We start from the raw sequence: 57,671 nt of genomic DNA on the forward strand, positions 1-57,671 counted from the left end.
TTGCTCGCCCTGCTTCAGGATGAAGGCCTTCTGCGCCTCCGTGAACTTCGATGCTTTCATGCGATTCCGCTCCTCTCCCAGCCAGGGAAATCTAGCGGAAAACTCTAGCCGCAAACGATCCAGTTTTCAGGGGGCAGAGCACCAGCGGTCCAATGTTGGGGAGCAGAACAATGGTTGGGCAGACTCTACATCATGGCGAGGGATTTCATGGGGGGCAGGTCAAACTGGTTGGCCTTTTCAAAGCGGTGGCCATTATCGTTCAAGTCTATGCGCTAGATGGATCAGCGGTCCTTGGCCACGATTAACTGAGTGTCATAGTTCCTGCATGCTTCCGAAAACTTTGCAGGTGGGTAGTCATCTGTTACGAACATGTCGATTTCAGGCAATCCAGCTATCTTGATCGGCGCTTTTCGTTCGAATTTTGAGATGTCTGCGACTAGGAAAACTTTGTCACTTCGCCCTATGATTGTTTGGCTTACGCCTACTTCACGGGTGTCAAAATCCAAAATGTCACCCTCTGGGTGGAGAGCGGAGCATCCGACAATTGCGAAGTCAAAGCGAAACCTTGAAATCGTTTCTCGCGCAACTGCACCCACAAGACCTCCATCAGACTTTCGTAAATCACCACCAGTCACCACAACATCAACACTTGAATCATGCGACAGCTTGTTTGCGATGTTGAGATTGTTAGTCACAACTAGCAACCCAGTATGCCGTCGCAACTCTGTGGCTACTGCTTCAGTGGTCGTTCCGATGTTCAAGAACAACGAACAATCGTTCGGAATGTGTTTCACGCATTCTCTAGCGATATCGACCTTGGAAGGCTGATTCAGCTCCTGCCGTTCCATATACCCAATGTTCATCGTGGTCGATGGGAGTATGGCGCCTCCGTGAACGCGTTCGAGTTGGCCAGAATCTGCCAGTTCTGTGAGGTCTTTTCTAATCGTTTGCGGCGTTACTCCAAAGTACTCAACCAACCGGTCGACGGTCACTCTGCCTTCTCGCCTAGCGATCTCGATTATTTCAGGCTTTCGCAATGTCTGAACCATTGTGCCTCCCTATTCTTGGTCGAACATAGTTTGTTTGCTTGCGTTTCGCGAACATCGGCGTTCGTTTTGACTTCGAATCGGCGACAAAGGCGTTCGCGCACGCTTTCGGATAGATAGTTAGCAAAAAATAATAATTTATTCAAATAGATAACAAGAAAAGAAAGAAAACGAAAAGAAAATCCTTCCATTTGCGTGCGTTTTCTGGTCAAAAGTATTGGCGGTCTGGAGAACCGCATTGGGAGGATCACCATGCAAACAGACTATGACCTGTTGGTCATCGGCGGAGGTATTAACGGATGCGGGATTGCCCGCGACGCCGCTGGCCGAGGGCTAAAAGTTTGCCTCGTGGAAATGAACGACCTTGGCGGCGCGACTTCGGCATCTTCGACCAAACTTTTCCATGGCGGGCTCCGCTATCTTGAATACTTCGAATTTCGGCTTGTGCGCGAGGCTCTGATCGAAAGAGAAGTGTTGCTAAAGGCGATGCCACATATTTCATGGCCAATGCGGTTTGTGCTTCCTTATCACGGGGATATGCGGTTCGACTCTACGACCCCAACGTCTAAGTTGCTCAGCACAGCAATGCCGTGGATGAAGGGCCGTCGCCCTGCTTGGCTTATCCGCTTGGGCTTGTTTCTATACGACAATCTCGGTGGTCGCGAAATCCTACCGGGCACGGTCAGCCTCGACCTGAGTTCGGCGCCCGAAGGTGCTCCGCTGAACGACAAATTCAAAAGAGCATTTGAATACTCCGATTGTTGGGTCGAAGATTCGCGTCTGGTTGTTCTCAATGCGCGAGATGCAGAAAAAAGAGGCGCGGATATCCTCACGCGGGAGAAAGTTGTATCAACGGATGTTTCCAATGGCCGTTGGAAGGTCACCCTGAAGAATTCGAACTCTGGCAGCAAAACTATGCGCACTGCAAAGATGGTAGTGAATGCTGCGGGGCCTTGGGTTGGGGACGTCCTTCGCGGCACTTTGAAGAGCAACAGTTCGGCGGGCGTTCGATTGGTACGCGGCAGTCACATCGTGACAAAGAAGCTATTTGACCACGACAAGTGCTATTTTTTTCAAGGTACCGATGGTCGAATTATTTTCGCCATCCCCTACGAAACGGATTTTACACTCATCGGAACAACGGATGTCGAACACACCGATCCATCTGAGAAGCCAGAATGCACTGATGAAGAACGCGATTACTTGATCCAGTTCATCAACCACTACATTGCTAAACCGATCACGACAGAAGATGTCGTCTGGAACTATTCAGGGGTTCGCCCTCTCTATGATGATGGTGCAGACAGTGCGACGGCGGCGACGCGGGATTATGTTCTAAAGGTCGATAAGTCCCGCGGCGCTCCTGCACTGAACGTTTTCGGTGGCAAAATCACCACGTACCGCTGCCTCGCCGAAAGCGCGATGGAAGAAATCGAGAGAGAGCTCGCTTTTACAGGCGAGCCTTGGACAGCGGGTGTATCGATGCCCGGCGGCGACTTCCCGGTCGATGGGGTGGAAACCTTAGTCAAGCAACTTCGCGACCAGTTCGATTTCATCGACCAACGCTGGGCGCTTCGGTTGGTACGAGCATATGGCACCGATGCAAAAAAAATATTGAGCAATGCCAAAGTGTCTGAGGACCTTGGGCGTAATTTTGGCGCTTCGTTGACTGAAGCCGAGGTCGTATGGCTCATGGACAAAGAATATGCGCAACGCGCAGCGGACGTCGCTTGGCGCAGAAGTAAACTCGGGCTTCGAATGACGTCAGAGCAAATCACAGAACTCGATAAATGGATGACCGCGCGCGCATTAGCTGCGTCCACGGCAGCTGCAGAATAGGGGAGGGGTTTTAGCAAATGTCGCTCGAATTGAAAGGCGTTTCGAAGGTCGTGAATGGCCAAACGCACATCTACGAAACTGATCTTACGCTGGAAAAAGGTACCATGAACGTTCTCTTGGGCCCCACGTTGTCCGGCAAAACCTCCCTGATGCGTCTTATGGCGGGTCTTGATAAACCTGCAACCGGCAAAATTATTTGGGAAGGTAAGGACGTTACCGACATGAAGGTTCAGGACCGACATGTCGCGATGGTTTACCAACAGTTCATCAATTACCCATCGATGACTGTTTACGATAACATCGCTTCACCACTCAAATTGATGGGCAAAAACAAGGGCGAAATCGATCGGGCAGTTCAAAAATCGGCAGAGCTTATGCAACTTACTCCGATGCTTGACCGCAAACCGCTTGAGCTATCCGGCGGTCAGCAACAAAGATGTGCTTTGGCCAGGGCTCTGGTCAAAGACGCGGGCCTTGTGTTGCTAGATGAACCACTTGCGAATCTTGACTACAAACTCCGCGAAGAACTGCGCGTTGAGATTCCGAAGATTTTTGAAGAATCCGGGGCCATCTTTGTGTATGCAACCACCGAGCCGGAAGAAGCTCTTTTGCTGGGTGGTAATACCGCGGCGCTTTGGGAAGGTCGCGTAACTCAATTTGGTCTGACGCCGACCGTTTACAGGCAGCCTGTCGACGCAACGACCGCGCGTGTTTTCAGCGATCCACCAATGAATTTCCTGAACGTCAGCAAAACCGGACAGCGTATCATGTTCGGCGATGGGCAATCTGCGCCAGCAGTCGGCCCCATGGCGGATTTGTCGGATGGGCGCTACATCGCGGGTTTCCGTCCCAACCACGTTGAAATCCTATCGCACACGGCAAGTGCCATGAGCTTTGAGACGCGGCTTATGGTGACCGAACTTACCGGCTCCGAGACCTTTGTGCATCTGGATCATCACGGCGAAAAATGGGTCGGCCTGGTGCATGGCGTGCACGACCTGGAAATTGGCGCACCACTCACGGTCTATCTGGACCCAAGTCATGTTTATATCTTCAGCGAAAACGGCGATCTGGTTTCTCCCGCGTCGTACGCTCTGGCCGCGTAAGGAGGGGGACGATGGCTAAAATAACACTGGATAATCTGGCGCATTCATACTTTCCGAACCCAAAGTCTGAAGATGACTTTGCGCTGAAAGAACTGAACCACGTTTGGGCCGATGGTGAGGCATATGCCCTGCTTGGGTCTTCGGGCTGTGGCAAGTCGACCCTTTTGAATATCATCTCGGGCCTTTTGCACCCCAGCCAGGGGCGCATCCTGTTTGACGATGTGGACGTTACCGCCGCAACTACAGCAGAACGGAACATTGCGCAGGTTTTCCAATTCCCGGTGGTTTATGACACCATGACGGTGCGCGATAACCTTGCGTTTCCGCTGAAAAACCGTGGTGAAAGCCCGCAGTATATCGCAGAACGTGTGCAGCAGATCGGCGCGATGATCGGAATGGAGCACGAGCTGGACCGCCGCGCGCGCGGCCTTACGGCGGACGCAAAGCAAAAGATCTCGCTGGGTCGCGGTATGGTGCGCGAGGATGTCAACGCGTTGCTTTTTGATGAGCCGCTGACGGTGATTGACCCTCATATGAAGTGGGAACTGCGCACCCAGCTGAAATCCCTGCATCATGAATTCGGTCACACCATGATCTACGTGACCCATGACCAGACCGAGGCGCTTACTTTTGCCGACAAGGTCGTTGTCATGTACGACGGGCGCGTTGTTCAGATTGGCACGCCGGAAGAGCTGTTTGAAAAGCCCGAACATACATTTGTCGGCTATTTCATCGGATCGCCGGGGATGAATGTGATCTCGGCCGATGTCGAAGGCAATATGGCCAATATCCACGGTGTATCGGTTGGTCTGGGCCAGTCTTATGCCTCGATGCAGGGCAAAGTTGAGATCGGCGTTCGGCCGGAATTTGTGACGCTTACTGACGGCGAAGGACTGCCTGTCAAGGTCAGGCGGGTTGAGGATGTCGGTCGGCACAAAATCGTGCGCGCAGACCTATTCGGAAAAGACATCAACATTGTCGCGAACGAAGACACGTCGATTTCGCCGGATATGAATCGGGTGATCTTCGACCCGGCAAAAGTGAATGTTTACGAAAACGACTGGTTGAAGGAAGGGGAGGCCGCCTGATGGAAAAGACAGTCAATCACAAGGCTTGGTTTCTGGTTCTTCCGGTTCTGGTACTGGTCGCTTTCTCCGCGGTTATCCCGCTGATGACCGTGGTCAACTACTCGGTACAGGATACCTTTGGGAACAACGAATTTTTCTGGGCCGGTCTCGACTGGTTCGAAGAAATGCTGAACTCAGACCGCCTTTGGTCCGCGTTCTGGCGTCAATTGATGTTCTCGGGGATCATTCTCGCGATCGAGATACCGCTGGGGATCTTTGTAGCCCTGAATATGCCCAAAAGCGGATTCTGGTCCAGTTTCTGTCTGGTTCTGATGTCGCTGCCACTGTTGATCCCATGGAACGTGGTCGGCACCATCTGGCAGATTTTCGGACGCGTTGATATCGGACTGCTCGGCTATACGCTGGATGCGCTTGGCATCAACTACAACTACACGCAGAATATTTTTGCCGCATGGGCCACGATCATCGTCATGGATGTCTGGCACTGGACCTCATTGGTGGCGCTGCTTGCCTTCGCGGGTCTGAAATCCATCCCGGACGCGTATTATCAGGCCGCAAAGATCGACCAGGCATCGCGCTGGAATGTATTTCGCTACATAGAGCTTCCGAAGATGATGGGCGTGCTGATGATCGCGGTGCTGCTGCGGTTCATGGACAGCTTCATGATCTACACCGAACCATTCGTGGTCACAGGCGGTGGACCCGGTAACGCGACCACATTGCTTTCGATTGACCTTGTGAAGATGGCTCTTGGGCAGTTTGACCTTGGTCCGGCGGCAGCATTCTCAATCATGTACAACCTTGTGATCCTGACGCTGGCATATGTGTTCTACACCGTCATGACCACCATGGACAAAAAGGGAGTTTGATCCATGGCTGATGTATCTGCAAACGCAACATCGTTGACCGTTTCAGCCCGAAAAGCACCTCGGGCGCGAGTCAAAGGTTCAACGATCGTAATGACCTTGTACCTGCTCTTTCTGATGCTGCCGATCTATTGGCTGATCAATATGAGCTTGAAATCGAACACCGAAATCCTGAACACATTCACTCTGTGGCCGAACGATCTGACCTTCGCTAACTATGCCACGATCCTTTCGGATCCGGCGTGGTATTCAGGCTACATCAATTCAATGATCTATGTGGTTCTGAACACCGTGATCAGCCTGACCGTCGCATTGCCCGCAGCTTATGCGTTCAGCCGGTACACCTTTATGGGGGACAAACACCTGTTCTTCTGGCTGCTGACAAACCGGATGGCACCACCTGCGGTTTTCGCACTGCCGTTCTTTCAGCTCTATTCGTCGGTGGGTCTGTTTGACACGCATATTGCGGTGGCCCTGGCGCATTGTCTGTTCAATGTTCCCCTGGCGGTCTGGATCCTCGAAGGGTTCATGCGCGGCGTGCCCAAAGAAATTGATGAGACGGCCTATATCGACGGATACTCGTTCGGGAAGTTCTTTGTGAAGATCTTCATGCCGCTTATTTCCTCGGGTATCGGCGTAGCGGCATTCTTCTGCTTCATGTTCTCGTGGGTGGAACTGCTGCTCAGCCGCACATTGACCACTGTAGACGCCAAACCGATCGCTGCGATCATGACGCGCACCCAGGGTGCGGCAGGGATCGATTGGGGTGTGTTGGCGGCAGCGGGTGTGCTGACGCTCGTTCCTGGCGCCTTGGTTATCTACTTCGTACGCAACTACATCGCCAAGGGTTTCGCCCTGGGCCGCGTTTAACTCAGACCGGAGGACTCGAGATATGGACTGGATGGCTTGGACCGTACCGACTGCACTGTTCTTTGGCTTCATTGCAACCACACTGGTGATCTTCACTGTACTGGCGATCAAATTCCCAGAAACACCGCGCAAAGGTGTTTTGGGAATGGAGACGACAAGAGGGGATCGTCTTTTCATCACACTTCTCGGCTCGGCCTTTATCAATCTGGCTTGGCTGGGACTCATCGGCGCAAATCAACCTTACGCGCTTATCGTCTGCCTCGTTTATGCCGTCGCGGTCTTCCGCTGGGTGTGAACGTTGTAGGAGGACCTTGGCCTTGGTGGGCTCTGGGAACTCAGTTTTAAAAGTCGTTTCCGCAATAGGGAGGAAATAATGAACTACATGCTCAAATCAAGCACAGCGGTGGCGCTGGCACTTGGACTGACAAGTGCTCCCGCCTTCGCCGACATGGACGCTGCAAAGGCGTTCCTAGACGCGGAGATCGGCGATCTGTCTGTTCTGTCGCGTGAAGAACAAGAAGCCGAGATGCAGTTCTTCGTCGATGCTGCCAAGCCTTTCGCTGGCATGGACATCAAGGTTGTTTCCGAAACGATCGCAACCCACCAATACGAAAGTGAAGTCCTCGCTCCTGCCTTTGAGGCAATCACGGGCATCAAGGTTACACACGACCTCATTGGCGAAGGTGACGTTGTTGAGAAACTGCAGACGCAAATGCAGTCGGGTGAAAACATCTATGACGCCTATATCAACGACTCCGACTTGATCGGTACCCATTGGCGCTATCAGCAGGTGCGTAACCTGACCGACTGGATGGCGTTTGAGGGTAAGGATGTTACCCTCCCAACCCTGGATGTTGAGGATTTCATCGGAACCAGCTTTACCACAGGTCCTGACGGAAAACTCTATCAGCTGCCGACCCAGCAATTTGCGAACCTTTACTGGTTCCGCTACGACTGGTTCAACGACGAAAAGAACAAGGCGGACTTTAAAGCAGCCTATGGTTATGATCTTGGCGTTCCGGTCAACTGGTCGGCGTATGAGGACATTGCTGAGTTCTTTACCGGTCGCGATCTGAGCCATCTGGGTGTTGAAGGCGAAGTCTTTGGCAACATGGACTACGGCAAGAAAGACCCGTCGCTGGGTTGGCGCTATACCGATGCCTGGCTGTCGATGGCTGGCGTGGGTGACGTTGGTGAACCCAACGGGCTGCCGGTCGACGAATGGGGCATTCGCGTCAACGAAAACTCGCAGCCGGTCGGATCTTGTGTTACCCGTGGTGGCGCGACGAACTCTCCGGCGGCTGTCTATGCTGTGGCCAAGGCGATTGAATGGCTGGAGAAATACTCGCCCCCCGCAGCGGCAGGCATGACCTTCTCCGAGGCCGGACCGATCCCAGCGCAGGGCAACATTGCCCAGCAGATGTTCTGGTACACAGCCTTCACCGCCGCCACCGTCGAACCTGACCTGCCGGTCATGAACGAAGATGGCACGCCGAAATGGCGCATGGCGCCGTCTCCGCACGGTGTGTACTGGAAAGAAGGTCAGAAGATCGGCTATCAGGACGCCGGTTCCTGGACCCTGATGAAGTCGACCCCGGAAGATCGCGCCAAGGCCGCGTGGCTGTACGCTCAGTTCGTTGTGTCGAAAACCGTCGATCTGAAAAAATCCGATGTTGGTCTGACGTTCATTCGTGAAAGCACCATCGATAGTGACCACTTTACAGAACGTGCAGACAAGCTGGGTGGATTGATCGAATTCTACCGTTCGCCGGCTCGGGTTCAGTGGTCACCGACCGGAACCAACGTTCCTGACTATCCCAAGCTGGCGCAGCTGTGGTGGCAGAACATTGGTGACGCGATGTCGGGCGCAAAAACGCCTCAAGAAGCCCTGGATGCGTTGTGTGCTGACCAGGAACGCGTTCTTGAGCGTTTGGAGCGCGCCGGCGTCCAAGGCGATCTCGGACCTGTCATGAATGACGAACAGGATCCGGGGTACTGGTTCTCCCAGCCGGGCGCTCCTTATCCGATGATCGAAAACGAGGACGAAGATCCGAAAACCGTCTCTTATGACGAACTGATCAAGTCCTGGCAGTAAGCTCAGGGTTCCTCCCCGGTGCGGGGCGCGAAGGCGCCCCGTGCCACCAACTTACTCTTCCATACTCCTGATGGCTCTCCCCGAGCCCAACTCGGGCGGTTTAACCACCGCTCCCCTTTTTTGCGGCCAATTGACCAAGGCAAACCCAATGAAATACGTACTCGCAGTTGACCAAGGGACAACCTCGACCCGCGCAATCATCTTTGACGAAACGTTGAAAGTAGTAGCTACTTCGCAAGATGAGTTTGATCAACACTTCCCGCAGTCGGGTTGGGTTGAGCATGTACCTGACGATTTGTGGGCCTCATCAGCTGGGACGTGCCGCGCCGTAATTGAACGTGCTGGTGTTGATCCAAAAGACATTGTTTCAATCGGTATAACAAACCAGCGCGAAACCACCATAGTATGGGACAAAGCAACTGGCCAACCGATCTACAATGCCATTGTTTGGCAAGACCGCCGAACTTCCAACTACTGCGAGCAACTGCGAGCAGCTGGTCACAGCGATATGTTTGCCGACCGGACTGGCCTTCTGATTGATCCTTACTTTTCTTCAACAAAGCTCAAGTGGATTCTCGATCACGTTGATGGCGCTCGCGAACGGGCACGCCGGGGCGAACTGCTATTCGGTACGGTGGATACATTCCTGATCTGGAAACTGACCGGCGGAAAGGTGCATGCAACCGACGCGACAAATGCTGCCCGCACCATGCTCTATGACATTCGCAAAGGTCGTTGGAGCAGCACGATTTGTGCTCTTTTCGACATACCGATGGAGATGCTACCTGAAGTCAAGGATAGCGCTGCAGACTTTGGTTTGAGCCGCGCTGATCTATTCGGTCGCGAAATCCCAATTTGTGGTGTAGCAGGCGATCAACAAGCTGCCACGCTCGGACAAGCTTGCTTCGAACCAGGTATGTTGAAAGCTACATATGGTACAGGCTGCTTTGCACTGCTGAACACCGGGAACACTCCGGTGCAATCGAAAAACCGACTACTGACCACAATCGCATATCAACTGAACGGCCAGCCTACATATGCGCTGGAAGGTTCAATTTTTATCGCCGGTGCAGTTGTCCAATGGCTACGGGACGGTCTTCGGATTATCCATGAGGCCTCTGAAACGCAGGCTTTAGCTGAAAAAGCAGACCCGACGCAGAATGTCGTTTTGGTACCGGCTTTCACCGGGTTAGGTGCCCCATATTGGAAGCCTGATTGCCGTGGATCTGTATTCGGACTTACCCGAAACTCCGGGCCCAACGAGTTAGCGAAAGCCGCGTTAGAGAGCGTGGCATTCCAAACACGCGATCTGCTTGAAGCAATGACTTCTGACATTGGGGCCAAGGTAGACAACGCCGTGCTTCGCGTAGACGGAGGCATGAGTGCGTCTGATTGGGCGATGCAGTTTCTAGCAGATATCATCGATGGACCAGTAGACAGGCCTCAGATTCTTGAGACAACAGCTCTTGGAGTTGCGTGGCTTGCAGGCATGCATGTCGGCGCGATGCCTGAAAGGGAAGAATTCGCCAAACACTGGGCACTCGAGCGCGAGTTTGTGCCCTTGATGGATCAAAAGACGCGTGCAAGAAAGTACGGTGCGTGGAAACGCGCGGTCGATTGCACCTTGGCGTTCTAGATGGCGCCGCACTTTCATATCAATACGCCAACCTCGGTACATTTTGGTGTGGGTGTCTCACAGGCGCTGAAATCGGTTCTGCCAAATCCTACGGATGCCGTGTTGATGGTGCGTGGGAAATCCGAGACAAACTCTCTTCCAATCAAAAAGGACCTTGAGAAACACGGTGTTGTTGTCCATCAGATTTCGGTTACCTCAGAGCCTAGCGTTGCGACAGTCAATTCGGCCCTTGATAAGGTGGCTGGAAAAGAATGCTGTGCGATCATAGCCTGTGGCGGAGGCTCCGTATTGGATACGGCAAAGGCACTTCGATTTTGTCTGGAGCTTGGCGCTAAACTCCCTGAAGACATTGCGACAGTTGATCAGGCGGACTTGCAGGCCGACGCCTCAATAGTACTAGTAGCCATTCCAACAACTGCGGGAACAGGTGCGGAAGTCACAAATAACGCCGTGTTAGATGTGTCGAATTCAAAAGCCAGCCTCAGAGGTCTACGCCTCTTCCCGTCATTTGCTTTGGTCGACCCTGCATTGCTTTCTTCCGCTCCAAAAGCTGTAGCCATAGGGGCTGGTCTCGATGCGGTCACACAAACCATTGAGGCCTACACGTCCCGTCTGTCGTCGCCATTCACCGAAGCAATCACGGAACCCAATATACGATTGGGAGCATGGGCTGTCCGCAAAGTTGTCGAAAGGGGTGACCAAGACTCCTGGACACAAATGGGGTGGGTGAGTTTGAGCAGTGGTCTGGCTCTTTCCAATGGGGGCCTTGGTGCCGCGCACGGATTGGCAGCAGTTTTAGGGAGCAGGCTTAAAGCACCACATGGCCTCTTGTGTGGACGACTACTAGGACCTGTTTTGATTCAGAACCGTTCTGTTGCTCAGATCGGGTCTGAGACGCTTCGTAAAATTGAAAGCAGCATCGAAGCTTTGGCTGAAACTTTCTCAGAACCGCTTGGCAAAAATGAGCTTTCTGGTTTTGAGGCTTGGCTGAATCGGAATCGCGTCCCGCGGTTGCGGGACTATTCAACCGACAAGGCCGACTTTGATGAAATCGCAGAGGCAGCAGTTTTTGCCTCTTCAAGCACAAAGAACGCCGTGCCGCTAAGAAAAGCGGATTTCCGAGAAATTCTTGATGCAGCTTACTGAAGCGAGAGAGAGATGACTAACAATCGTACAAACACAAAGATTGTCGCGACCTTAGGTCCAGCGTCGCGGGACAAGGAAGTAATCAAATCCCTGGTTGAGCACGGAGCGAATGTTTTTCGACTGAACATGAGCCACGGTGACCAGGAAACCATCGAAAAGACCCATGCAACTATTCGAGAGGTCGAGAATGAACTCGGCCAGCCAATCGGAATTTTAGCCGACCTCCAAGGGCCGAAAATCCGCTGCGGAGTTTTTGAGGGAAGTGCCCACGAATTGACTGTTGGCAGCACTTTTACTTTCGACAATGACCCTAAGCCAGGGGATTCTGAGCGGGTTCAGCTTCCCCATCCTGAGATTCTTGAAGCATTGAAGCCTGGCTCGACCATTCTTGTGAATGACGGGAAGCTTCGGTTGGTTGTTCGTGAATGCAACAACACCGCGGCTCAATGTGAAGTATTGGTTGGGGGGCAGATCTCAGATCGGAAAGGGGTAAACCTACCGGATGTTTTGCTTCCACTAAGCGCCCTGAGCACCAAGGACCGAAGCGATCTGGAATTCGTTTGTAATCTCGGCGTGGATTGGTTGGCCTTGTCCTTCGTCCAGAAAGCAGCAGACGTAGAAGAAGCCGCTGATCTCGTGAAGGGCAGGGCAAGGACCATTGCAAAAATCGAGAAACCGCTCGCAGTCGACAATTTTGATAAAATTCTTGAAGTTTCGGATGGCATTATGGTCGCGAGGGGGGATCTCGGTGTCGAACTCCCCGTCCAAGAAGTTCCTCGGGTTCAGCGAAGTCTTGTCGCCAAGGCTCGGGCGGCAGGTAAGCCAGTCATCGTTGCGACGCAAATGCTTGAGAGCATGATCGATGCCCCCGTACCGACACGGGCTGAGGTCTCCGACGTAGCAACTGCAATCTATGACGGCGCAGACGCTGTTATGCTGTCGGCGGAGACAGCAGCCGGGCAGTTTCCCTGCGAGGCCGTGAGCGTCATGTCGGCCGTTGCAAGAGAAACTGAGTCAGACCCCAAGTATGCAGAGCTCATGGCAGTACGTGAGCCTGACGAGATAGAGATAGATACGTCTCACGCTATTGCAGCTGCGGCCCGGGAGATTTCAGACCGCGCTCGTATTTCAGCTATTTGTTGCTTTACTCAATCCGGCACGACCGCGTTCCTCGTGGCACGTGAGAAACCGAGTAAACCTGTTCTTGCTTTAACCCCAAGCGAACAAACCGCGCGGCAGCTCTGTTTGGTTTGGGGGCTTCAAAGCATCGTTGTTCCGCAAGCATCGCGCTTCAAAGAAGCAGGCATATTCGCTTGTGAGCAGTGTCTCTCGCATGGTCTGGCCGCAACAGGCGACGAGATCGTTTTTACCGCAGGCGTTCCGATTGAGGACGCCGGAACCACCAACATTCTCCGAGTTTGGAGAGTTTGATTTGCGCAGTAATGTTAGCGCTAAAAGGAGAACGCCATGACTACGGTAGCAATCAACGGCTTTGGCAGGATCGGACGAAATGTTCTTCGGGCCATTGTCGAAGCTGGCCGGACGGACTTAGAGGTCGTTGCAATCAATGACCTTGGTCCTGTCGAGACCAATGCACACTTGATGAAGTATGATAGCGTGCACGGCCGCTTCAATGGAGAGGTCAAAGCAACCGATTCCACTATCGACGTTGGACGCGGGCCGATGGACGTGACCGCCATCCGGAATCCGGCTGAACTGCCGTGGAGCGGGGTCGATGTTGTGCTCGAATGCACTGGAATTTTCACGTCAAAGGAAGCGTGCCAAGCTCACCTCGACAACGGGTCAAAACGTGTATTGATCTCTGCTCCCGGAAAGGACGCCGACAAAACAATTGTGTTTGGGGTCAACCACGACACGCTTTCATCAGAGGACGTCGTGGTTTCGAATGCGTCTTGCACCACAAACTGCTTGTCTCCAGTCGCAAAGGTACTGAATGAGACCGTTGGTATCGCCAAAGGCTTTATGACAACCATTCACAGCTACACAGGCGACCAACCGACCCTCGATACGATGCACAAGGACCTGTACCGCGCTCGTGCGGCGGCCATGAGCATGATCCCGACCTCAACCGGCGCCGCTAAGGCTGTTGGCTTAGTCTTGCCCGATCTGAATGGAAAGCTCGATGGCGTAGCAATCCGTGTACCCACACCGAACGTTTCAGTGGTCGATCTGACTTTTGAAGCTGTGCGTGAGACGAGTGTCGAAGAAATTAACGAAGCCATTCGATCTGCGGCGAACGGCTCTTTGAAGGGCATTCTAGGTGTCACCGACGAAAAGCTAGTGAGCCAAGATTTCAACCATGATCCGCATTCATCCATCTTCGCAACCGACCAGACGAAAATCTTGGACGGTAATATGTGCCGAATTTTGAGTTGGTACGACAACGAATGGGGCTTTTCGAACCGCATGGCGGATACTGCTGTCGCGATGGGCAAGCTTATTTGAGGACGAGAATATGAGCCAAATTTCAAAGATTAACGCCCGTGAGATTCTGGATAGTCGGGGCAATCCGACGGTTGAGGTGGATGTGCTTCTGGTAGATGGTAGTTTCGGTCGGGCAGCTGTACCATCTGGCGCTTCAACTGGCGCACACGAGGCTGTCGAAAAGCGTGATGGAGACAAAACCCGCTATTTGGGCAAAGGCGTCACGCAAGCGGTCGCTTCTGTTAATGGTGAGATATCTGACGCTTTGCTTGGCGCAGAAGCTACTGACCAAGTTGCCATCGACCAAATTATGATTGATCTCGATGGCACGTCAAACAAGGGTAGACTAGGCGCAAACGCTATCCTTGGGGTATCCCTTGCATGCGCAAAAGCCGCGGCGGAGCATACCGGTCAACCGTTGTTTAGGTATGTGGGCGGTACTTCCACCCGTGTGTTGCCTGTACCAATGATGAACATCATCAATGGCGGGGAGCACGCTGATAACCCAATCGATATTCAAGAATTCATGATCATGCCCGTTTCTGCGCAGAATATCAGCGAAGCTATTCGCATGGGCTCCGAGGTGTTTCATGTCTTGAAAAAAGAGTTGTCCTCGGCTGGTTACAACACTGGAATTGGAGACGAAGGCGGCTTTGCACCGGCGCTTCCCTCGACGCGGCTCGCGCTGGATTTTATCAATACTGCCGTAGAAAAGGCTGGCTATGGTCTAGGGAAGGACATCTTCCTCGCGCTCGACTGCGCCTCGACAGAATACTATGTCGACGGCAAATACGAGATGAATGGCGAGGGTGTTTCCCTCACTTCGGCGGAGAACGCAGACTATCTTGCGGCACTCTGTGATGACTACCCGATTATCTCCATTGAAGACGGCATGGCCGAAGACGATTGGGAGGGATGGAAACTCCTCACTGACAAAATCGGTCAGAATGTTCAGCTTGTTGGAGATGACCTTTTTGTGACTAATCCTGCGCGATTGGCGGATGGCATTAGTCAAGGCGTTGCCAACTCAATGCTTGTAAAGGTCAATCAAATCGGATCCCTGACCGAGACATTGCAAGCCGTAGAGATGGCACATCGCGCGCGCTACACGAATGTCATGTCTCACCGGTCTGGAGAGACTGAAGATACAACAATCTCCGACTTGGCCGTTGCAACCAATTGCGGCCAGATTAAAACTGGCTCGCTTTCGCGATCTGATCGTCTGGCCAAGTACAATCAGCTTTTGCGAATTGAAGAAACTCTTGGTGAGAGCGCATTGTATGCCGGTCGCTCTGTTTTGAAGGCGTGACCAGATGAAAAATACAGCTCAAACTGAGCCGTTTCTGGTCATCGGAAACTGGAAGATGAACGGCACGCGAGAACTGTTACACAAGTTCGCATGTGATCTAGAAACGACGGCACCCGCAGGTTGCACACAAGTTCTGTGTCTACCCTCTGTTATTATTCCAAATGCAGTTGATGCATTGGCGGACCACAATATCGAAATTGGTGGGCAAAACTGTAGCAGTCATCCATCAGGAGCCTTCACTGGCGAAGTCTCTTCCACCATGCTGGTGGAAGCAGGTGCCAAATGGGTCATTGTTGGTCACTCCGAGCGCAGAACAGGCTTTTCTGAGACTGACGAAGAGGTTAACAGCAAAGCCGATGCCGCTATAACTGGTGGCTTGGTTCCTATCATCTGTGTCGGCGAATGCTCTGCTGATCGCGAAGACGGCAGACATCTTGATGTAATATTGGATCAACTGGCAGCGTCTACGCCCTCAAACTTACAGTTAGGGGAAGCCGTCATTGCGTACGAGCCTGTCTGGGCAATTGGGAGCGGCAAGTCGGCGTCAGAAGATCAGGTGCGTGAAGCCCATGATGCTATCGCCGCGTGGCTAAAAGAGAACCTTGTGCCTTTACCAGTTCTCTACGGAGGCTCGGTGAAGCCGGATTCTGCGGCCGATCTCGCGGCAATTCGCAACGTCGATGGTTTTCTCGTCGGCGGTGCGTCACTTGACCCGGCGTCGTTCAAGGGTATCGGGACCGTCTCATCCGAAACACTGAGTAAAGCCCAGAGGTGAGCAAGATGACTTCGCCTATTAAGCGCATTGATGGCGTCACCCTGAGTGACAAACGCGTCCTAATGAGGGCTGATTTGAACTTGCCGGTTCAAGATGGGTTGGTTTCCGATTGGACCCGGCTCGAACGTTGTACGCCGACAATCCGACATATCATCGACCGTGGCGGGCAGGTTGTTCTTCTGTCACACTTCGGGCGACCTGCTGGCCAATATGACCCACAGCTCTCCTTCAAAGAACTGTTGCCGCAAATTCGGGACAAGCTCGCGCTTAGCTGTGAGCTACTTGATCACCGGGGCGAGCTACCGCTTGCAAGTTTGAACGCCCAGCAAGAGATCGCCGACGTATTACTCGTCGATAACACTCGATTTTTCTCAGGAGAGACTACCGGTGACCAGACGCTGAGCCGTGCGATTGCGGAATTGGGTGATTGTTTTTGCTTAGATGCGTTTTCCGTCTCGCACAGAAACCACACGACTGTGACCGGACTGGCAAGCTTTTTGCCAAGCTTCGCGGGTTTTTCACTGGCTGATGAGTTGGACGCACTGAACGCAACGCTTGCAACAATTGGTCGCCCGTGCGTCGCGATTGTTGGCGGTGCCAAAGTTTCAACCAAAATTGACGTTCTTCGAAACCTGATACCCAAGACAGATACACTGATCGTCGGTGGTGGAATGGCCAATACGTTCCTCAAAGCTATCGGGTATGAGATTGGCTCTTCGCTGGTTGAAGATGATCAATTGTCGACTGCGCGGGAGATCATGCAATTTGCTGACTCGTTTGATTGCGCCCTTGTCCTCCCAACAGACGTAGCTACCCACCATACTTTTGCCAGCACGGACAAGGCGCTCGTTTGCGACATAAAGGACGTTGGTGAGTCTGCGATGATATTGGACTTTGGTCCTACGAGCATGGCTTCGATAAAGGGCATCGTCTCCTCAGCCAAAACGTTGCTGTGGAATGGTCCGCTTGGTGCTTTCGAAATAATTCCGTTCGAAATCGCATCCGTCGAAGTCGCGAAGTTTGTTGCGAACCGTTGCGCATCTGGTGAACTGAAAGCTGTTGCTGGGGGTGGAGACACGCTCGCCTTACTGGCAAAGGCCGGTGTCTCAGATGATTTCACGTTCTGCAGTACAGGTGGTGGCGCTTTCCTAGAGTGGCTTGAAGGCAAAAAATTACCTGGTTTGTCGATCCTATCGACAGTCTCCTGACACTCCCTAATCTGGAACAATTGAACTGATGAGTTTCAAAAAGATCCTGATCGCCAATCGGGGCGAGATTGCCATCCGCGTCATGCGCGCCGCGAATGAGATGGGCAAACGCACCGTGGCTGTCTTTGCCGAAGAAGATAAGCTGGGCCTGCACCGGTTCAAAGCGGATGAGGCTTATCGGATTGGCGAAGGAATGGGGCCGGTTGCCGCCTATCTGAGCATTGATGAAATCATCCGTGTCGCCAAGGAATGTGGCGCAGACGCGATCCATCCCGGCTATGGCCTGTTGTCAGAAAACCCCGATTTCGTGGACGCCTGTGTGCAAAACGGCATCACCTTCATTGGTCCCAAGGCCGAAACAATGCGCGCGCTTGGCGACAAGGCCAGCGCGCGGAAGGTGGCAATTGCCGCAGACGTTCCGGTCATCCCCGCGACCGAGGTTCTGGGCGATGACATGGATACCATTCGCAAAGAAGCCGCCGAGATCGGCTATCCGCTGATGCTGAAAGCGTCCTGGGGTGGCGGTGGACGCGGGATGCGCCCGATCCTGTCCGAAGATGAGCTGGAAGAGAAGGTTCTGGAAGGTCGCCGCGAGGCTGAAGCCGCATTTGGCAATGGCGAAGGGTATCTGGAAAAGATGATCACCCGCGCCCGCCATGTCGAGGTGCAGATTCTGGGCGACAAACATGGCGAGATTTATCACCTGTATGAACGCGACTGCTCGGTCCAGCGCCGCAACCAGAAAGTTGTGGAACGCGCGCCTGCCCCGTATCTGTCGGAAGAGCAGCGTGCCGAAATCTGCGAGCTGGGCCGCCGCATCTGCGCCCATGTGAACTATGAATGCGCGGGCACGGTCGAATTCCTGATGGATATGAACACCGGCAAGTTCTACTTCATCGAGGTCAATCCGCGCGTGCAGGTGGAACATACCGTCACTGAAGAAGTCACCGGCATCGATATCGTTCAGGCGCAGATTCTGATCGCCGAAGGCAAGACCCTGGCCGAAGCCACCGGCAAAGCCAGCCAGGACGACATCCGCCTGAACGGCCACGCCCTGCAAACACGCGTGACCACCGAGGACCCGCTGAACAACTTCATCCCCGATTATGGCCGCATCACCGCCTATCGCTCGGCCACCGGCATGGGCATTCGTCTGGATGGCGGCACCGCTTATGCGGGCGGGGTAATCACCAGATATTATGACTCGCTGCTGACCAAAGTGACCGCGTGGGCTCCGACTCCCGAAAAAGCGATTGCACGGATGGACCGTGCGCTGCGCGAATTCCGTGTGCGCGGCGTTTCCACCAACATCGCCTTTGTCGAGAACCTGCTGAAACACCCGACTTTCCTGTCGAATGAATACACCACCAAGTTTATCGACGAGACGGCAGACCTGTTCCAGTTCAAAAAACGCCGCGACCGGGGCACCAAGGTTCTGACCTATATCGCCGACATCTCGGTGAACGGGCATCCTGAAACCAAGGACCGCCCGATGCCCCGGCCGGACCTGAAAGAGGCCAAGCCCCCAGCGTTGAAGGGTGAGCCCAAAATGGGCACCCGCAACCTGCTGGAGCAGAAAGGCCCGCAGGCCGTGGCCGATTGGATGAAGGCGCAGCGGCAGTTGCTGATCACCGACACCACAATGCGGGACGGCCACCAGTCGCTGCTGGCCACCCGGATGCGGTCGATCGACATGATCAAGGTCGCGCCTAGCTATGCGGCGAACCTGCCGCAGTTGTTCAGCGTTGAATGCTGGGGCGGTGCGACCTTTGATGTGGCCTATCGGTTCCTGCAGGAATGCCCGTGGCAACGCCTGCGCGACCTGCGCGAAGGGATGCCGAACCTGATGACCCAGATGCTGCTGCGCGGGGCCAATGGCGTCGGATATACCAATTATCCCGACAACGTGGTGCAGGAGTTTGTCCGTCAGGCGTCGCAGAATATCGACGTGTTCCGCGTCTTCGACTCGCTGAACTGGGTCGAGAACATGCGCGTGGCCATGGATGCGGTGGTCGAGAACGGTAAGATCTGTGAAGGCACCGTTTGTTACACCGGGGATATCCTCGATCCGGATCGCGCCAAGTATGACCTGAAATACTATGTCGGCATGGCGAAGGAACTGCGCGACGCAGGCGCGCATGTGCTGGGTCTGAAAGATATGGCCGGTCTGCTGAAACCGGCCTCGGCCCGTGTTCTGATCCGGGCGCTAAAGGAAGAGGTCGGCCTGCCGATCCACTTCCACACACCCGCCCCCGCAGGCATCGCCAGTGCCACCCTTCTGGCGGCCTCCGAGGCGGGTGTGCACGCGGTGGATTGCGCGATGGACAGCTTCTCGGGCAACACCAGCCAGGCAACGCTGGGCACCGTGGTCGAGGCCCTGCGCCATACCGAGCGTGACACCGGATTGGACATCAAGGCGATCCGCGAGATCAGCGATTATTTCGAGGCCGTGCGCGGCCAGTACGCGGCGTTCGAATCCAGCCTGCAGGCCCCGGCCTCCGAGGTTTACTTGCACGAAATGCCCGGCGGCCAGTTCACAAACCTCAAGGCACAGGCGCGGTCCTTGGGGCTTGAGGAACGCTGGCACGAGGTTGCCCAGATGTATGCTGACGTGAACCAGATGTTCGGTGATATCGTCAAGGTAACGCCCTCATCCAAGGTTGTTGGTGACATGGCGCTGATGATGGTCAGCCAGGGCCTGACCCGCGACGATGTTGAGAACCCGACAACGGACGTGGCCTTCCCCGACTCGGTCGTCGATATGATGCGCGGCAATCTGGGTCAGCCTCCGGGTGGCTTCCCTGACACGATCATCAAAAAGGTTCTGAAAGACGAAGCCCCCAACACCGACCGCCCCGGCAAAGACGTGCCTGCGGTTGATCTGGAGGCCACCCGCGCCGATCTGTCCAAGCAGATGGAAGGCAAAGAGGTCGATGACGAAGACCTGAACGGCTATCTTATGTACCCCAAGGTGTTCCTGGATTACATGGGCCGCCACCGGACCTACGGCCCGGTCCGAACTCTTCCAACGCGCACCTTCTTCTACGGCATGGAGCCGGGTGAAGAAATCACCGCCGAGATCGACCCGGGCAAGACGCTGGAAATCCGCTGTCAGGCCATTGGCGAGACCGATGAGAAAGGCGAAGTCAAAGTATTCTTCGAACTCAACGGCCAGCCCCGCGTGATCCGGGTGCCGAACCGTCTGGTCAAAGCGTCGACAGCGCAACGGCCCAAGGCCGAAGCTGGCAACGCAAACCATATCGGCGCACCGATGCCGGGTGTCGTTGCCACCGTTGCGGTCAGCGCCGGTCAGGACGTGCACGAGGGCGACCTGCTGCTGACCATCGAGGCGATGAAGATGGAAACCGGCATCCATGCCGAGCGCGACGCTGTGGTCAAGGCCGTCCACGTTCAGCCGGGTGGCCAGATTGACGCAAAGGACCTACTGGTCGAACTGGAGTGAAGTTAATGGTCAATACTAGAAATTCTGATTCCGGCAACACTGTCGTATTGGCTATCTTGGATGGGTGGGGTTTGCGCGCTGATGAACAATTTAACGCAATACGTCTTGCGAGTACGCCTACAGTCGATGCAGCGTTCGCAAACTATCCGTTTACGCAACTCATAGCACATGGCGAAGACGTAGGCCTTCCATCTGGCCAGATGGGCAACTCTGAGGTAGGCCACACCAATATAGGTGCCGGCCGTGTAGTAGAGATGGACCTTCCTCGCCTCAACAAGGTTTTTGAAAGCGCCAATTGTAGAGAAATTCCTGAAATCAAGGATTTCATCAGTGAGGTTACAAGCCAAACCAGAACAATTCATTTGTTTGGTATTTTGTCGGACGGCGGTGTTCATGGGCACCAAAGCCATCTGATCAAAATGGCGAACACCTTAGCTGAAGTTGGGCTAACAGTTCGCTTGCATGTGGCCACAGATGGTCGGGATGTCGCTCCAAAATCTGCACTGCATTACCTTGCGGCGTTAGAAGCGGAGATAAATCCTGGGGTTGAGGTGGCGACCATCGGCGGCCGCTACTATGCCATGGATCGAAATGAAAACTGGGACCGCACCAGACTCACCTACGATGTAATGTGCGGTGGAGGGGAGGTGTTCCCTTGTGCGCATGATCTGATCAGTGCTTCTTATGCAAACGGAATACTGGATGAGTTCATTGTTCCCGCGCGCGTTGACGGTTTTGCTGGAATAAAGGACCGCGACGCACTGTTGTTCATGAACTTCCGTGCCGATCGCGTCCGTCAAATCTCTACCTTTTTCGGGGACAACTATGCACCAGGCGTGGACTTAACAACGAGGCCAATCCTCTCCTTTTTAGGGGGCTTGGTAAAGTACTCTGACAAGCACGAGATCTTTCTTTCGACGCTTTTCCCCGAGCCGGTAATACGACAAACCTTGGGTGAATGCGTCTCTAAGGCTGGCCTTAAGCAAATTAGGATAGCAGAAACTGAAAAGTATGCGCACGTCACCTTCTTCCTTAATGGAGGCATTGAAGAGCCATTCCTCGGCGAAGAACGTGTTCTTCAGCCTAGTCCAGACGTGGCCACATATGACCTTATTCCCGAAATGGCTGCGGAACAGGTGGCAATTTCTGTATGTGAGGCCATTGCATCAAGGAACTACGATCTCGTAGTGGTAAACTTCGCAAACCCAGATATGGTTGGTCACTCCGGCAAGTTGGATGCTGCTATCAAGGCCTGCGAGGCAGTTGATAGGGGACTTGAAAGAATTTTGGATGCCAGTTCTGCTTCAATGGCATCCGTATTGGTCACTGCAGACCATGGAAATTGCGAAGTCATGCAGGATCCGGAAACCGGTGCTCCCCACACGGCCCATACCATCAATCCGGTGCCCATCTGTCTCGTGAACGGGCCAAGCGAAGCCCGATTGAAGAACGGTGGGCGACTGGCGGACATAGCTCCAACTGTCCTGGAACTTCTCGGTGTAGAGCAACCAGCCGAAATGTCGGGAAAGTCGCTCCTCCTTTCAGCCGGCACGTAGGGGGAAAGCAGCAATTGACCGGGTGCTGCTAACAGCGCGCCAATAATCGGAACCAGTGCGGCCGAGGCTTCAAACAAGACGATAGTTCGCTTTGGGCAGAAAACTCTGATGCTAGGATTTGGAGGTAATTAGATGACACTTCGAATAGTTATTCTTGGCGGCGGCTTTGGAGGGCTCTTCTCGGCGCGCGAGATAAAGAAGCGCCTGAAGGAAGATGCCATCGTTGAACTAATCAACGACCAGAATTTCTTTGTTTTTCAGCCACTTCTGCCGGAGGTTGCAGCGGGCTCGATCACGGCTCCTCACGCTGTGTCGCCCCTTCGGTTTCTTTTGAAAAACGTTGCCGTGCGCAAAGCGCGCGTGCATCGGGTGGACTTTGAGAAGAATCATGTCGTTGTATTTCAAGGTGTGCAACGACGACCCACGGTCGTTCCGTATGATCACTTGGTCATCGCCCTGGGCCAGTCCGTGGATCTTAGTGGAACTCCCGGGTTGGCGGATCACGCTCTTACAATGAAAACACTGGGTGACGCGGAACGCTTACGTTCCCACGTTATCGAGAAGCTTGAGCACGCGGACATTACTCAACTTCCAGAGGTCAAAAAGGAAGCGCTCACCTTTTGCGTCATTGGTGCCGGGTTCTCAGGCATAGAAACCGTTGGGGAGATGAAAGAGCTGATTGACCGCTCGCTGAAATACTACCCACACATATCAGCTGACGAAATTCGTGTGGTCGTAGTTGAATTTGCTGATCGCATCCTAAGCGAGTTGCCTGAGAGTTTGGGTAGCTACGCAAAGGCGCAATTGGAGAAACGCGGAATTGAAGTATTGCTTAACACCGGAGTCGCCTCTGCGACGGGCACACGGATGTTTACGACTAATGGGATTGAAATCCATACGCGTACCATAGTTGCAACCATTGGGAATGCGCCTGCGCAAATCGTTTCCAAAATGGATCTTCCGAAGCAACATGGGCGGATCGCGGTAGAGCGAAACCTCTCAGTCAAAGGCCAAACTGGCGTCTGGGCTTTGGGTGACTGCGCGTTAATCCCAATGATAGACGAGCCAGAGCTTCGCAGCGATTTCGCCCCTCCGACAGCGCAATTTGCGGTTCGCGAAGCCGTTACCATCGCCAAGAATATTCAATCTACGCTTAGCGACCGTGAAACCTCTAACTTTGAGTATTCTTCGCAAGGATCGTTGGCCTCTTTGGGCGCTCGCCGGGGGGTCGCTCAAGTCTGGGGGATGAACTTTTCGGGCTTGTTGGCGTGGCTTTTGTGGCGCGCTTACTACGTGTTCTTCCTGCCCGGCTTCGGAACGAAGATCAGAGTCCTTCTAAATTGGTTTCTGGATGCCATAAGCCCCAGGTCCGTGGTTCAGACGACTCCTCCGAAAACGGTAAGCGCGCGCTACGTTCATTACAGAGCGGGTGATCGGGTCTTCGAGAAAGGCAATCGCACGGACGGCATCTACACAATCATACGCGGAAAAATGGAACTCACTTACAACGACTCCCAGACAGGAGCGATGAAGACGTCTGTACTCAATGAGGGGGATCATTTCGGTGAAAGGATCATGCTTGGAGATGATTGTCGGGCAGGAACGGTAAAGGCGGTTGAAGACAGCAAAGTTCTGGTGCTCGGTCGCGATGAATTCATGAAGCTTGCCGAGAGCATGCCGATACTTCGAGACTACTTCGAAGAGCGAATGAGGCGACGCTATGGAGTCGATTGGAAACCGTTGACGGATGGAAGTTCTTAACGATGCGGGTCCGCGCGCGGCGTTCTTCAGTTTTGACGGCCGCGAGTTATACAGCTGACTTAGAACTCAATGACCTTCATTCTGCTCCTACTCAACGAACGTCGAAGCGCAGATAGCGACCGAAATCGTCTTACCTTGCTGCAAAATACCGGCACGGTCTGCAATGCAATCTCAAATAGTCTCAAAAACTTGATCCAGGCGATGTGCTTTGAATTCTTGAAATAGAGAGTGTTCGAGCAGAGACACAGAAAAAGTTGGACGTAACCACAAACTATATTTTCCATCGCCGCTGCGAATTCTCCGGCGTATTGGCCGCTATGGTCGGCGAAGAAATGGGCGACAGAAGTTGTTTTCGCGCGACTTCTGACGACCGCTGGCAGCAAGCCTATCGCAATGGTAGTCGAAGGCCTCTTCGGTACCACAACTGACATTTGTTTGGTTCTGGCGATGACCATTACCTCTTTCCCAACAGGCATTTTGTTGATCTACTTTGTCGGAGACTACATCGCCCAAGGGTTTCACGTTCGGGCCAGAGACAGAACACGAGGATGACTTTGCAGCGCGGACGTCCCAAAAGTTCAGAACGCAAGCCAAAATTGATGACAGACGTTGAGATCGTGATCATGAACGTTCTTTGGAATTGTGGTGAGGCCACCGTCAAAGAGGTGGTCGAGAAACTACCTCAAAGAGAAGCGAGGAAACTCACGACGGTCGCGACTTTTCTAAAAATTATGGACAAAAAGGGCTTTGTCACGAGCAGAATGACAGGTCGGAGTTTGGCATATAGCCCGACGACCGAGCGGGAAAGCTACCAGCTCATTGCGCTCAAGGATCTCCGCAAGCGTGTCTTCAACGGCTCAACCATCGAACTTGTTGGGCAATGCTTGGATGAGTTCCAGTTCGGACGGTGTGAACTGGAACAATTGCTGCGTCAAATCGAATATCGCAAACCTACTTAACGTATTTTGGCATCAACCGCTTGAAGACGCGCTTGCGCAACTCAGGAGGGCCGACCCAGTTTGCGTTGTGTTGCTAGGCGCGTAAGTGAAATTATGTAAATTGTACGTCTTTTGCCATTGCAGCAGCAGAATGAGCTAGTTTCTCAAAGACGAAGGCGCGCTGTGGGAGATAGCTCTACCACCTTCAACCCACTGTCGGATGCGACGCTTACCTGTCCGTTGTTCCACGCATAGACAAGCACCACTGTTTTGCCAGTGTGGGCATCCTGCACCTCAATGATCGGTTCGGCTCTTTTCGCGCGCTCGCTTGTTTGCTGTGTCTGCATTTTCGTTCCTTGGTAACCTGCAGGCCCATTCCTCAAAACCCAGCGTTAAGCGAAGGGTAGGGGACTTTCGACTGTTCGATTTTGCGATCCACCCCGGGATATGAAGCGGGATATTGCTCAACTTATAGCTGAGTATCTCGGTTCGTTGACAATCGCACGAAACAAAACGACACAGGACGAAATGGAACGAAACGAAAGCGTGGAAGCCATTGACCAAGCGCGGGAAATATTTTGTTCCTCCGCCGAAAAACGGCAGCGACATCAAAGAGCTCTTTAAGTACTTGATGTCAGTCGGCGCTGGTCTACCGACTGACGAGACCGGATTGCCTGTCGGCTCCTGGACGCCAGAGCTTCTTGCCAGCACGATCTCTCAATTCGAGTCCAACAAAATGGGCGTAGACCTTCGGACCGTCCAGCATTGGTTTCAGGACAATGACAAAGGTATTAGCGCGGACAACATTCATTGGCTGGCGCGCATCTTTGGTTGTGACAATCCTGAGGCCATCACGGCGTGGAGGGCGGAACTCAACGCTGCCAACAGACGATTGGCAGCAAAGCGAAGAGAGACGCGGAGTGCTCAAAAGCGCGGAGCGAACCACTCTGATGTTGCTTCCAAGGACGGCGATCGAGATGCGATTGCGAATACAGGGAACCGCGACAAGAGGGTGGAGCCGGCGAATATCCCGGGGTTGGCCGGGCGAACGGAGGCGATGTTCAGTTCTCGTTCTTCATTGGGCTTGCCTGCCGTCGTGTTCGCCGCCGCCACCGCTTTGGGGCTGATGTCGTTTTCACTAAACATCCACAGCATTCTATTCGAACTTCCGTCAGGAACGACAAAGCAAGTTGGTTTTTTGTGGGCCCCGAATTGGACAGTTGTTTTCCTTGTACTTTTGCCAATCTACTTCGCCGTGTTGATCAATCTGTTAAAGCAGTGGAAAGAAGAATGGCGAACTGACTTAGTAACGAAGTTGCGCTCCAAGTCGCCACGAACACGCTGGGCAAGCAGGGTTACAACGATGTCCTATGTCTATTGGGCAGTGTTTGTCGTGACCGTTTTGATAGCCTCAGCTTTCAACTGGGTGGAAACACACCTGATCCCATTGCTAACTGGGAACGTAGGGAACTGGCCGGTGGACTGGGGAAGAATTGCGATCTTCCAACCTGATCTGGTTTCACTTCCGAACGCCATTGTTTTCTCCGGGCTCGTCTTTCTGCTGAATGCCTTTGGGTCCTATCTGTTCTTTGCCGGCTTGATCGTCCTCTATACGCTCACCGATGATTTCGTCGATTTTTCTACGAACCTCGCCCACGACGGGGCTGCCGATCAGCGCCAGCATCTTGCAAGGATCGGCGAAGAGTTAATCGTTGGGGTTTTCCGGTGTTGTTCATTGGGCCTTATGATCACCATCTTGATGAAGCTTCAGGCCAGCTACCTGCTCTCGGACAGCAGGGACATCGTTCATTGGCTGGCTGCCGATCTGCGAGCCCCTTTTCGGAGTAGCGTCCCTCAATATAACGGGTACGGATTCCATCAGAATGTGCCGGGTTTCTATTACAGCTTCTTCTGTCTGCTTGTGATTTTCGCAGTGTTTGTGATCTGCACCGCCAGAATACGTAAAGCGGTCAAGAACCTGGGCGAGCTGAATGGCGAGAACGCGGAAAGATTGTCCTTGATGGCGATGTACGGGATCCTGCTCCTGTTGACGGTGACCTATATGCTAATTGGTATGTTTCCCGGCTTCACGATCATTGTGATTGCCGCCCTAGTCTTGGCTGCATGTTTCCTTACACGTCCCACCTTGGGTCGGCTGAACGCAACAAAAACGAGAGAATTAGATGCTTAAGACGATTGTTCTGGATAAAGCCCCCATTCATCCGGATGTCGCAGAAGGCCCACCCGATGTGCGCGCCTATTGGGCGCATGCCGATGACAGTATTCGTCTCAGGGTGGCTCATTGGCCAACCGAAAAATCCTCCAAGGGCACTGTATTCCTGTTTCAGGGGAGAACGGAAAACATCGAAAAATACGGACGAACCGTGGAGTATCTGCATCGCGCTGGCTATACTGCCTTCGCAGTTGACTGGCGCGGCCAGGGACTTTCCGACAGGCTCACTGAAGATCCGATGATGGGCCATGTCGTCAGGTTCTCTGACTACCAGAAGGATGTTGCTGCTGCGGTCGATGCGGCCAAGTCACTCAACTTGCCGCAGCCTTGGTACCTCGTCGGGCACTCTCTGGGCGCATGCGTCGGTCTGCGTGCGATAATCGAAGGTCTTCCAGTTTCAGCATGCGCGTTCACGGCCCCCCTGTGGGACATTAACTTGCCGACACTGCAACGGCTCGGAGCGTGGCCTCTGTCAGGCGCGTTTCAAGCTCTTGGAAAAGGTGCCACCTATGCCCCCGGCACCCGTGGCGAGAGCTATGTGCTGACAACGGATTTCGACGACAACCGACTGACACATGACCCTGATATGTACCAGTATTATCGGAACGTTTCTGAATCTCTGCCTGACCAGCAGATTGGCGGACCAACTATGTCCTGGTTGTTCCAGGCCCTCAAAGAAACTCGAGCACTTTCTAAGCTGAAGTCTCCTAGCATTCCATGTCTCACGTTCTGTGGCGCTGAGGATGAAATCGTCGCAATCCCCGCAATCAAGGAGAGAATGGCAGGCTGGCCCAATGGGAAATTGGAGCTGATGCAAAACGCGAGACACGACGTCTTGTATGAGGTGCCAAGTGTTCGCGAAAAAGTGTTGGCTCAAATTTGTGAACTTTTCGGCTCAACAAACAAAGACATGCCGATAGCGTCGACCTCGTAGGTTTGCCGTGTTCTGGCCGCGTTCAGATAGCTACCGTGTGTGTTCGCTAGTATGGCACGAGCACGTAGTCGTAGCGGCCAAAACTGTCCGACCATTCGACACCAACACCGCGGTAGTAGCTCGGACATTGTCGCCGCAAAGGTAGCCACGCAGGACGCGGGCCAGGCGCGCGGTCGGACCAGCTGAAACTGGCGTTTTCGTCATATGTCCCAACCATCATATCCAGAGATACGTGGCATTGCTCATCATCCCGAAACCAGCGCTGATAGCTGTAGTGGCGGACGTCCCAAACGCGGATCGATCGGACCACATCGAAATCGGGAGATGATAGATTCACGTTTGCCAGCTTGGGGTCGGGAAGGACAGGGGACCCAGCGCCGATAGTTGCCAACGGTGTTTCCCATGTTCCAAGCGGCGGCCATTTCAAGGCATCGGGGACATCGAGCATTGACCAAGAGTCCCGAGAGTAAGTGACATCTACTAAGTAGGGTGTCCCACCGTTCTGCCCAGGCAGTTCTGGAAGCGGATTGGCACTTGATGATCTGATGGCATCGAGACGCTGCATGGGTGACATGTTGGAAGAACCCGAGGTTGCGCCCATTGGGCATCGCCAGAGCTGAAGCGGCGGTTCAACCGGCAGGGGGGTGATACGCCGGATGAACTCAGCCCGAGCCGCATTGCAATCAGGTGAACTGGGCCACCCTCCAGCAAGGCATAAGAAAATCGCACAGTCGATTGGGTAGGCGTAAGCCGGAGCAGTGAATCCAAGAGCGATAGCAGATGTGCATCCCAGTAGCTTCAATCGAAACATGGTGTGGTCCTTTCGAGCAACGTGATTTCGTGGATCGTTTGCGCTGATTTCTGCAAAAAAGTTAGATCATCATATTTTCTGTTTTGCAAATTTTAAATTTTGCAGTATTGAAATTACCAGATCAGAACTTTCGGAGAATTCGAAAGAATGCAAGAAGTCGTCCTATAGGGGGACGACCATGCCGCACAGAAAGAACTTTCCATTGATCACCCAAGGTGAAGCACGTGACCTTGATGCATCTGGTAAGGACTATGAGTTTCGGTATGACCTAGTCGAGCTGGGGCAAAATGGACGTCCGCAATACATTTGCATCTACCGCTATGACGGTAAGGACAACGTCCTCATCTCGGAGAGGGCGACGTCCCAAGGGGTTGTGCCCAGAAGACTGTCACTATTTCCGGGTCTCTTCAATTTTCACAGCCGCTTCAGACAGGGCAGCGACATTACTCTCCACAACGATCTTACCATCACGACAGATGGTGTGCGGGGGCAGATCAACCTGGATTTCGACAAGGAAGAAAACGAGGACTGACGTCGCACTGCCTTCAGTTCGTTCCGAGAACCGGAGTAGTAAGGCCCTGCCAATGGGCAATTTGGGTCGAGCCTCTCACCAGTCTGGTTTTGCTATTTCGACGGGAGGGCAAGCCGGATGAAAGTGGCTCTTTCATTGATAGCATTGCTAGTCGGTGCGGCGATCCTGGCGGATCTGATCGGGCATCGGAATTCGACATTGAAGGTGCCCGCCGCCAAATTGATCGTCATTGACGGCGATACAATTGACTATGGCGGTGACAGCTATCGTCTTGTGGGTTTCGATACCCCCGAAACTTTCCGACCACAGTGTGCCGCCGAAAAAACTTTGGGTTTGAAAGCCACGAAACGGCTCACGGAACTCATCCAAACGGCCGGGATCATCGACCTTGAAATCGAAGACGACGTCGACAGACATGGCCGCTTCCTGGCGGTCGGTCGTGTGGACGGGCACGATGTTGGGGTCACTTTGATTTCTGAGGGTCTCGCACGCGAATATTGGGGCGGCAAACGCCTGTCCTGGTGCCCGTAAACTGAAAGACTGGAAACAAGAATACTGCAGGAGGAAGAAAACTAGATCGAGCAGTTAACGGCCCTGTCGGTTGCGCCAACAACTGACAGGGCCAGAGACGCCCCAAAGCCATCCGGGGCAATTCTCGCGCATCAAGAGAAAACCGTAACGATGAAGAAAACAGCAAACCCCGACGCTGTTCCTAAAAAGGACAGCTATGCGTCGGAGTCAATTAAAATGACTTCGACTGAGAGACCGCAGCTCTGGCCGGTTTTAGAACCATTCGTCGATCCAATAGCCTGTAGGCTGTCAAACGCCTGCAAGCCCCGTTGCTGTGTCCCGTGTAATCCGTTTTATGGTAAATTTGATATCCTAGTTCCCGACGGCGGTATCGCGCCAACACGCGGCAACCTCCTAGATGACCTCTCTTCGATGCATGTGGTGCTACACCGAAGAGAGAGTGTGGTGAGGTCCAGGCAGACCTGTATTCACCGCACAACCGCGACCTGCAATCCACCAGGTACGGCTTCAGAAAGACTACAGAGCGCAAACCATTCAAACCAATACGAAATCAAATCCGATCACGAATTTGTCACCATGCTTCCAAGCGACGTGGGAGTGCCAGAATGACCCTGTTTCTGAACGGCAGTCCCTTGGTGGTCGACAGCGAAGCGGGTCAGCGCGCCCTGACGGTCGCGCACAGTGCCGGCACACGCGTTCAATGCGGGTGCCGTTCACCTTCCCCAGAGATGTATATCGCGGCGACCGCTGACAAATTCATCGTCAAACGGATGCCGGGTACCGGATCGGATCATGCGATTGATTGCCCGTCCTTCCTGCCATCTGAAGAACTCTCGGGGCTAGCACAGGTTCAGGCGTCGGCCATCACCGAAGATCCTGACGATGGCACCACGACGCTCAAACTGGGCTTTCCGCTGCGCAAGAACAGCAATAGCCGGACCGCACCAGAACAGAGCGGTGCAAAGCCAACCGAGGCCAAGGCCGCACCGCGCAAGCTGACGATCACAAGCGTTCTGCACTTCCTCTGGCATGAGGCGGACCTGGGCAAGTGGTATCCGAGAATGGAAGGAAAGCGATTCTGGAGGGTGATCCATCACGCCCTGCGCCGGGCCGCAGCGGACAAGATCGTCAAAGGGCTCGATTTGTCCGGCATTCTCTATGTGCCGGAATACTTCAAGCCTGAGAACAAAGGTGAGATAGCAGCCAGACGAAACCGGCTCTTTGCAGATCTGCGGCCAGCTGGTCGCGGCGCAACTCCGTTTGGCCTGGTCGTCGCAGAATACAAGGGCAAGGAAACCACGCCACACGGGGCGCGGTTTATCTTCAAACACGCCCCCGATTGCGCGTTCTTTGCCGATGAAGATCTGTCCAGGAAATTCGACAAGGTGTTCGGGGAACAGCTGCTCCTTCTTGAAGCGATGGGGTCTGGTCATGCCATCCTGATCGCCAGCTTTTCCATCGCAAAGGCGGGTTATCCGGTTCTGCATGAGATTGGCATGATGCTGGTTACGGATAATTGGATACCATTCGAAAGCCTGCGCGAGTTGGAAGTGCTGAAAGCGCTGACCGAACAGTCCCGTGCCTTTCAGAAACAGATGCGGTTCAACCTCCGGCTGAACGCGCCGATCGCATCGGCCGTGCTGCTGGATACCACAGATCCGATTGCCGTCTTTGTTGCCGACAATCCCGACGATGCCGGGGCGCTAGCGCTTCTCACCAAAGCCTCTGCAGAAGGCCGGTATGCGAGCTGGTGCTGGTTTGACGATGGGCCGATGCGCCCGTTCCCGCATCGTGGCGCGTCCTCCTCCAACCATCACTCCCGACCACCGGAAGGGGGCGCTACCGGTCAGAGTGTGAGGCCATCACCGGTAGTCGAGCCCCGCGCATCGGGCGATGAGCGCGACACGATTTGGGATAGCCCCATTCTTCCCAAGGGAGCAAGCGACCATGGCTAAAGCCGCACTCGTCTCTCTTGTTTTTCTGACAACAGTTGCAGCCCCGGCATTCGCTCAGAATGACGAGGCCGCAATGTGTGCGGATCGCGATGGCCCGATTTTGAGTGGAGGGCGCTTGCTGTGTGTGACCGCCCCCGCCCGCACCTGCCTGGAACCGTCATTCCGGGCAGGTGCAATGGTTTGCTTGCACTATGAGGATGGCAGCAATTCTGAACAGGTCGTATCACGGAACGCAAATTCGCGTGCCAAGGGCGAATGGGCCGATGAAGCAGAGCGCGCCGCAAAACGCCACGGTGTTCCGGTGCCACTGTTTCATGCGCTGGTTCATCAGGAAAGCCGCTGGAACGCCAATGCGGTCAGTCCCAAAGGCGCACTCGGCTTAGCCCAGCTGATGCCGCCAACAGCCGCCGCCCTTGGTGTCGATCCGCATGACCCGGTGCAAAACCTCGATGGCGGCGCGCGGTATCTCAAGGCGATGTTCCTGAAATTCGGCACATGGCGGCTGGCGCTGGCCGCATACAACGCCGGACCTGGTGCCGTCGAACGCTATGAAGGCGTCCCGCCCTATTCGGAGACCACCCACTACGTCGCAACCGTTCTCGAAGGGGCCGGGCTGCCGCCCGACGCCTGATCCTCTCAGTTCAAGGAGACTATCTTACATGAATCGCAACCCTCAAAACGTCGCACTGCTGACATTGCTGGCATTCGTGGCGTTCAGCAGCCCGGCCTTGGCGCAATCGCTGTTTGACGCGCCGGTGTCCATCCTGACCCAGATCCGGACCTTTGTGACGGGCGCCAATGGTATTCTGCTCGGCGGGGCGGCGATCGCGCTTGCCGGGATTTCGGCCGCCAGCCCACGTGTGCCGGTTACATGGGGCCATTTCTTCGTCATCCTCGTCGTGCTGGGTATTTTCTACGGTGCGTTTGGCATTGCCGAAGCCATTCAGGGCTTTGCGACCTGATGAGCGACGATAACCGCATATTCCAAGCGATCACCCGGCCCTCTGAACGGGCCGGGATGCCGATGACATTTCACATTGTGGCGCTCAGCATTCCCCTGATGACGTTCATCATGACACAGGGCTTTTTGGGCTTCTGGGGATTGCTCGCCATCGCCCCGTCTTATGCCGCTGCCCGCTGGGTCGTGAGCGTCGATCCATACCTGCCGGATCATGTCGCCACCATGGCTGACTGCAAACTGTTCACCTCGAACAAGCCCTACTGGGGCGGCAATTCTTACGCCGGAGACTGACATGAATATGCACCCGGAGATTCAAAAGGCCATGCCGTCAGCGCGCCGCGCCGCGCGAGAGGTCCCCGCCACCACGCATATACCGTTCGTGCGTTTCCTGCCGGACGGGACGTTCACGACACGCAACGGGGATCTGTTGGCGGTATTGGAGCTCACCGGGTTCATCCACGAAACCGCTGATCGGGCAGCGATCAAGGCTGCCAATAATACGCTCGCCCGGCTAGCCTCCAGCTTTGAAGACAATCGGACGGCTTTCTATAGCCATATCATTCGCACCAAAGTGAAGCTGTCCGACACGCTGCCCCCCGTAAACGGCCCCGGCTTTTCCGAAGACCTGGACCGCCACTATCGCGCCCAGCTGGATCAGGACGAAACCTATGAGCTGCGCCACTTCCTGACGATCGTTCGACGCCCTTACACCAGCGGCAAGCGGCTGCTAGATGCCGGGTTGCGGTCTCTGCGCTCTGCGACAACAGATCCGGCCACAAGTGCTGCCCGCGAAAAGAACCGCAAAGCCCTGCACGTGGCCGCGGAACAGGCTATGCGGGATCTGTCGGTATTCGGTGCGCGCAGGCTCACCGGAACAGAGGCGGATCGCAGCCGCACCTTGTCATACCTGTCGATGCTGCAAAGCGGGATTTGGCAAAAAGCCCCAGCTGTCTGGACCCGTCTGGCCGATGCTGTGCCAAACGGGCGTATCACATTCCGCAAAGACCATGTTCACAGCCTGTCACCGGGCGGAGACAAGGATCGGTTTGCGGCTGTCTTTGCGGTCAACGCCTATCCTGAACGGTCGAAATACTACATGTTCGATGAGCTCCTAGGGGAACGCTGCGAGTTCATTGCCACCCAATGCTATGCGCCGATGGATCGCGTGTCAGGCGGCGCTAAAATCCGTGATGCAGAACGGGGCATGAAGGATGCTGGCGATGAAGCGGAAACCCTGCAGAAAGACTTGAAAGAGGCACGCGACGCGGTTGCGTCCCGTTCCATGTCCATCGGGCGGCATCACTTCACGGTATCTGTTCTCGGCAATACGCGCGAGGAGATGGAAGACGCCGCCACGCGGGTGAATTCCTGTCTGACGGGCGCGGATCTGCGCACGCGGCGCGAAGACATCGGGTTAGAGGCGGCCTGGTGGGCGCAGCTGCCCGGCAACTTCGCCTATCAGACCCGCAGCAAAAAACGCTTTGTCTCCGACAAGAACTTTGCCGATTTCGCCAACCTGCATTCCTGGCCGACCGGATCGCGGGAAAGACTGCGCTGGGGCGGGCCTGTGGCGGCGTTCCGAACGCTGGGCGGTACGCCCTATTGGTTCTCCTTCCACCGCGAAGGCTCTGACAAATCCAAGGGGCCAGGAACCACAGCAATCTTTGGGGCGACCGGTGAAGGCAAAACCCTGCTGGCCAACTTCCTGATGTCCAGCTGCTACCGGTTGCCCGAACACCCGCATCTCATCGCCTTTGACAAGGATCGCGGGTCCGAGACCTTCATCCGGGCGATTGGCGGCACATACCTTCAGCTCAAATCCGGCATGAACCTCGGCTTCAATCCGTTTGCTGTTGCGACCGATGAAGTTGGGATCGAATGGCTTGAGGGCTTCATTCAACGCCTGACCGGTGCGGAAAAGCTGACGCCAGAACAGGAACGGCGCATCGCCACAGGTCTGAGGCGCCTTGCGTCTGGTGATCCTGCCCTGCGCACATTCTCGGATTTTGCCGACACGCTGCGGTCTGTCGATGATGCGGACGCGCCGGTGCAGCTGCTCGATGCGCTTAGCAAGTGGCATGGGTCCGGTAGTCGCGAATGGCTGTTCGACAACACTGAGGATAGTTTCAGCCTGGATCAAGCCGTAACCGCTTTTGACATGACGGCGCTGCTCAAGGCTTCTGATATCCGGCTGCCCCTGCTGGATTACCTGTTCTACCGGATCGAGCGCAAACTGGCTGAAGGCAAACCGCTGATCATCATGGTTGATGAGGCATGGGCGCTATTTGACGATCCGCGCTTTGGTCCCCGTATCCAGGACTGGATCAAAACCATCCGAAAGCTGGATGGCATTCTGGTGTTCATGACCCAGGAGACCTCAGATGCGGCCAAATCCTCAATCTCGGACACGCTGATCCAGTCGACTGAAAACCGCATCTTCTTTGCCAACCCGAAGGCCGACCGCACGACCTATGTTGATGCATTCCGGCTGACGGAAGCCGAATTCAGCGCGATTTCATCCATGCCACCCAAATCCCGTCTGGTGCTGATCAATGACGGAGACGGGTCAGCCGTTGTCTCGACACGGCTTGAGCTTCCCGAACAGTTCTATCGGGTCTTGTCCGCCACAGGCGACAGCGTTGCCGAGATGGATCAGCTGCGCGCCGAGTACGGCGAAGACGGCTGGCTTGATGCCTTCATGACCCCCAAGCCCCTTGAGGAGACCTCCCAATGATCCGCCAACTTGTTTTTGTTGCCTTTGGACTGCCGCTTTTCGGAGCCTGCACCATTACCGGTGATGCTCTCGATCCGCCCCGCGAGCTGAAGGCCAATTGCAACATCGCTGACGCTGAGCCGGTCCCCCAAACCGGCCTCGCCACCACCCTTCCGCTCAGCGCCGGCAAAATCTGACCCCTCCCCTGAAAGGAAAAGACAATGAAGACCATTCTTAAAAGCACCGCCGCGGCTGTTGCGATTGCGCTGGCCGGATTTGTCGGGACCACTGACACAGCCAAGGCACAGGGTGTTCCAACCTTCAGTGCAGCAGAACATGCGGAATTGATCGCGCTGCTGAATTCCAGCGGCGAAATGGTTGGTCTGAACACCGAGATTCTGGATAACGCCCAGTTGCAGCTGAACGAGCTTCAGGAGCAATTGCGCCAGGCGCGAGCGACGCACAATGCCATAACCGGCGCCCGGGAAACGATCGGCAACCTGTTTAACGGCGATATCACTCCGCGCAAGCTGTCCTCGTCGCTGTCCACGCTGTCGATGACCGGCAAGTCGGTGAACAACCGGCTGAGCAACCATATGGAAGAACTGAAAGTCGACTTCCAGCCGCTGAGCGGGCTGCAGGCACTGGGACGTTCGGCGGAAGATCCGGCCACAAGGTCACATGATCTGGTCTCCGGATCGAGCATGGCCGGGCTGGCAATTGCAGAGGAAGGTTTTGCCGGAGCCGGCGAAGCGATGGAGCGGTACGACGGTTATCGTGAGCAGATTTCCGCGACCGATGATCTGAAAGCTAGCATTGATCTGAACACACGCATAGCGATTGAGAACGGCATGATGCTCGCCACTTTGTTGCAGACCCTCTCCGCACAAGGTCAGTTGGATGCCGCAATCGTAAACCAGCGTCTGCGCGGTCAGGATACCGTCGCGCGTCAGGCGTACAGACCTGAAGGATCAAACTGATGCGCATTCCCACTCACGCCCTACTCATCGCTGCTTTCGTCGCCACTCCTCTTGCAGCGGTGCAGCCAGCACTTGCTTTGACGGCGGATGAAAAGCGGGAAAAGTCGCGGTTGTCGGATGCTCGTCGCGCATCTCTCACTCGCAAGGCAGGCGAGGTCAGGTTCGCATTCGCTGAAGAGTGCGAAGCCGCTTTTGCAGCCGGTGAACCCATGCCGGAATTGGACGTGCGTATCACAGAAGAAATCGAAATCGACGACGATCTGATGAGCATGTCCGTAGAAGAGATTTCTGAACAATACGGACTCGCATCGAATGCCTTCTCAGAAGCAGAGCGAGCCATGAAAGACTGCATCCTGAAATACAGAAAAAGGAATGATGGGTCATGAGCATCAGAGATTTCCTTGTTGGTACTGATCAGAGCTTTGACAGACTCATAAACGGTGGATCGCAGCAAGTGTTTCAGGCGCTTGCTACCCCAAGCGCTGAATTCCTGACCCTCCTAGCTGGTGGCGCACTTGCGGTCTGGGCGGTCACAGCCGGATTCCGGGGCAGTTTTTCCCTCGACGGCTTTATTACCTTCGCATTTCGGTTCTCATTGTTTTATCTGGCTGTTTCGGGTGGAGCGCTCTGGACCCAGTACATTTATCCATTTATCACGCAATTCCCCGTCAATGTCGGCAACACAATCATCGGCAGCTTCGGAGGACGCGGCGATGCGGGTGGTGTCGCCTCTGCTTTTGCTGATGTTGCTGACACATCGTTCAGAAACATCACGACTGCATTAGGGTCGTATGGGGTGACAGATTACCTTGGTGGTGATGCACTTGGCGTAGTTCTTATGGCTTTGCTTGCGGCGTTTTTCATCCTTGTGATGATCATTGTTGCTCTGGCTTTGCTCGTTTCTTCCAAGGTTCTGCTGGCGATACTTCTGGCGATTTTCCCGGTGTTGGCCGTCTGGGCCTACCTTCGTAGCTCAGCAGAAATCTTCAACGGCTGGGTGCGTGGAATAACCATGCTGGTTTTGTTCCAGGTCCTGCTTTTTGGCGTAATGGGTATTGCTCTGGCCGCCACAGAGGATGTTTCGGAATCTGTTTCAAATGGCGTTCTTTCCGGAGCGGACATCCCTCTTGAGATGTTCAAACTGGCTGGAATCAGCGGGATTACAGCCGGGCTGCTGCTGATCTGTCCAATGATTGCACAACGGATCGGGGGTGCAGCATTAAGCCTCGGAGAGTCTCAGATCAGAGGCGCTGGCGAACATGGTGCCAAACTTCTTGGCGGCCAGCTGACGGGCGCAAACTCGGGCGGCAACAACCTAAGCGACGTCTCCAACCAGCGGGCCAGTGCAGCGAATGAAGCCGACAGGCCATCCGCAACAGAGGCAAACAACCAGCGCATTCGGGATTCTGTAAGGCGTGGAGCCGAGCGCATGGCCGAAGACGCACGACGGCGCGGAAACTGATCTAATTGCACTTTCTGGTTTGATTGAGGCTTCCTTCGCTGCCTCTCCCCTGCGGGTCGAACGCGAACTCAGACAACCAGATCTCAGTGATCCCAGAAAGTGCCCTAACCAATTGAAAACACTGGCGGGCTGGCCCTGCAACAGACGAGGAGTCACCAGATGAAACATGCAGCAGCAGATTTGAGGCCCGATCCGCTCAATTCTGACGGGCAGTATCAGGGCTCACCCCTGCCCGATACCACCACCATTCACGACGGTCACGACCGCTGGGAAGATGAGATGTATCTGTCGATGCGGCGCAGGGCGCGGATCGCCTATATCGTGGCCGGTGTTGGCGCACTGGTCGGAGTTATGGGCGTTGCGGCCGTCATGGGTTTGGCTCCGCTCAAACAGGTCGTGCCCATCACAATGACGGTCGACAAACATACCGGCCTGGTCAATGTGGAATCCCGTCTGGGAGATCTGACGCTGGACGATGATGAGTACGTCACGCAGGCGCTGTTGTTTCAGTATGCGCGGGATCGGGAAACCTATGATGCGCACGATCAGCGCGACCGGCTGACTGATGTGTATCGGCGAACCTGTGGCGGGGCCGCAGAGGATCTGGCGGCGCTCTATGACGAGGACAATCCCAACAGCCCCATGAACATCTACGGCAGCTATGGCCGCGTCGATGTCCGCATTCGGTCTGTCACACTGAACAACGGATACTCGGCCACGCTGCGCATGACAAAAAGCGCTCGCGCACAACAGGGCGCTCCGGTCTCAACGCGGAATTTCGTGGTGACGATAGCGTACGAGTTCGACCGCACCGGAAACATGACACTGGAAGAGCGTTGGAACAACCCAACCGGCTTTTGTGTCGCCAATTACCGACTGGATGAGGAGGCGCGATAATGCTGCGTTTTATTTGCACTGTGGCTGTGATGCTGGCGCTTGGCGCGGCCTCTGTTTCAGCTGAACAACAAGGGCGGGGCACCCGCACGGACGCGCGCGTGCGCACCCTCGTTTACCACCCTGACGAGGTTTACAAGATCAATGTTTCACGGGGATATGCACTCAGCATTCACCTCGAAGCTGGTGAACAGATGGTTGATGAGGTCCGTGGCGATCCCAAGACCTGGGACTTCATCCCGTTGACGGTCGGCAACGGCTTTGTCCTGAAGGCCAAACATGCCACTTCGCAGGCGAGCAACCTCATTTTGCAAACCAACCTGCGCAGCTATGTATTTCTCCTTCAGGCGCATGAAGCCGGGCCACCTGATAATGTCGGATTTCTCTATCGATTCAGCTATCCGGATCAGAAAAAGGGATTCAAGCCGCGACAGGCCGGAAACATCCAGGCTGCATTCAACACCACCGGACGGCCTGCCAATCTGCAATACAGCGCAAGCGGTGACAGGTTGCTGCGGCCGGAAGTGGCTTTTGACGACGGGCGCAAGACCTATCTGCGCCTGAAACATCAAAGCGTACGGCCTGCCGTCTTTGCCATGGACGCAAAAGGGCGTGAACGTTTGGTCAACTCAACGGATCTGGCGGACGGCACCATTGTTGTGACCGGTGTTTATCCGCGCCTGGTCCTTCGCGACGGGCCTTATGTGGTCTGCGTGTTCAATATCCCCCTCTATGAAATCGACCAGAACCGCGACCCGAATAAGCCCCGCAGGGTTTCGTCATCCACGCCACAGCGCAATGCAAGTCAAGGTGGGGAAAACCGCTGATGGCACAGAAAAATAAACTGCTTGAGAACCGCATCGAAGGCTCTGAGGAAGAAAATCGCGGCCCAAACCTGCCCATGATACTCGGCATCGGTGCATTCACTGCCTTTGTTGGCCTGTTTTTCTGGATCAACAGCGGCGGGGATGAGACCGGCCGACGCGGCAGCATCATTCCAGAAGTCAACGAGACGCCGGATCAGCGCAATCAGGGGGGCGCCCTATTTGGAGCCGTGCCAACGGAACCTTTGCCCCAGGTCGAACAAGAGCCAGACCCACGCGTTGCCTTGCTTGAGGCTGAGCTGGCCGAACTGCGCGAGTTAATTAATGCGGCGCAGGAAGAGGAACCTGTGACGGAGCCTGCCCCGCAAATGCCGGCTTCGGATCTGGACGCTGCTGCCCTTGCAGCGCTCGAAGAACGCACCGAACGGCAAGAAAGGGCCCTTGAGGCGTTCCTGAAGAAGCTGGAAGAGGATCGGCTGGCCGATGAACGGCGGCAACGGGAACTGCTCGCGCGGATTCAGGCCAACCGGCCGATTACAGAACCGGGCCAAGCGTCTGAACCGGCACAGGAAGGCGATGCGGCAGAGGCTGCGGTTCAGGCTGAAGAAGACCGGTTGACCCAGCCTTTGACCAATAGCCTGGGGCGCAGTGCTGCCGGGGCGGGTACTGGTGACAAGTCGAATATAAGCACGGGCAACGATTTCCTCGATGCCGCCGCGTCTCGTACCGTCCAGACAGCGCGGGCGGTTCAGTTGCAGGATGTGCATCGTTTGATCACGCAAGGAACCATGATTCCGGCCATTCTGGATACAGCGATATCGTCCGATCTTCCCGGTGAATTGAAAGCCACGATAAGCCGGGACGTGTGGTCGGCGGATGCCACAACGATCCTGATACCCAAAGGGTCAACGCTGATTGGTGAATACTCGTCGGATATCTCCCTTGGTCAGCGCCGGGTTCTGGTGGCCTGGAACCGGGTTATCACGACGGATCAACGCTCTGTCATGATTGGATCACGCGGCGTAGATGGTCTCGGCCGCGCCGGTCTTACTGGCAACGTCCAGCACCACTTTGGACTCAAGTTTGAAGCAGCATTCTTTATCTCGATTTTCTCGGGGATTTCGAGCTTCGGAAACCGCACTCTGAGCGAGACCGATCTGTCCACCGGCACCGATGGCTTTGCGAATTCCGGTCAGGATGCCTTCGAGGAATATCTGTCGATCCCGCCAACGATCTGGGTGGACCAGGGCGAGAATATCAACGTGTTCGTCTCGCGGGATTTGTACCTGTGACGCCTGATCAGTGACCCAAAGGCGGAGCTCAACAGCGTTGTGCCCCGCTGTGTTTTGAAGCCTGCGCCCCGACATTCTTGCCCTGAAGGAGACAGCCATGAGCACCATACAGGCAAAAACCCACCTCCCGTATACGATTGCTGCTGGCGTCATCAGCATCCCGCTTTGGGCCGCGCTTCTGATTGCGTGGAAAGTGAATGGTGACATTGAAACATGGCGGCCTTGGCTCCTGCTCAGCCAGCGCAACAGTCTGCACCAGAAGGATTGGGACCTGGTGCTTTGGGGTGGTATCACGCTCGGGCTGATGACCGGAGCCGGCCTGGCCTATCTGTTCGGTGGCATGGTGTTTGGGGTGACCGCGACTGATGCGCATGGGGATGCGCGTTGGGCGACGACCAAAGAGATCCGCGCAGCGCGTCTGATCAGTGATTGGGGCCTGGTGCTGGGCAAGTTGGGCAAACCGGAGAAGAAAGCCCCTCACCTGCGCGCCCATACGGATGACCAGGGCACGGTGCTGGTCTCGGGTCCGCCTCGATCCGGTAAAGGTGTTGGTATCGTTGTCCCCACCCTGCTCGACTACCCCGGCTCTCTCATCGTCTACGATGTGAAAGGTGAACTTTTTGAAACCACATCGCGACGGCGATTGGCAAAGGGCGACAAAGTACGTGTCCTGTCCCCTTTCGATGTGCAGTTCCCCAACAATCCGGACGGTTCCCTTATCGGCCGGTCACACAGCTTCAACCCGTTGATCGAGATTGCGGCAATGCCGGACCTTGAAGACCGGCTCGTGCGGATCTCGGAAATCAGTGCCGCGCTGTTGGCCCCCAAAAGTTCAACCGGCGCTGAGGCGTCCTTGATGGAAGATGCGCAGGAAATCTTTGAGGCCGCGGCGGCTATCGTCTGCCATGAGCCTGAACCGTCGCTCGGCCGTGTCCTGCAGGTGTTGACGCCGGAAGTGGCGGGCGATGATGAGATACCGGATTACAAGGGCATGTTTGCTGCTCTTGCCCCGCGTGCGCCGGATCCGGTGTCAAAGGGCGCGATGTTGCGGATGGCGGGTCAGGACAACAAGCAGTTGGGGATCTACCTGTCGGTCCTGATGGGCGGGGGTCTGAACGCGTGGCGCAACCCTGCAATCGTGCGCGCGACAAAGACCAATGATTTCGACTTTGAATCGATGCGTTGGGAGCCTCAAACCTGCTACATCTCGATTCCGGAAGCGCATAAGCAGGTGTCGCGGCCTTTGGTGCGTCTGTTCATCCAATGCGCCATCAACGCGCTGCGTCGCCGGCTGATGGCCTCGGGTGAAGATTTCCTGCCCGTTCTGTTCCTGATCGATGAGTTTCATTCGCTGGGGAAAATGCAGGGCGTTCTCGATGCTGTGACCACCCTGCCCGGCTATGGCGGCCGCTTGTGCCTGATTGTACAATCGCCGGCGTCACTTCGGGAACACTATGGGCAGGCTGGCGAAGAAATCCTGACCGAGAGTTCGCATTTGCATGTGTGGCTGACCCCCAATTCCGAAGAGACCAAGCAAAAGCTATCCAAAGCGCTTGGCAACAAGACCGTGACGCAAAAATCCGTCTCGGGGCGCAACTGGTCGAAAGAACCCGGTCGGTCGGAAAGCTGGTCTGAAAAAAGCCGGGCGCTGCTCACCCCGGAAGAAATCGGCCGTTTGGGCAAGGAAGAGGTCATTATCACCGGCAAGGGTATGTTCCCGATCCGAACGAACCGGGTATCCTATTTCAAGGACCATCGGTTCAAAGCGCTCAATGACAGTCAAAACGGCAAGCCCTGGCCGGATGTGCCCACGGTCAAGGATGGCGTTGTGACCCGGTATGATGAGTTCCTGAAAAGTGCCGGGTCGGCAAAATCGGCTGAGGCCGAAGAACCGGAGACTGAGCCTGTCACCAAACCGCCCTTGTCGCAGAGTGCGGCTGTCACTGGACCACGCTCAAACGATCCACCAGAACATGATGAGTATCTTGATTATGGCGTGGCCGGTTACGGGTATTTCGAAGATCCGCGCGAGACGGCGGATGACGAAGAAACAGCCGAGGACCGCGAGCTAACGCAGGCAATTGAAACGGTGAAAGCACCAAGCTTTGCGGACAACCTCGGCAACCTCCTGAACCTGGCACCAGTCAGCCCGGACAGTGAGCCCGAACTTGCCGACCTGGCATATCGGCTCTCACCTGACGAGCTGGTCAACAGGTTGATGCCGCTGTTCAGCGGCGAAAACATGAAAAGCAGCGGCCATTCGCTGCGTGGGGCATGAACTGGCAAGAAGCGGACGGAGCGTGAATTCGTGCCCAGAGTCTGAAGGGCTGAAATCTGCGCATCGCGCCATCGGTTTCCTACCCCCAGGGCGGAAAGTTCGAATTCGACGCTTTGCAGCATGAAACTGAGCGGATCGTCAAAGCAGACATTTGGACTTCGTCCCTGTTCCCGGACACCGGGGTAAAGTACCTCTTTCCACGAAAGGAGCATGGATTGGGACAATCGAGACGGACGTTCACAGATGAGTTCAAAGCCGCAGCTGATGGTTGGCTTTGAACTCAAAAACATAAAATGCTGTACTGGGCGCAAAGGGCTGAGAATGCTGAAAACCACTAGTTCGCCCAATATCTAATGCTGCAGATTCAGCGAATGGCAACTACAGAGTGCTCGGGATGATATTGTTCGACAACAAACTTATCGCAAATCGTAGTCAGCGTTTGTTCTGATAGTTCTCATATTGGCAGAAACTGGCTTTTAAAGCATTGACGGAATGTGATTTTTTGCGGAGCGCTCGGCCAATGCGCCAAACGTACTGCAATCCAGCTGGACAAATCGCCATGATCCAAAAAACCTCTGCTTCGAAAACTGACCAACTTAGCCGCCGCGGCTTTTTGAAAGCGTCCATGAGTATGGCCGCATCGCCAGCAATGCTGAGTACCGCCGCGACTACCGTTGCGACCAAGGTTGCGGCCCAACAGGCTGAGCCGGGGCCAGAACGGACATTGATAGGGTATCCCTCCCGGCTCAGCTGCCGCCCCGGAGATCGGGTTGAATTCAAGGTCAGCGCCTTCAACAACGACAGTTTTGAGGCTGATCTGGTCCGCATCTACAACGCCGACAACCTGTCCGTCTACAAAGACCGTTTTGATCTGCGCCCGGTTGATGCCGATTTTTCTGGCACCTATGATGGCTTCGCGCAACCGCTCAACAATGGGTCATATGTCGAGGTCGCTGACGCAACAGCGCTGGACCGGCTGACCAGCTTTACAGTCGGCGCTTATGTCCTACCTACCTTCCTGCCCGGTGACTTCAGTGAAGAGGTTGATCCGAACGCGGCCTATATCACCTCGCCCAGTATCGGTGGCACAGTGGCCGAACAATACATCCTGTCGCGCTATGACGCGGTTTCGCACACTGGCTGGGCGCTGCTGTTGGAAGAAGACGGGCGCGTCAGCTTTCTGGTGGCCGATAAGGGAAATGTGACCAAGGCCACCACGCAGGGCTCGGTGCGCCAATGGGATTTTGCCTATGTGGCTGGGGTGTATGACGCGCATGCCGGATTACTGAGGGTCATCCTCCAAGATACACCAATAAGCGCCGGTGATCGGTTCTCGGCCCGCCGCCAAGTGGGTGAGACTTCGTTTTCCGGCCCCGTGCCGCAGGCCGGACTGCTGCGCGTGGCCGCTGCGGATGGCGGTCCCGGCACCGGGCGGCACAATGTGGCCGCGGGGGCATTTACCGGGCGCCTCGCTGATCCTCGCGTGATCAGCGGCGCGTTGTGGGGCGCGGATATCGATCGGTTGCGCGCCGAAGAATTGCCGGGGGATCTGGCCGCACGTGCAGTGTTGGATTTGGATTTCAGTCAGGGCATCGGTACACTGGCCACCACCGATCTGTCCTCAAGCCGCTTGGAGGCCGAGGTGGTCAACACCCCGCTGCGAGCGGTGTTCGGCCCGTTTTCGGATTTCAAATCGCAGGACTGGACCAAGGACGCCACGCCCTTTGATGCGATGCACTTTCACGCCGACGACCTGCATGATGCGGAATGGCAGACCAGCTTTGCCTACACCATCCCGTCCGATCTGCCCTCAGGCTGCTATGCAGCGCGGTTGAAACAGGGTGATTTTGTTGAATATATCACCTTTTTCGTTAGCCCGCCCAAGGGCAAGCGGACCGCGAAGTTGGCGTTGCACATCGCGGAATACAACATGCTGGCCTACACCAACATGCTGTATGCGGTACTACAACCCGATGCGTTTTCGGGTATTCCTGCCAATCAGGATGACCTGAGTTTCATCGTCAACAACCGCGAATATGTCTACGGGTTCTACAACACTCATCTGGATGGCACATCGTGTAACTATGCCTCGTATTTGCGGCCGATGCTGAACCTCAAACCCGGTTGGAACGCTTATAACTTCACGCTTGATACGCACCTGCTTGATTTCCTCGACAAGGAAGGGATCGAGGTCGACATCCTGACCGATGAACTGTTGCATCGGGAAGGTGTATCGCTGCTTGAAGGCTATGACTGTGTGATCACCGGGGCGCATCCCGAATACGTCAGCCACGCAGAATGGGATGCCGTCGTCGAGTATCAGGCGCAGGGCGGACGCATGATGTATCTGGGTGGCAATGGCTGGTTCTGGTCGATCAGCCCTCATCCCAGCGCGCAAGGCGCGATCGAGTACCGCAAGAACACGCTCTGGTCTGAACGGGTGATGGAAAACGGCCTGCGCGGTGGTGGTTTCTGGGAAAGCGATCGACGACTTGAAACCGTCTTTGGCGTCAACATGTCGGGCATGGTGTTTACAGGCTGTACCGATTTCCACAGGACCGCTGATGCTAATAACCCGCGCGCATCGTGGATCTTTGACGGCTGTACCGAGGGTGAGAATTTTGGCGCCTACGGCGTGGACAACAATCAGCCCGGCGCTTGCGGGTATGAGTTCGACAAGGCCGACTTCGATCTTGGCACGCCCCGGCACGCGTTGATCATTGGCAGCTCGAACGCGATCCCGGGTCTGATCGAAGAAACCCAGATGGGCACCATGGCGCTGAACCTGTCACATAGCCCTGCCCCCGAACGAGAAACAACCACCCGCGCAGATATCGTCTTTTTTGAAGGCCCCAATGGTGGCGCGGTATTCTCATCCTCGTCTATTTCGTGGTGCGGGTCACTGCATGAAAACGACCGTCAGAACGATGTGGCGCGCATCACTGGGAACGTGATCCGCCGCTTCCTTGATCCAACCCCGTTCCCTGCTTTGGCAGAGGATGGTCTGCACAAGGTCGAGAAGCACCCAGGCGATTGGTACCAGGATCTTCTGAAGACCGAAGGGTAAGCCCGTTTCACGAACGAAAACGCCAGTCACATGAATGTCCAGGAAAACCGGACCAATGCGGCTGGCGTTTGCGGCGCATGACCTAAACTTCCAAGAAGAGAAAGTTAGAACTATGTCCACCAAGCCAAATGATGAAGAAAATCGAAAAGGAACAGTTGCGGAAAGTGAGGCAGTTGATTCTACGCGGCGCAAACTTTTGGCTGCTGGCGCGGCTTTGCCCTTTGCAGCACAGGCCTCTGAGACAACGGGCCTGATTGATCCTGCGCCATTGTCGACGGGCCCGGCAACCATGCGCATGCCGCAGGGATGGCGCGCGTTTGACCTGGCATTTTACGAGATGTCAGCGAACGATTCGAATTACCTCGAGATCTATGCCTATGCCGGTGCGCAAAGCTATGTTGCCGGTGAAACGGCCAAGTTACATGTTACCACGACAGCTGAGACTTTTGACTATACCGTTTGGCGTGATGGCCCTGAACGCGAAGTCGTAGCCGAGATGACAGGGGTTGACGGAGTTTTCACAGAAACCCCGCTTGATGCATACGAAAACGGTTGCGGATGGCCGGTTCTGGCCGAGATACCAGTGGACCCATCCTGGCGGTCCGGCGTTTATATTGTCGAGCTTCGTGCCAAAAGAGGTGACGAAACTCAGGTTTGCGAGGCTGGTTTCGTGGTGCGCGGTCCCAAGAAATCAAAAATCGTGTTCATGCTGACCACGGGCACCTGGACCGCCTATAATTGCTGGGGTGGTGCCAACAGCTATCTGGGTATCCACGGTGAAGATGGCGTTGGCCCGGGAACGCATTTGTCATTGGATCGCCCTTTCGAGCGCGGGTTCTGGGTCGCTCCGGCGAACTATCCCTATCTGTCCACAAAGCCCGAGCAGATGCGATACAAGCATGAACGACACTACACCGGCCAACCAACAAATGGTTATGCAATCATGATGGGTTATGGTTGGGGTGCGAACTCGGCAGGTTGGGCTGTTGACAACAGACCTTTTGCCGTATGGGCCGAAGAAAACGGCTATGAAATGGAGTACATCGACCAATACGACCTGGAAAACGTGCCGGGGGTTTTGGATGGGTATGACTGCATGGTCATTGCTGGGCATGACGAATACTGGTCCTGGGGTCAGCGCGATACATTGGATGCGTTTGTGGAACAGGGTGGCAAACTTGCCCGGTTCGGTGCCAACATGCTTTGGCAGGTTCGGATGGAACGCGACGGGCGGCAGCAGGTTTGCTATAAGCTTGGACTCGACAATGATCCGGTGAAAGGCGATCCAGAAAAAGGGCATCTGCTTGCAACGCTTTGGGATCACAAAGACGTTGGACGTCCGATGGCTCAGTCATTCAGTGTCAACGGCATGCAGGGGATTTATGCGACCTACGATGGTGGCTCACCACGTTCAAGCGGCGGCTTCACGGTCTATCGCCCCGGCCATTGGGTATTCGACGATACGGGGCTGGTCTATGGCGACACCTTCGGCATGGAAGAGGGGATAGTCGGTTACGAAACTGACGCGGTGGACTATGTGATCGAGTACGGGCTTCCGCGTCCGAGCGATGTGAACTTCCCGCTTGAGGGCACTGAAATTCTGGCAGTGACCCCGTCAATGGTTGACCAATATGACGCTGGTGGGCCTGGCAGCGCGGTTGTTTCAATGGTTTTGGGCGATGACTTTTTTGCCACCAAATGGGCGGATATGGTTGAAGGCAAAACAGACGAGGACACCGTCAAGAAGTACCGCTATGGCTCTGCCCAGATTGTCACCGCCCCCAAGGGAAACGGCGAGATTTTCTGCGCAGGAACGGTCTATTGGTTCCTGGGCCTGAAATGGCGGGATCGTACGACTGAGCAGATCACCCATAATGTTTTAAAACGCTTTACTTCCTGATGCGTTTTGCACCGGCCTGCACCCAGTGGGCCGCTGCCCGGCCCAAATAAAATGGTAAATCTATGTTCGAGGGTTGAGCGATGAAACAGAGGACTTCAGCGGCCGCCAGCTTCGCTGGCATAGCGGGCCTTGCAACTTCGGTTGCCGCTCTGGATGTTACGCCGCCGACAACAATCAGCGCGCAGGCAGCAGCGGAATTGCAGGCGCTTGATCCGGGGCGCGATCCCACCTTGGACGGGCTGAGCTATGCGGAAGCTTTTCAAGCTCTAACCGAAGGCACCGCCGAGGCCGTCGCTGCAGCACTTCAGCAATTCCCGGCAACTGTTGAGACACGCACGCTTGATGGGGCGGATCATCTGCTGATCACACCGTCCAATCTAAACCCTGCGCTGGAGGATCACCTGCTGATCCACGTGCATGGCGGCGCACATGTGTTTTTTTCGCCCGAAACAGCGCAGACCAGCTCTCTGGCGGCGGCGCAGGCGGTTGGTGTGCGTATTCTTTCGGTACGGTATCCTCTTGCCTGGCAAGCTCCGTTTCCTGCGTCGCGCGACCGTGTGATGGCGGTTTACCGAGAATTGCTGACCGAATACCCCTCGGACCAGTTGGCCTTTTACGGTGACAGCGCGGGTGGTGGTCTGATCCTGTCGACCCTACAGCAGATTCAGGCCGAGAGGTTGGATATGCCCGCAGCCGCTGCGCTGTTGTCACCCTGGACCGATGTGTCAGGGGCCGGGGACAGCTACATGGTGATGTCCGGGCAGGATCCGATCATCGATTATCCGATCAGCCTTGCAGCTGCGGCCAGAGAATATGCGGGTGATCTGCCTTTGGATGACCCCGGACCGTCCCCGATCTACGGTCCGATCAAACCCGGTCTGCCGCCCATCCTTCTGACTACCGGAGCCCGCGATCTGTTCCTGAGCGATGCGGCGAGGCTTCAACGCAGGCTGCTGGACGCGGGGGTGCCCGTTGAACTGATCGTCTATGAGGGAATGTGGCACGTTTTCCAGACCTCAACCGCTTTGCCTGAATCCGGTGTTGCCTGGGCAGATATGGCAGATTTCCTACACGCTGCGTGGGCTCGTTGACCCCCTTCATCTATCCTCTCGAAAATCGGACTCAGCCATGAAACTATCGACTTTCCTGATCCCGCCAGTGATGGCTCTGTCCGCTCTGTGCGTCGAACCTTCAATCGCAGTTGCCGATGGCAGCTGTGACCAACAATGCCAACTTGCGCGCAAGGCCCAGGACCCGCTGGCCAGCATTCGGGCAGTTGTTTTGGATAACACTGTTGGCTTTGACAATGACCGAGACCCGCAGAGTTATGCGACACAGGTTCAGCCAGTCTACTCGCTGCCAACAGAGGGGCGCTACAACGTCATCCTCCGCGGAATCGTGCCTGTTGTCGGGGTGCGTGACGGGGTTGTCCTCCCTCCGTTGGGGTCAGAACCTCGGGGGCAGTCCAGTTACACCACAGGTCTCAGCGACAGCATCGTTCAGGCTTTTCTCTCTCCAAAGTCAGATCGCGACCTGAAGTTCGGTATCGGCCCGCAAGTTTCTCTCCGCACCAGAACGCGTGACGACCTGGCGGGGCCGGGCTGGGGTGGCGGTATAAGTGCCGTGGTGACCGGCTTTTCCGGGCGATGGAGTTATGCCACGATTGTCGGTCAGCATTGGGGGCAGGACGACTACAGCGTCGCCACCATCAACCCCGTGTTGATCTACAATAGTGATCTGCTGGGTGGCAGCTATTTCGGCTACTCGAATTCACTCACATATAACTGGGAGGCTTCTTCTGGTAATCGTTGGCAGATCCCTCTGGGACTTACAGCTGGCAAGACGTTTCCCCGTGATAATGGATCTGCCATTGATGTCAGCATGGGCTACTACAAGATGGTAGAGCGTCCAGAGGGTGGTCTCGAAAGCCAATTCAAATTTGCTGTCACGCTGATCTGGCCGTAAGCCGGTTATGTTGAACTTAGCTGCCGAGTGATCGCCTTAGAGTTTGTTTGGGTAACTCGCCAAACTGCTTGTGATAATACTGCGCTGCGCGCCCGAAATGCTGAAACCCAGCACCCAACGCTGCATCGGCGATACCTGTATGATCGCCGGTCAGCAAAGCCTCGCGGAACATATGCAAACGGACCAGCCGAAGGTAACCTTGCGGCCCCATGCCATAAAGCTCTTTGAAGGATCGGTGCAGTGTACGGCGGGGCACGTCGATGGCGTCCGCCAGGCTATCTATGGCGACACTTTCGCACCAACCCAGACGGTTGGCGAATTCCTCGGCTTTGCTCATGATGCCATACTGGCGAGAGGGGCGGGTTTGTGTCGGTCGCAGCAGCATTGCCAGAAATCTGGACATCACTTTTGTGCAGGCTGCCTGCTGCGCTGATTGGCAGGGATTTTCCTGTCCCTGTCGTCTGGCCAGGGCATCGCACAGGTCAATAAAGGCGCGGATTTCGGACGGGTCACACTGCCATAAGCCGGGCTCCAACCCGGCCAAACCCGCCGCATGGGCCAGATACCAGTCAATCTCGATCGTCAGAACAACAGACTGCGCCGGTAGAACCATGTCATGATCAGTATTTCCAAATACAAGCGCAAGGTCATCGCTGACCTCGCATCCCTTCCAGAGCACCGGCTTGGAAGAGGTCAGGATGACACCGGCGAAAAAGCCCTTTTTCTTGAGCTGCTGCAAGCTGCGCAGCGGTTTTGCCATCGTCTCATAACGAATGGCCAAACCTGGATAGAGCGCTTCGCTGGCGCGATATCCCAGCGATCCGACATCCAGCTGGATAAGCTCAAAGTCCCAATCCGGTGTCGGATCAAAGACGGCTTCAATTTCATTGATTGTATATTGCCACTGAATGTCCAAGGTCGCGTACCAATTTGGGCTTCGTTTGAGTAACTTAGCGATCCTCGTAACATTAATCTCAATTTATGTTAATGATCAGTTTGCATCGTCGTGATCGCGACGACGCCATGTCAGGTCACGTGCAACATGCCAGGTTTGATGGTGCGCCCGTCTGTCAAGCGGTGATACTTCAGATGGAAATCGTCAGGCGAAAGCTGACGATAGCTTCTATCCCATCATTGCTCTGATCCGAGGGCCGCCAAAGCTGGATATCCGGGGTGAATTGCGTGCTGTTGGTCAGTTGAATGCGCCAGAATAACTCGGCCCCGTATTCGTCGCGCATGTTGCTGTCGTCGGGTTCGGCCCAAAATGCACCAATGCCGATGGCGTCCGTCTCATATCCGAACACATCGTCGAAAACCAAACCGCCACTGACCAGACGGCGAATGTCGTTTCGGTTGCCATCATTTGTACCAGCGCGCAGGGCGAGTGTTTTTCCTTCGCCCATTGCCTGTTCCGCGCTGAAGGACCAGCTTTCGCTGCTGGACGGGCCTGGACCGGGCAGATCGATATGCGTATAGGTCAGCCTGTAGTGCCCCCGGCCAAGCGTCGGGAAATCCGGCGTCCAGCCCAGTTCCGCGACGGTCAGCCAATCCCCGTCAAACGCGCCAAAGTCGGGATATTCGCCGTTTGCATTTGCCTGAGACACTACCGCGCCGATGTAAAACTGATCGGACGGCGTCACCCAAATTCCGACACCAAGACCGGCATCTCCTTCGGGCAGGACGTGCGCGGGGTTGTTGGACAGCGGCTCGGCCATAAAGGACAGGCGGTCATTGCCCAGTGTATCGTTTTCATCAACCAGCGCTGGAATGAACAACTGGCCGACCGTAATATCCAGCGCGCCATCAAAGAACAGTGACTCCCACGACAGTTGCGACACCGATGTAAACGATCCTTCGACATTGGCATCGCTTGGCCCCTGCAAGTTGCCGCGCGCGGCGTTAAACCGGGCCGTGTTGGTCGAAAGAAAGTCATCCCTGCGGCGATAGGCAAAGACATCAAGCGATCCCTTATAAGCGCCGGTATCGACCGCGCCGTCCCAGCGCAGGAAAACATCGATGGCATCATTCAATGTTCGCCCATTTTCACCGCCCCGGCTGCTTTGGTGCAGAATCGGTGAATATTGCAGGGCGAAGCTGAGCCCATGTTGATCCTCCCACCGTGCGCGGGTTGTATTCAAGGGGTGCAGCAGTTTTTGTATTGGCCCGATGCCGAAACGGGTTCGAAAGCCCCCCTCTCGGGTGGCGTCAAGCCGCGCGACATTCTGCTCGACATTGCCGAACTGAACAGACGCGCCAATCGGGGTCGAAACCGTGCGATCCGGGCCGTTTTGAGCATTTGCCGCGTTTGTCAGGGCCACAGCCATCACGGACAGCAAAGGGCCAAGAATGTAGTCACGCAAATTCAATACAAACCAGTTTCCGTTGGGACCGCTGACAGACTGCAGGGTCGGGGACGATCCGACCGACCTTACGCGCGACCAACGCGCACAAAAAAGCCGATTTTTGCCAACCCGACACACCGAGGACAGTTCCGGGCATATTTCTCTGCGATTGATACATGTGCAACCGAGGCGCAACGCGCAGGGTTTCGCAATGTTGGCAGAAAATGGCTTTTTCAAATCGAACAGGCTCCGCATTAGCTGGTAATGGCGCCCCGCTACCAAGACCACACACTCAGGACGTGAACCTTATGCCCTCTTCGATATCTCAATTGTCGCCGGACAAAACACAGATCTTGGAGCGCCGTGCGATGATCATGGGAATGGGTGGCAACCTGATAATGTGCGGCATGGGCCTTTTTACAGGGTATCTGTCGCAGTCGCAGGCCATCCAGCTGGACGGTTTGTTTTCCCTGATTGGTTTCGTGGCAGCTTTTCTGGGTCTGCGCGTTGCCCAACGGATCGCGCGCCAGCCCGATAAGTTCCGCCCCTATGGCTATGCCGCAGATGAGGCGATTTTTGTCACCTTTCGGGCGCTAACCCTGTTCGGATTGGTGCTTTTCGCGATGGTAAATGCCGTTCTGAGCCTCCTCGGATACCTCAACGGGGAGCCACAACCGGAACTGAACTTTGGACCCATGCTGCCTTATTTTGTTGCGGTTGGCGCGCTGTGCCTGGCTCTTTCTGGAATCCACTGGTGGTGCTGGGCACGCACGGGCCGCAAAAGTGGTTTGTTGAAACTCGAGGCGCAGGCCGCCGCGTTTGACGGACTGGTTACCGCGGCTGCCGCGGTGGGCCTGCTGGGCATCAGCTACTTCAGCGACGGTTTTTTGGCACCCATCGCACCCGTCGGAGATTCAATTGTTGTTGTGATCTTGTGCGTCACAGTTCTGGCGCAGTATTTCAGGGACTTTCTGGCCGGGTTGGCCGAACTCGCGGGTGTCACGGCACAACCGAAAGACCTTGCCAGCGCGCGGCGTGCTATTCGCGGTTCTCTCCAAAGGGACGGCGGCATCCTACGCGACCTGACGCTCACTAGAACCGGGCGGTCATATCTAGCCATCGCATATTACGATCCGGCCCGGCTCGTTCGTGCCGAAGAGATGGATCAATTGACCAAAGCGCTGAACGCAGATGTAGCGACTACCCTGACAGGCGCTGAATTGTGTCTGGTTGTGACGCAAACAGATCGCACAGCGCAGACGCAGGGGTCGACATGACAAGGCTTAGAAACAAAGCTCCGTTTTTAATATCTCTCTGTGCCCTGATCTTTCTGTCCGTGCTGTCGGACGCTGCAATGGCGGGTTCAGTTACAATCGAGCCGGGTGTCGAACCGTTCGATACGGCGCAGGAAGAAGAGGCGGTCGGCTTTCGCAACGGGTCGCTGGTTGCGGTTCCAATCCCAACCTCGGACCCGACGCTCGGATCGGGCCTGACCCTCGTCGCCGGGTACCTGTTCACATTGGACGAAGGATCCAAACCGTCGGGGATCGGCGTGGCAGCTTTGCGCACCAGCAATGGAAGCGAAGCCTATGGGTTGGCCGCCAATTTTGCCTTCAACAACAACCGCTGGCAGATCGAGACATTGTTTGCGGATGCCAACATCAACTACGACCTGTTCACGACCTTGGGGGAACTGCCGGTTCGACAGAACGGCCGCATCATACGGGCCGAGCTGTCTTATGGCATTTCGCCGGATTTTTCGATTGGTTTCGCAACACGCTATCTGGATACGTCCATCTCTCCCGGCGGGTCGGGATTTCAGATCCCACCTCCTTTCGATCAGTTTTTGAATATGGAGATCATCTCGCCGGCGTTGGTGGTAGAATGGGACCGGCGCGACGATACGATCTATCCTACGCAGGGCTTCAACCTCAAGGCGCAGGTCTCGCACAGTTATACGCTTGAAGGTCTTACTGGAGACTACTCCAAGGGGTTCGTGAACTATAGCCACTATTTCAACCCGATCACAAACGGGGTCATTGCCGTCCGCGCATCCACCTGTGCGGCCAGCGATGATACACCATTCTTTGACCAATGTTCACTGGGTGCAACGGACGCGTTCCGCGGCTTTCCTGTCACGCAGTTTCTGAACCTGCGCTCGGCGTCGTTACAGGTGGAATACCGGCACCGATTCACTGACCGTTTCGGAGCCGTTGCGTTTGCCGGAGCTGGCCAGTCCGGGGACAGCTTTTCAAACCTGTCCGCAGGCGGAACTCATTCTGCGGCCGGTTTGGGTGTGCGCTATCGGGTGTCCAAGAAATTCCCGGTTGATCTGTCTGTCGACTGGGCACGCAACAATGACAGCGAAGATCAACTCTACATCTACGTCGGGCAACGGTTCTAAATAGCTCAACTATTTGATGCGGTTCCGCACCTTTTGGCGGAAACCGTCGCCCTGATGGACCAGAGGCCGGTGATACACTAACAATCAAACTGGACCAATTAGGTGCGGCTGATCAAATGTCGGGAAAGCGGGCTGTAACCGCAGCACCTCGGCTAGTCAATGAAAGGCAGCTTTAGGTCGGCTCCTTCCGTGAGCAAAGGTTGCAATGCGCGCTTCGCACCTGTTTGCGCCGGCCGCAGCATTTGGGACTCTGGGCTCCTTGCGGCCATTCTCCGCAGGTTGCTTGAACGTCGGCTTGACCCCACTGGCGATCTGCGCGACCGAAAAAACCTCCTTCGGCCACTTCTCCATCGGACGTTCAAAACCTATGCCGCTTTCTCCCTCAGCACTCTGACGGCAACCGGCCGCCTCTGATCACCGGTTTTCCGAAACTGAACAATCACGTCAATCATCGAGCGGCAATATTCGAGGATTTCGGAATAGGTCAGCCCGGTATCTGCCTGCATGACCATCAGAGCCAGGCGTGACAGGGCGGATTCCGGTGATGCTGCGTGCAGCGTGGAAATCCCGCCCGGATGGCCCGAGTTGATGGCGGACAGGAAATCATAGGCTTCGGCACCGCGCAGCTCCCCCATGATGATCCGCTCCGGTCGGAATCGCAGACAGGCTTTCAATAGATCGCTGCTCGATGCGTTCTTGTTGACCACCAGAGACACCGCATTGGGCTGGCTGGGTCGGATCTCCAGCACGTCCTCAATGGTCATGATCCGCTCTGAGTGGTCGACTTCGCCAAGACAGGCGCGCAACCAGGTCGTTTTGCCGGAGGATGTCCCGCCCGACAAAAGGATGTTCCACTTGGCCTTGACCGCCGCGCTCAGGAAATCACCAAAACCTTTGTTCTCGTAGGCGTCGAAAACAGCCTCATCGGCGGGATCAACGCCAGACTTCAGATCATCCATGTTGGCGCCCAGATCCGGCAAGCCCTGCATCAGATCATTAAGCGAAAGTTGCTTTGCCACGGCCCGGCGCAGGGCAAAGGCAACGCCATCCTCAACAGCGGGTTTGACCGCGACCTGCGCCCGCCACAATGACCCGTCGATTTCAAACTGCGAACCGGCAAGCGGGGTCTTGCTGGATATGGGATTACCGCCAGCCAGGTCATGTGCAAGCGCCTCGGCATCATCTTCACCCATCGGCTCGTCCAGCAGACGCATGGCAGGTTCGCCACTGCGCTCGATCCAGAGTCTGCCGTCCGGATTCAGGACGATTTCGGACAGGAGAGGATCGGAGAGCAATTGCCCTCCGAACACCCGATTCAATGTACTTTCCAGATGGCGGCTCATCGGCTGATACCCCGGTCGCCCTTGGCGCGTTCTTCCCGTTCCCGACGCCGCTGCTCTTGCACCGCAGGATCACGGTCAATCTGTCGATCAAGGTTTTTCACATCCCAGGCCGTGCGGGTGACATTGACGCGTTCCGGCTCGTCAGTCTCAGGGTTCCGGCGTGACCGGGTGACTTCTTCTTTGCCCGCTTTGACGAACGTGGCGGCGTCACCGATTGAGATGTTATTCCGAGCCATCTGGTCTTGCAGAGCGGTGCCCCAGATCCGTTCCGGCTCATCTTTGCCCTCGACCTTTATATCCACATAGAACGATTTGCTGTTTGGATCACCGGGGCGCACCAGAGCCTCTCTGGCATCAACGATGACACCCGTGACACCGGTTTCAACGGAGACCTCCTGCCGAACAGCACGGTCTTGCTGGGTCTTTTCGCCTGCTTTTGCATTCGTAACATCGGGCAACACGGGCTGTTCCTGCGACCGATCGTTGTCACGCGGTGCGTGCTCGATGTCGGTTGCTTTCCAGGCACGGCGGTTTGCCTCGATGCTCTTCTTTTCGCCAGTCTCTGGATCAACCTTGCTGACCGTCACCCTTTTGTACCCGTCATGGGCAAGCGTGGCCGTGTCACCAATATTGAGGTTTTCGCGCTGCATCATGTCGGGCAGATCGACGCCCCAAACACGGAACGGCTTGTCCCGGCCGTCCACTTTCAGATCGACATAAGGCGACATGCTGTCTTTCTCGTCTTCTTTGAAGAGCGCGTCACCGGTCCCGATAATTTGTCCTCGCACACCTGCGTCCAGATCAGGATGTCGCGGCGCTGAACCGGTGTCGCGAGCATCTGTGGCTTGGCTTGAACGTTCCGGGCCCCGGCGCGCTTCGTCCTCGACACGATCCGGTGAGCGGCCTGTCACACGCTCCTGCACCCGGTCCTCAATCTCAAGCAAACGTCCACCGATCGCGGCCCGATCAAAACCCTGCTCCTTCATGGTCTGGATTTCGGTCTGAACGCCGGTCTTGATCTTCTCCTGCAGGAAGTCGTCCCCCCGGCCCTCTGCAAAGGCGCGGTTAATGTCACGGATCTCGCCACGGGCATCGCAGTAGAT

At 55.3% G+C, this 57,671-nt stretch carries 47 protein-coding genes (1 of these 47 running past the window's edge); 41 read left to right on the forward strand and 6 right to left on the reverse strand.

Annotation, left to right across the window (positions count from 1 at the left end; all coding sequences use genetic code 11):
* Positions 1–281: 281 nt before the first annotated feature.
* Positions 282–1,049 carry a DeoR/GlpR family DNA-binding transcription regulator gene (locus ACOQFT_RS01540; RefSeq protein ID WP_421596309.1) on the reverse strand — a complete coding sequence of 256 codons (768 nt, stop codon included), beginning with the start codon at positions 1,047–1,049 and terminating at the stop codon, positions 282–284.
* Between the two features lie 249 nt (positions 1,050–1,298).
* Here ACOQFT_RS01540 and glpD point away from each other — a divergent pair, with 249 nt between their 5' ends.
* From glpD to ACOQFT_RS01640, 20 genes are all read left to right on the forward strand, one after another.
* Positions 1,299–2,885: a glycerol-3-phosphate dehydrogenase gene (glpD, locus tag ACOQFT_RS01545; protein WP_421596310.1), complete on the forward strand. Its 1,587-nt coding sequence runs from the start codon at positions 1,299–1,301 to the stop codon at positions 2,883–2,885.
* A 17-nt stretch (positions 2,886–2,902) separates the two neighbouring features.
* Positions 2,903–3,991: an ABC transporter ATP-binding protein gene (locus tag ACOQFT_RS01550; RefSeq protein WP_421596311.1), complete on the forward strand. Its 1,089-nt coding sequence runs from the start codon at positions 2,903–2,905 to the stop codon at positions 3,989–3,991.
* Between the two features lie 11 nt (positions 3,992–4,002).
* Positions 4,003–5,079: an ABC transporter ATP-binding protein gene (locus tag ACOQFT_RS01555; protein WP_421596312.1), complete on the forward strand. Its 1,077-nt coding sequence runs from the start codon at positions 4,003–4,005 to the stop codon at positions 5,077–5,079.
* Positions 5,079–5,948, forward strand: a complete 870-nt coding sequence (locus ACOQFT_RS01560; protein ID WP_421596313.1) for a carbohydrate ABC transporter permease — start codon at positions 5,079–5,081, stop codon at positions 5,946–5,948. The genes ACOQFT_RS01555 and ACOQFT_RS01560 overlap by 1 nt, the downstream gene beginning before the upstream one ends.
* 3 nt (positions 5,949–5,951) lie before the next feature.
* Positions 5,952–6,815: a carbohydrate ABC transporter permease gene (locus ACOQFT_RS01565; RefSeq protein ID WP_421596314.1), complete on the forward strand. Its 864-nt coding sequence runs from the start codon at positions 5,952–5,954 to the stop codon at positions 6,813–6,815.
* Positions 6,816–6,837: 22 nt separating this feature from the next.
* Positions 6,838–7,110 carry a DUF2160 domain-containing protein gene (locus ACOQFT_RS01570; protein ID WP_421596315.1) on the forward strand — a complete coding sequence of 91 codons (273 nt, stop codon included), beginning with the start codon at positions 6,838–6,840 and terminating at the stop codon, positions 7,108–7,110.
* Positions 7,111–7,188: 78 nt separating this feature from the next.
* Positions 7,189–8,910 carry an ABC transporter substrate-binding protein gene (locus ACOQFT_RS01575; protein WP_421596316.1) on the forward strand — a complete coding sequence of 574 codons (1,722 nt, stop codon included), beginning with the start codon at positions 7,189–7,191 and terminating at the stop codon, positions 8,908–8,910.
* Positions 8,911–9,058: 148 nt separating this feature from the next.
* Entirely contained in the window at positions 9,059–10,546 is a 1,488-nt protein-coding gene (gene glpK / locus ACOQFT_RS01580; protein ID WP_421596317.1) for a glycerol kinase GlpK, read from the forward strand.
* Positions 10,547–11,692 carry an iron-containing alcohol dehydrogenase gene (locus tag ACOQFT_RS01585; protein ID WP_421596318.1) on the forward strand — a complete coding sequence of 382 codons (1,146 nt, stop codon included), beginning with the start codon at positions 10,547–10,549 and terminating at the stop codon, positions 11,690–11,692.
* A gap of 12 nt (positions 11,693–11,704) precedes the next feature.
* Positions 11,705–13,123: a pyruvate kinase gene (pyk, locus tag ACOQFT_RS01590; protein WP_421596319.1), complete on the forward strand. Its 1,419-nt coding sequence runs from the start codon at positions 11,705–11,707 to the stop codon at positions 13,121–13,123.
* A gap of 36 nt (positions 13,124–13,159) precedes the next feature.
* Positions 13,160–14,158, forward strand: a complete 999-nt coding sequence (gene gap, locus ACOQFT_RS01595; RefSeq protein WP_421596320.1) for a type I glyceraldehyde-3-phosphate dehydrogenase — start codon at positions 13,160–13,162, stop codon at positions 14,156–14,158.
* Positions 14,159–14,168: 10 nt separating this feature from the next.
* Positions 14,169–15,446, forward strand: a complete 1,278-nt coding sequence (gene eno, locus ACOQFT_RS01600; RefSeq protein WP_421596321.1) for a phosphopyruvate hydratase — start codon at positions 14,169–14,171, stop codon at positions 15,444–15,446.
* Between the two features lie 4 nt (positions 15,447–15,450).
* Positions 15,451–16,221, forward strand: a complete 771-nt coding sequence (tpiA, locus tag ACOQFT_RS01605) for a triose-phosphate isomerase (protein ID WP_421596322.1) — start codon at positions 15,451–15,453, stop codon at positions 16,219–16,221.
* 5 nt (positions 16,222–16,226) lie between these two features.
* Positions 16,227–17,429 (forward strand): phosphoglycerate kinase, encoded by a 1,203-nt coding sequence (locus ACOQFT_RS01610; RefSeq protein WP_421596323.1) that lies wholly within the window; start codon positions 16,227–16,229, stop codon positions 17,427–17,429.
* 25 nt (positions 17,430–17,454) lie between these two features.
* On the forward strand, positions 17,455–20,892 hold the full coding sequence (locus tag ACOQFT_RS01615; RefSeq protein ID WP_421596430.1) for a pyruvate carboxylase: 3,438 nt from the start codon (positions 17,455–17,457) through the stop codon (positions 20,890–20,892).
* Positions 20,893–20,897: 5 nt separating this feature from the next.
* Positions 20,898–22,448 carry a 2,3-bisphosphoglycerate-independent phosphoglycerate mutase gene (gene gpmI / locus ACOQFT_RS01620; protein ID WP_421596324.1) on the forward strand — a complete coding sequence of 517 codons (1,551 nt, stop codon included), beginning with the start codon at positions 20,898–20,900 and terminating at the stop codon, positions 22,446–22,448.
* Positions 22,449–22,580: 132 nt separating this feature from the next.
* Entirely contained in the window at positions 22,581–24,209 is a 1,629-nt protein-coding gene (locus tag ACOQFT_RS01625) for an FAD-dependent oxidoreductase (RefSeq protein ID WP_421596325.1), read from the forward strand.
* Between the two features lie 548 nt (positions 24,210–24,757).
* Positions 24,758–25,168: a BlaI/MecI/CopY family transcriptional regulator gene (locus ACOQFT_RS01630; RefSeq protein WP_421596326.1), complete on the forward strand. Its 411-nt coding sequence runs from the start codon at positions 24,758–24,760 to the stop codon at positions 25,166–25,168.
* 535 nt (positions 25,169–25,703) lie between these two features.
* Positions 25,704–27,338, forward strand: coding sequence for an RcgA family putative transporter (locus tag ACOQFT_RS01635; protein ID WP_421596327.1), 1,635 nt, complete (start codon positions 25,704–25,706; stop codon positions 27,336–27,338).
* A complete protein-coding gene (locus tag ACOQFT_RS01640; protein ID WP_421596328.1) occupies positions 27,331–28,314 on the forward strand; it encodes an alpha/beta hydrolase in 984 nt (327 codons plus the stop codon). The genes ACOQFT_RS01635 and ACOQFT_RS01640 overlap by 8 nt, the downstream gene beginning before the upstream one ends.
* A gap of 46 nt (positions 28,315–28,360) precedes the next feature.
* Here ACOQFT_RS01640 and ACOQFT_RS01645 read toward each other — a convergent pair whose 3' ends face one another.
* The gene (locus tag ACOQFT_RS01645) at positions 28,361–28,762 is read right to left on the reverse strand and encodes a hypothetical protein (protein ID WP_421596329.1); all 402 of its coding nucleotides are present in this window, start codon (positions 28,760–28,762) and stop codon (positions 28,361–28,363) included.
* A 541-nt stretch (positions 28,763–29,303) separates the two neighbouring features.
* Here ACOQFT_RS01645 and ACOQFT_RS01650 point away from each other — a divergent pair.
* The 19 genes from ACOQFT_RS01650 (at position 29,304) to ACOQFT_RS01740 (ending at position 50,479) form a co-directional block, all read left to right on the forward strand.
* On the forward strand, positions 29,304–29,657 hold the full coding sequence (locus ACOQFT_RS01650; protein WP_421596330.1) for a hypothetical protein: 354 nt from the start codon (positions 29,304–29,306) through the stop codon (positions 29,655–29,657).
* Between the two features lie 117 nt (positions 29,658–29,774).
* Entirely contained in the window at positions 29,775–30,188 is a 414-nt protein-coding gene (locus tag ACOQFT_RS01655; protein WP_421596331.1) for a thermonuclease family protein, read from the forward strand.
* A 605-nt stretch (positions 30,189–30,793) separates the two neighbouring features.
* On the forward strand, positions 30,794–32,143 hold the full coding sequence (locus tag ACOQFT_RS01660) for a DUF1173 family protein (RefSeq protein ID WP_421596332.1): 1,350 nt from the start codon (positions 30,794–30,796) through the stop codon (positions 32,141–32,143).
* The gene (locus tag ACOQFT_RS01665; RefSeq protein ID WP_421596333.1) at positions 32,136–32,774 is read left to right on the forward strand and encodes a lytic transglycosylase domain-containing protein; all 639 of its coding nucleotides are present in this window, start codon (positions 32,136–32,138) and stop codon (positions 32,772–32,774) included. Before ACOQFT_RS01660 ends, ACOQFT_RS01665 begins: the two co-directional genes overlap by 8 nt.
* A gap of 28 nt (positions 32,775–32,802) precedes the next feature.
* A complete protein-coding gene (locus tag ACOQFT_RS01670; RefSeq protein ID WP_421596334.1) occupies positions 32,803–33,105 on the forward strand; it encodes a TrbC/VirB2 family protein in 303 nt (100 codons plus the stop codon).
* Positions 33,105–33,395, forward strand: a complete 291-nt coding sequence (locus ACOQFT_RS01675) for a VirB3 family type IV secretion system protein (protein ID WP_421596335.1) — start codon at positions 33,105–33,107, stop codon at positions 33,393–33,395. The genes ACOQFT_RS01670 and ACOQFT_RS01675 overlap by 1 nt, the downstream gene beginning before the upstream one ends.
* A 1-nt stretch (position 33,396) precedes the next feature.
* Entirely contained in the window at positions 33,397–35,838 is a 2,442-nt protein-coding gene (locus ACOQFT_RS01680) for a hypothetical protein (protein ID WP_421596336.1), read from the forward strand.
* The gene (locus tag ACOQFT_RS01685) at positions 35,835–36,014 is read left to right on the forward strand and encodes a hypothetical protein (protein ID WP_421596337.1); all 180 of its coding nucleotides are present in this window, start codon (positions 35,835–35,837) and stop codon (positions 36,012–36,014) included. Before ACOQFT_RS01680 ends, ACOQFT_RS01685 begins: the two co-directional genes overlap by 4 nt.
* A gap of 24 nt (positions 36,015–36,038) precedes the next feature.
* Complete coding sequence (locus ACOQFT_RS01690) at positions 36,039–36,797, forward strand: type IV secretion system protein (RefSeq protein ID WP_421596338.1); 759 nt, start codon at positions 36,039–36,041, stop codon at positions 36,795–36,797.
* Positions 36,797–37,183, forward strand: a complete 387-nt coding sequence (locus tag ACOQFT_RS01695) for a hypothetical protein (protein ID WP_421596339.1) — start codon at positions 36,797–36,799, stop codon at positions 37,181–37,183. The genes ACOQFT_RS01690 and ACOQFT_RS01695 overlap by 1 nt, the downstream gene beginning before the upstream one ends.
* Positions 37,180–38,259: a type IV secretion system protein gene (locus ACOQFT_RS01700; protein ID WP_421596340.1), complete on the forward strand. Its 1,080-nt coding sequence runs from the start codon at positions 37,180–37,182 to the stop codon at positions 38,257–38,259. The genes ACOQFT_RS01695 and ACOQFT_RS01700 overlap by 4 nt, the downstream gene beginning before the upstream one ends.
* A 159-nt stretch (positions 38,260–38,418) precedes the next feature.
* Entirely contained in the window at positions 38,419–39,156 is a 738-nt protein-coding gene (locus ACOQFT_RS01705; RefSeq protein WP_421596341.1) for a virB8 family protein, read from the forward strand.
* Positions 39,156–39,980: a TrbG/VirB9 family P-type conjugative transfer protein gene (locus tag ACOQFT_RS01710; RefSeq protein WP_421596342.1), complete on the forward strand. Its 825-nt coding sequence runs from the start codon at positions 39,156–39,158 to the stop codon at positions 39,978–39,980. The genes ACOQFT_RS01705 and ACOQFT_RS01710 overlap by 1 nt, the downstream gene beginning before the upstream one ends.
* Positions 39,980–41,269 (forward strand): TrbI/VirB10 family protein, encoded by a 1,290-nt coding sequence (locus ACOQFT_RS01715; RefSeq protein ID WP_421596343.1) that lies wholly within the window; start codon positions 39,980–39,982, stop codon positions 41,267–41,269. Before ACOQFT_RS01710 ends, ACOQFT_RS01715 begins: the two co-directional genes overlap by 1 nt.
* A 97-nt stretch (positions 41,270–41,366) precedes the next feature.
* On the forward strand, positions 41,367–43,547 hold the full coding sequence (locus tag ACOQFT_RS01720) for a type IV secretory system conjugative DNA transfer family protein (RefSeq protein ID WP_421596344.1): 2,181 nt from the start codon (positions 41,367–41,369) through the stop codon (positions 43,545–43,547).
* A gap of 625 nt (positions 43,548–44,172) precedes the next feature.
* Complete coding sequence (locus ACOQFT_RS01725; RefSeq protein WP_421596345.1) at positions 44,173–46,614, forward strand: N,N-dimethylformamidase beta subunit family domain-containing protein; 2,442 nt, start codon at positions 44,173–44,175, stop codon at positions 46,612–46,614.
* Positions 46,615–46,951: 337 nt separating this feature from the next.
* Positions 46,952–48,514, forward strand: a complete 1,563-nt coding sequence (locus ACOQFT_RS01730; protein WP_421596346.1) for a N,N-dimethylformamidase beta subunit family domain-containing protein — start codon at positions 46,952–46,954, stop codon at positions 48,512–48,514.
* 80 nt (positions 48,515–48,594) lie between these two features.
* Complete coding sequence (locus tag ACOQFT_RS01735; RefSeq protein WP_421596347.1) at positions 48,595–49,605, forward strand: alpha/beta hydrolase fold domain-containing protein; 1,011 nt, start codon at positions 48,595–48,597, stop codon at positions 49,603–49,605.
* Positions 49,606–49,642: 37 nt separating this feature from the next.
* Positions 49,643–50,479: a hypothetical protein gene (locus tag ACOQFT_RS01740; protein WP_421596348.1), complete on the forward strand. Its 837-nt coding sequence runs from the start codon at positions 49,643–49,645 to the stop codon at positions 50,477–50,479.
* A gap of 16 nt (positions 50,480–50,495) precedes the next feature.
* Here the strand turns inward: ACOQFT_RS01740 and ACOQFT_RS01745 are convergent, their stop codons facing one another.
* Positions 50,496–51,395, reverse strand: a complete 900-nt coding sequence (locus ACOQFT_RS01745) for a helix-turn-helix domain-containing protein (RefSeq protein ID WP_421596349.1) — start codon at positions 51,393–51,395, stop codon at positions 50,496–50,498.
* A 169-nt stretch (positions 51,396–51,564) separates the two neighbouring features.
* A complete protein-coding gene (locus ACOQFT_RS01750) occupies positions 51,565–52,845 on the reverse strand; it encodes a carbohydrate porin (protein ID WP_421596350.1) in 1,281 nt (426 codons plus the stop codon).
* A 356-nt stretch (positions 52,846–53,201) separates the two neighbouring features.
* Between ACOQFT_RS01750 and ACOQFT_RS01755 the strand changes: the two genes are divergently transcribed.
* Both ACOQFT_RS01755 and ACOQFT_RS01760 read left to right on the forward strand, forming a co-directional pair.
* A complete protein-coding gene (locus ACOQFT_RS01755) occupies positions 53,202–54,098 on the forward strand; it encodes a cation transporter (RefSeq protein ID WP_421596351.1) in 897 nt (298 codons plus the stop codon).
* Positions 54,099–54,175: 77 nt separating this feature from the next.
* On the forward strand, positions 54,176–55,225 hold the full coding sequence (locus ACOQFT_RS01760; RefSeq protein ID WP_421596352.1) for a BamA/TamA family outer membrane protein: 1,050 nt from the start codon (positions 54,176–54,178) through the stop codon (positions 55,223–55,225).
* Positions 55,226–55,590: 365 nt separating this feature from the next.
* Here ACOQFT_RS01760 and ACOQFT_RS01765 read toward each other — a convergent pair whose 3' ends face one another.
* Both ACOQFT_RS01765 and ACOQFT_RS01770 read right to left on the reverse strand, forming a co-directional pair.
* On the reverse strand, positions 55,591–56,568 hold the full coding sequence (locus ACOQFT_RS01765; RefSeq protein ID WP_421596353.1) for an ATPase, T2SS/T4P/T4SS family: 978 nt from the start codon (positions 56,566–56,568) through the stop codon (positions 55,591–55,593).
* On the reverse strand, positions 56,565–57,671 hold the end of the coding sequence (locus ACOQFT_RS01770) for a relaxase/mobilization nuclease domain-containing protein (RefSeq protein WP_421596354.1). It continues 1,674 nt past the right edge of the window; only the last 1,107 of its 2,781 coding nucleotides appear in the window; its start codon lies off the right edge, out of view; the stop codon is at positions 56,565–56,567. The genes ACOQFT_RS01765 and ACOQFT_RS01770 overlap by 4 nt, the downstream gene beginning before the upstream one ends.

The organism is Ruegeria sp. MALMAid1280 (genome assembly GCF_049195285.1).
Taxonomy (GTDB): Bacteria; Pseudomonadota; Alphaproteobacteria; order Rhodobacterales; family Rhodobacteraceae; genus Ruegeria.

Coding starts and splice junctions, on each gene's coding strand:
- ACOQFT_RS01555 (WP_421596312.1), top strand. CDS start 4,003: ATGGCTAAAATAACACTGGATAATCTGGCGCATTCATACTTTCCGAAC.
- ACOQFT_RS01585 (WP_421596318.1), top strand. CDS start 10,547: ATGGCGCCGCACTTTCATATCAATACGCCAACCTCGGTACATTTTGGT.
- gap (WP_421596320.1), top strand. CDS start 13,160: ATGACTACGGTAGCAATCAACGGCTTTGGCAGGATCGGACGAAATGTT.
- ACOQFT_RS01740 (WP_421596348.1), top strand. CDS start 49,643: ATGAAACTATCGACTTTCCTGATCCCGCCAGTGATGGCTCTGTCCGCT.
- ACOQFT_RS01725 (WP_421596345.1), top strand. CDS start 44,173: ATGAGTATGGCCGCATCGCCAGCAATGCTGAGTACCGCCGCGACTACC.
- ACOQFT_RS01690 (WP_421596338.1), top strand. CDS start 36,039: ATGAAGACCATTCTTAAAAGCACCGCCGCGGCTGTTGCGATTGCGCTG.
- ACOQFT_RS01570 (WP_421596315.1), top strand. CDS start 6,838: ATGGACTGGATGGCTTGGACCGTACCGACTGCACTGTTCTTTGGCTTC.
- ACOQFT_RS01650 (WP_421596330.1), top strand. CDS start 29,304: ATGCCGCACAGAAAGAACTTTCCATTGATCACCCAAGGTGAAGCACGT.
- gpmI (WP_421596324.1), top strand. CDS start 20,898: ATGGTCAATACTAGAAATTCTGATTCCGGCAACACTGTCGTATTGGCT.
- ACOQFT_RS01540 (WP_421596309.1), bottom strand. CDS start 1,049: ATGGTTCAGACATTGCGAAAGCCTGAAATAATCGAGATCGCTAGGCGA.
- ACOQFT_RS01565 (WP_421596314.1), top strand. CDS start 5,952: ATGGCTGATGTATCTGCAAACGCAACATCGTTGACCGTTTCAGCCCGA.
- ACOQFT_RS01765 (WP_421596353.1), bottom strand. CDS start 56,568: ATGAGCCGCCATCTGGAAAGTACATTGAATCGGGTGTTCGGAGGGCAA.
- ACOQFT_RS01625 (WP_421596325.1), top strand. CDS start 22,581: ATGACACTTCGAATAGTTATTCTTGGCGGCGGCTTTGGAGGGCTCTTC.
- tpiA (WP_421596322.1), top strand. CDS start 15,451: ATGAAAAATACAGCTCAAACTGAGCCGTTTCTGGTCATCGGAAACTGG.
- ACOQFT_RS01730 (WP_421596346.1), top strand. CDS start 46,952: ATGTCAGCGAACGATTCGAATTACCTCGAGATCTATGCCTATGCCGGT.
- ACOQFT_RS01645 (WP_421596329.1), bottom strand. CDS start 28,762: ATGCTCGATGTCCCCGATGCCTTGAAATGGCCGCCGCTTGGAACATGG.
- ACOQFT_RS01575 (WP_421596316.1), top strand. CDS start 7,189: ATGAACTACATGCTCAAATCAAGCACAGCGGTGGCGCTGGCACTTGGA.
- ACOQFT_RS01700 (WP_421596340.1), top strand. CDS start 37,180: ATGAGCATCAGAGATTTCCTTGTTGGTACTGATCAGAGCTTTGACAGA.
- ACOQFT_RS01755 (WP_421596351.1), top strand. CDS start 53,202: ATGGGTGGCAACCTGATAATGTGCGGCATGGGCCTTTTTACAGGGTAT.
- ACOQFT_RS01675 (WP_421596335.1), top strand. CDS start 33,105: ATGAGCGACGATAACCGCATATTCCAAGCGATCACCCGGCCCTCTGAA.
- ACOQFT_RS01715 (WP_421596343.1), top strand. CDS start 39,980: ATGGCACAGAAAAATAAACTGCTTGAGAACCGCATCGAAGGCTCTGAG.
- eno (WP_421596321.1), top strand. CDS start 14,169: ATGAGCCAAATTTCAAAGATTAACGCCCGTGAGATTCTGGATAGTCGG.
- ACOQFT_RS01640 (WP_421596328.1), top strand. CDS start 27,331: ATGCTTAAGACGATTGTTCTGGATAAAGCCCCCATTCATCCGGATGTC.
- ACOQFT_RS01655 (WP_421596331.1), top strand. CDS start 29,775: ATGAAAGTGGCTCTTTCATTGATAGCATTGCTAGTCGGTGCGGCGATC.
- ACOQFT_RS01610 (WP_421596323.1), top strand. CDS start 16,227: ATGACTTCGCCTATTAAGCGCATTGATGGCGTCACCCTGAGTGACAAA.
- ACOQFT_RS01710 (WP_421596342.1), top strand. CDS start 39,156: ATGCTGCGTTTTATTTGCACTGTGGCTGTGATGCTGGCGCTTGGCGCG.
- ACOQFT_RS01670 (WP_421596334.1), top strand. CDS start 32,803: ATGAATCGCAACCCTCAAAACGTCGCACTGCTGACATTGCTGGCATTC.
- ACOQFT_RS01760 (WP_421596352.1), top strand. CDS start 54,176: ATGGCGGGTTCAGTTACAATCGAGCCGGGTGTCGAACCGTTCGATACG.
- ACOQFT_RS01660 (WP_421596332.1), top strand. CDS start 30,794: ATGACCCTGTTTCTGAACGGCAGTCCCTTGGTGGTCGACAGCGAAGCG.
- ACOQFT_RS01735 (WP_421596347.1), top strand. CDS start 48,595: ATGAAACAGAGGACTTCAGCGGCCGCCAGCTTCGCTGGCATAGCGGGC.
- ACOQFT_RS01560 (WP_421596313.1), top strand. CDS start 5,079: ATGGAAAAGACAGTCAATCACAAGGCTTGGTTTCTGGTTCTTCCGGTT.
- ACOQFT_RS01630 (WP_421596326.1), top strand. CDS start 24,758: ATGACTTTGCAGCGCGGACGTCCCAAAAGTTCAGAACGCAAGCCAAAA.
- glpK (WP_421596317.1), top strand. CDS start 9,059: ATGAAATACGTACTCGCAGTTGACCAAGGGACAACCTCGACCCGCGCA.
- ACOQFT_RS01720 (WP_421596344.1), top strand. CDS start 41,367: ATGAGCACCATACAGGCAAAAACCCACCTCCCGTATACGATTGCTGCT.
- ACOQFT_RS01665 (WP_421596333.1), top strand. CDS start 32,136: ATGGCTAAAGCCGCACTCGTCTCTCTTGTTTTTCTGACAACAGTTGCA.
- ACOQFT_RS01680 (WP_421596336.1), top strand. CDS start 33,397: ATGAATATGCACCCGGAGATTCAAAAGGCCATGCCGTCAGCGCGCCGC.
- ACOQFT_RS01550 (WP_421596311.1), top strand. CDS start 2,903: ATGTCGCTCGAATTGAAAGGCGTTTCGAAGGTCGTGAATGGCCAAACG.
- ACOQFT_RS01695 (WP_421596339.1), top strand. CDS start 36,797: ATGCGCATTCCCACTCACGCCCTACTCATCGCTGCTTTCGTCGCCACT.
- ACOQFT_RS01685 (WP_421596337.1), top strand. CDS start 35,835: ATGATCCGCCAACTTGTTTTTGTTGCCTTTGGACTGCCGCTTTTCGGA.
- pyk (WP_421596319.1), top strand. CDS start 11,705: ATGACTAACAATCGTACAAACACAAAGATTGTCGCGACCTTAGGTCCA.
- ACOQFT_RS01705 (WP_421596341.1), top strand. CDS start 38,419: ATGAAACATGCAGCAGCAGATTTGAGGCCCGATCCGCTCAATTCTGAC.
- glpD (WP_421596310.1), top strand. CDS start 1,299: ATGCAAACAGACTATGACCTGTTGGTCATCGGCGGAGGTATTAACGGA.